This is a genomic window from Thermodesulfobacterium hveragerdense DSM 12571 (assembly GCF_000423845.1).
Lineage (GTDB): Bacteria > Desulfobacterota > Thermodesulfobacteria > Thermodesulfobacteriales > Thermodesulfobacteriaceae > Thermodesulfobacterium > Thermodesulfobacterium hveragerdense.
In genome coordinates this window covers 57090-104977 of the sequence record NZ_KE384097.1, presented here as the reverse complement: position 1 = coordinate 104977, position 47888 = coordinate 57090, and the positions used below count along the sequence as shown (strand labels likewise).

The following is a 47888-nucleotide window of genomic DNA, read 5'->3' as shown; positions in this document are numbered from 1 at the left end:
GGTGATAAACAAGGTCCCTGTTGAGGAATATCCTTATATAAAGGAAAAGGTGGTGCCTTATTTAGAGGGTAAAGGGATAGAGGTTTTAGGGGTGTTTAAGAAGGATAAGTTGCTTGAGGCAGTAACCGTTAGGACTTTACTTGAGGTGGTTAACGGGGGTATTGTGTGTTGTGAGGACAAGCTTGATGAGTTTGTAGAGAACATCACGATAGGTGCGATGGACCCTGAGAATGCGATGAGGTATTTTTTAAGGATACCTAACAAGTTAGTGATAACAGGGGTGAACAGGACAGACATTCAGATTTTAGCTTTAGAGACTTCTACCAAGTGTTTACTTTTGACAGGAGGATTATATCCAAGCGAGATGGTGGTAAACATAGCTAAGACAAAAGGAGTGCCAGTTGTGGTGACCTCTCTTGATACCTTCTCAGCAGTTGAAAAAATACAGGCCTTAGTAGGCAAAGCCATCTTAAAAGAAAAAGGCAAAGCCCTAAGGGCTAAAGAGATGGTAGCCAAAGAGCTTAATTTAGAAAAATTTTTAAACTTAGTAAGAGGTTAGACAATATGGATGAGAGGTTGATTTTAGCCAAATGGATAGTGCCCTCGGCTTATGAACCTCCTATAAGGGAAGGTGGGGTTTTTATAAAGAAGGGGGTTATTTTAGATATAGGTAATAAGGAGCAACTCATTAATAAATATCCAAACATAGAAAGAGAAATATTTGAAAACGGTATTTTGATGCCGGGGTTGGTTAACGGGCACACCCATATTCCTATGAGTATCTTAAGAGGTTTAGCAGAGGACCTATCTTTGATGACCTGGTTAAACCAATATATTTTTCCTGTAGAAGCTAAATTAAAAAGAGAATGGGTTTATTGGGGAAGTTTACTTTCTCTCATAGAGATGATAAAGTCAGGGGTCACTCTTTTCTGTGATATGTATCTTTTTGAAGAAGAGGTGATAAAAGCCACGGAAGAATCTGGAATCAAAGGGTTACTTGGGGAAGGGCTTTTTGATTTTCCTTCTCCTAATTATGGTCCTTTAGTTAAAGGATTAGAACTTACAGAAAGTTTGTTAAAAAATTTTCAAAACCATCCTTTGATAAAAATATCGGTATGTCCTCACACTTTATATACTTGCTCTCCGGATACGGTCAAGTCTTGTCTCAAAATTTCTGAGAGATATGGAGCTAAACTTCACATCCATCTTTCTGAAAATCAAGAAGAGATAAAGCTGATAAGGGAGCGTTATGGTAAAAATCCTATAGAACTTCTGGCTGAAATAGGAGGGGTTAATGAAAATCTTATAGCTGTCCATGGGGTTAAGGTAACTCCTAAAGAAATAGAACTTATGTCTAAAGCTAAGTCCAGTTTTATCCATTGTCCAGAGAGTAATTTAAAGTTAGGTTCAGGGGTCGCCCCTATCCCTGAAATAATAAAAGCAGGTATAAACTTGGCTTTAGGTACTGATGGGCCTGCTAGTAATAACGACCTTGATATGTTTTCTGAAATGAGGACTGCTTGTTTAATCCAAAAAGGGATACATGAAGATCCAACTATTATTACCGCTAAAGAAATGTTCTACGCTGCTACCGAAGGAGGAAGTAAAGCCTTAGGTTTTTTTGATACAGGAAAACTTTCCATAGGTTATAAAGCAGATTTAGCTGTGATAGACCTCAGCAACCACTCTTTACAACCAGACTACAATCCTCTTGCCCTTATAGTCTATACAGCAAAGACAGGTTGTGTGTCTCACCTAATGGTTGATGGAAAATGGATCATGAAAAATTATCAAGTTTTGACTGTCGATGAAGAAAAGGTAAGAGAAGAGATAGAAAAAATAAAAAAAGAGGTTTTGAAGATAATTTCTTAGAAGATATAACTGAGGTATTTTTTCTCATTGAGGTCTTTTTCATCACTTATTTTTTTTATAAAACGTCAGCTTTTTGTGAATTTTTGATTATAAGAAGACAGGCATAAATCTTGTTATAAAAAGCATACTCCTATAAATTTAGGTTAGTGAAATTTTTAACAAAGCTATTTTAAATTTTGTTATGTTTGTAATATAAAATTTAATAAACCATAAAAAATTATTTTATAGGAAGGAGGGGCTTATGATAGAGATTGAAAAGATAAAAGTTAGAGATGTAATGACTACTCCAGTAGCTACTATTGATGGTAACGCTACGGTTAAAGAAGCAGCAGAGTTGATGATGAAAACTGGTTACAGAGGATTGGTAGTCGATAAGGTAGACGAAGAAGATGCTTACGGGATTATTACAGTTAAAGATATAGTTTATAAAGTTATAGCTAAAGGGTTACCTTTGGAAAAGGTTAGGGTTTTAGAGGTTATGACCAAACCATGTATTACCGTTCCTGATTATTATGATATAAAATATGCGGCTAAACTTATGGCGATGGCAAATGTAGTAAGGCTTCCGGTTACTTCAGGAGAAAAATTGGTAGGTATGATAACCTTAAGAGATATCATAAAACCTCATGTATAACAGAAAGATAATTTTTTAATATTTTGAAAAAAAACTTTAAAAAGGAGGTAGACATGGCGGAATTGACATCTTTGTTAAAAGAGGGGAGGATTTTCTATCCCCCTCAAGAAGGTAAGGACCAGGCTTACATTTCTTCTCGTTATAAATATAAACAGATTTATCAGTATTCTTTAGATGACCCTGATGAGTTTTGGGCTGAAAGGGCTAAAGAGTTGATTACTTGGTTTAAGTACTGGGATAGGACTTGTTATTGGGATTTTTACAAGCCAGAGATCAAGTTTTTTGAAGGTGGTAAGCTAAATGCTTGTTTTAATTGTGTAGACAGACATTTAGACAATCCAGCTATAAAAAATAAGGCTGCTATCATTTGGCAAGGAGAACCTGACAGAGACACTAAGGTTTATACCTATCATATGCTGCACAGTGAGATATGTAAGTTTGCTAAGATTTTAAAGAATTTAGGTGTAGAAAAAGGTGATAGGGTAACCATTTATCTTCCTACTATGCCAGAGGCTGTGGCAGCGATGTTGGCTTGTGCAAGAATAGGGGCTATCCATAGTGTAGTGTTTGGAGGTTTTTCCTCAGAAGCCCTTAAAGTTCGTATTCTTGATGCTCAGGCTAAGGTAGTTATCACTTGTGATGGCACTTATAGAGCTGGAAGAAGAATAACTCTTTTAGATAGGGCAGAAGAGGCTATAAGAGATTGTGCTTGTGTGGAATATTGTATTGTGTTAAATCGTTTTGGTGATCCTATAGAACTAAAAGATAACCGTTGTATCCTATATGACGACTTAAAAAAAGATTTAAGTGTAGCTGAGTATTGTGAATATGAAGTAATGGATGCTGAAGATCCTCTTTTTATTCTATATACCTCAGGTACTACAGGAAAACCTAAAGGAGTTTACCATACCACAGGTGGATACTTGGTATATGCCGCGCATACCACCCAGTGGGTTTTTGACCTAAAACCAGACGATATCTATTGGTGTACTGCTGATATAGGTTGGATTACCGGGCATTCCTATGTAGTTTACGGTCCTTTAGCTTTAGGAGCTACGGTTTTTATGTATGAGGGGGTTCCAACTTATCCAGATCCAGGAAGATGGTGGGAGTTGGTAGACCGTTATGGTGTAACTGTTCTATATACAGCTCCTACAGCGATAAGGGCGTTGATGAGAGAGGGAGATCAGTGGCCTAAGAAATACAATCTTTCGAGCTTAAGGATTTTAGGAACGGTGGGAGAACCTATAAACCCAGAGGCTTGGGTTTGGTTTTATGTTAATGTAGGACGTAAACGCTGTCCTGTAGTAGATACTTGGTGGCAAACCGAGACCGGTGGACATATGATAGCCCCTATACCCTTTGCAGTACCTCAGAAACCTGGTTCAGCTACTTATCCTTTACCTGGAATAGAGCCTATTATCCTAAGAGCTGATGGAACAGAGGCAGACATCAACGAGGGAGGTCATCTTTGTATCAAAAGAGCCTGGCCTGGTATGGCAAGAGGGGTTTGGGGGGATGAAAAAAGGTTTAAAGAGGTCTATTTTAGCAGGTTTCCAGGATATTATTACACCGGAGATGGTGCCAGAAAAGACGAAGACGGCTATTTCTGGATTATGGGAAGACTTGACGATGTCATTAATGTTTCTGGACACAGACTTGGTACGATGGAATTAGAGTCTGCTTTTGTAGAACACCCTGCAGTAGCAGAGGCTGCAGTTGTGGGATTCCCTCATGACATCAAAGGAGAAGGAATCTTTGCTTACATCGTACTTAAGGAAGGGTTTGAGCCTACCCCAGAACTTAAGAAAGAGTTAGTCTTTCATATCAGAAAAGTAATAGGTCCTATAGCAACTCCTGATTTCATACTTTTTGCCCCTGGATTACCTAAAACTCGAAGCGGAAAAATCATGAGAAGGATCTTAAGAAAGATAGCTGCCCAGCAGTTTGAAGATTTGGGAGATACCAGTACATTGGCAGAACCTGAGGTGGTAGAGAAACTGGTAGAGTCGAGAAAAAATTTAAAATAACCGGTTGATTTATTTTTGTTTTTGATTAAAAATAGACCTATAGGGGTAAGCCCTATAGGTCTATTTTTATTTTAGAAGGGGGGTTAATCGATGAAAAATTTTGAGTTTTATCTTCCTACAAAAGTTTTTTTCGGTAAAAAAGTTTTGAGACAATTTCCTAAAGAAGTTTCTGGTATAGGAAAAAAGGCTCTTTGGGTTTTTGGAAGAGGATCCATAATAAGAAATGGGGTTTATGACCAAGTTAAAGAGATTTTAAAAAAAGCTAAGATAGAATATATAGAATTTGGAGGAGTAAAGGCTAACCCTCTTTTATCTAAGGTCTTAGAGGGTATCAAGGTAGTCAAAGAAGAAAAGGTTGATTTCATCTTAGCTACCGGTGGCGGGAGTGTAATAGACACTGCCAAGGCTATTGCTTGTGGGGTTTTTGCAGAGGAAAAGATATGGGATTTTTATGAAAGAAAGGATTTTCCTAAACAGGCTCTTCCTATAGTAGCAGTGCCTACTATCGCTGGTACTGGTTCAGAGCTAAACAACATAAGCGTTATAGTAAACGATGAAACAAAGGTTAAACTTTCTATGAACTCTCCCTGGATTTTCCCTAAACTTACTTTTTTAGACCCTACCTTTACTTTTACTGTGCCCCCTGATTATACCGCTTATGGAGCTTTTGATGCCTTTTCTCATGTTTTTGAGGTTTTTATAAGTAGAGAGTATAAGAAAGACTGCCTTACAGAAGACTTTATGGTAGCTTTGATGAAAAACCTTATGAAGTGGTCTAAAGCTGCTATGTATGATCCTACTAATTATGAAGCCAGGGCTAATCTTATGTGGGCTTCTTCCTTAGCTTTATGCGGATTACCTAAGGCAGGTATGGGAAAATATAGGTTTTTTATCCATGCTTTAGAACATACTTTAAGCGGAGTATATGACCTTCCTCATGGATTGGGTTTAGCGGTCATAACTTATGCCTGGATGAAGGTTTATAAAAAAAACAAGCTTCTTCATAAATTTTTTGAAAAGGTTCTTAACATAAAAGTAGAAGATAAAATCTCTGTAGAGATGGGGATAGAAGTCTTTGAAAACTGGTTAAGGGACCTGAGACTTCTTTATACTTTAAAAGATTTAAAACTCCCTCAAGAAGATTTAGAGTACTTGATAGACAAGGCTTATCATATCCTAACCATATGGCAAGTAGCCGATGAGTATTCTAAAGAAGAGGTAAGTAAAGTATTTTATACAGCTTATTTTGGAGAGTCTAAACCATAAAAATAGGTATCTTTGAAATCGAAAGAGACTGAGAAAAGAAAGTTTATTTAGAAACTTTAAAACAAAACTTAGGAGAATCCTTAGGCAATTTGAAGCTCGTTTTTACCTTAGAACCTTTGGATAGTTTTACGGGTAATGCTTATTCAGATCTAAATGTGGCAGTGATTTACATTCGTTCTTTGGTTGACGAAAAAGTGCTAGATCAACTTTCTAACTTAAAACTTCTCATCACAAGAACCATAGGCACAAATCATATAGATATTTTGTCCTGTCAAAAAAGAGGTATAGTAGTAGCCAATTCTCCTTACTTTGCTTTTACCACCGTAGCAGAACATACTATCGGTCTTATTTTTACTTTGGCAAAAAGGATTTCTACGGCCATCTCAAAGGTTAAAAACTTAGATTTTTCAAGAGAAGGACTTTTGGGGTTAGACTTATTTGGTAAAACCATAGGGATTATAGGTACAGGTAACATAGGTAAAGAAGTTGCAAGGATAGCTTACGGAATAGGTATGAAAATTTTAGCGCATGACATAAAGCCTGACCTTCAGTTAAAAGAAAAATTTGGGGTAAGTTATGTTCTCTTTAGAGGAGTTGTTAAAACATTTTGATATAATAGTAGTTATGGTTCCATATTATTCTAAGACTCATCATATGATAAACCTTGAGAATATAAAATTAGTAAAAGATGAAGCTATGTTGATTAATACCGCCCGTGGGCCTATAGTAGATACAGAAGCTTTAATATGGGATTTACAAAATCGAAAACTACAAGGAGGGATTACTCTTGATGTATTTGAAGGAGAAAGGGTATTACTTGAAATGGAAAAAATTTTAGAGAATAGATTTTCAAATTCAAGATTATGAAAAAGCTTTGAAAACCCTTCATATTTTGAGTTATCCTCACGTTGCTTTTACCCCCCATACCTCACATTACACTAAAGATGCTCTACAAATAAACATAAATTGGGTAGCAGAAACCATAACTCAATTTGGTAAAAACAAATGCCTTTTAACCACTTATTCTTTTTATTTTTGAACTTTCCACTCAGAAATCAAAAAATCGTCTATCTGAAAGAATTTTTGGATTTTTAGTTTTAAGACCTTGGTAAGCGACTTAAACCCTTCTCCTCCTACAAAGGTAGGTACGTTTTCTCCACCAACTATTACTGGAAGATGAATGATTCTGATTTCATCTACATATCTATTTTTTACAAACTCCCAGTTTATAGAAGAGCCTCCTTCTACCATCAGTATTTTGATTCCTCTTTGATAAAGCTCTGGTAAAAGTACCCCAAAGTCTACCAACTCTTCCCCGACAACGATAACCTCAGCCCCAAGCTCTTCAAGTTTTTTGATTTTTTCTTTAGGAGCTCTTTTGGTAGTAGCAATGATGGTAGGAGCGTCTTTAGAAAAGATATTTGCGTTATAGGGAACGTTGGCGGTAGAGCAAGGAATGATTCTTATAGGATTTTTACCTTCTACATATCTAACAGTCAAACTCGGGTCATCTGTTCTTACTGTTTCGCAACCTACCATGATCCCGTCTACCTCAGCCCTTATGCCATGTAAATAGCGGTAAACTTCTTTGGTCATCAAACTCATTAGTTCTTTGCTTGAAGCTCCTCTATATAACGTAAGCTTTCCGTCTATCGTAACCTCAGATACTATTATCACATAAGGTCTATTCATCTTTTATCCCTCTAAAGTTTTGATATAGATATACCAGCCTTGTGATAAGAGAAAATAAAGTAAAAATAGTAATGAACTTTATACCAAACTCAAGTCCGATTTCATAAGAGGTAATTTTTTCTAAAAAGGTAAAGATTAATATGCTTAGATGAGTTTCAGGGCGACCAAAAAAACCGACGTTTTCTAAAGGATCTTGGATTTTTCCTTTTAGTTTTACCTGATATCCTATTTCAGCATATACCACAGGTTTGAGAAAGGAATGGAGCATAGAAGATACTATAGCTAATATCGTCCAAAAACCATCAGTATAGATATAGGCAATAGTACCTAATACTATACCATCTACCCACTTATCTGATATCCAATCAAAAACCGCTCCAAATTTAGTAGTATTACCAGAGAGTCTTGCTATTTCTCCATCTATAAGGTCTAAAAGGCCTGATAAAAGTAACAAAAAGGCAGCTGTCAATAAATATTCATAATAAAAACAAACACCAGCTATCGTCCCTGATACTAAAGAAAGAGAAGTAACAAAATTAGGAGAAAGATTGCCTTTGTAAAGTAGCAGACTTAATGGAAAATAAAACCTTCTAAAATAAGCCCTTTTTGAAGTAAGGTTCATGATTAATATTTTATTAGTATTTGTTTAAAAGTCAATAAAATAACGGCATTTGGAGGCTAAAAATAGATTGTTCTACCGAGGATAGACTCTTTCTTGAAAAGTATCTCTTTTTCAGAATTAAATTTTTTATGTAAAAAATAACGTGGTATTTTAACTTTAAAAAAATAAATAGATGATTTAAAATGTCAGGACTAATCATAGCAGAAAAACAAATTTTAAAACAACAGATAAACAATATTGACAAAACCTGTTTTTAAGATATCTTTTAAGGTGAAAAATTTCTGGAAAGAGGGATTTTCGTGTTTGCGGTGATCAAGACTGGTGGAAAGCAATATGTAGTAAAACCTGGTGATAAAATCAAAGTAGAAAAAGTCGAAGCTAATGTAGGAGATACTGTAGAAATTTCAGAGGTTCTTTTAGTTAATAAAGATGGAGAAATAAAACTGGGGACCCCCTTAGTCGAAGGAGTGAAGGTCATTGCTTCTGTGGTAGAACATTCTAAAGGACCGAAAGTAATCGTTTTTAAGAAAAAGCCAAAAAAGGGTTATAAAAGAAAAAGAGGGCATAGACAGCTTATAACTACATTAGAAATTAAGGAAATTTTGTAATAGGGGGAAGGATAAATGGCTCATAAGAAGGCAGGAGGATCTTCAAGAAACGGAAGAGATTCTAACTCTAAACGTTTAGGTGTTAAAAGGTATGGCGGTCAGTTTGTAAAAGCAGGTGAAATCATCGTTAGGCAAAGAGGTACCAAGGTTCATCCTGGTTTTAACGTGGGAGTTGGCAAAGACTACACCATTTTTGCAAAGATAAATGGATTTGTTAAGTTTGAAACAAGAAACGGAAGAAAAGTAGTCAGCGTTTATCCCAGTTTATAACCCAAAATTTTAAAGGTCAGTAGTATCTTTAGTACTGACTTTTTTATTTTTACTTGCTTGTTTCTTGTCAATTTTAAAAATTCGTTTAAAATTTCTTTGTGGTTTATTTAATTTTTATCTCTATATTAAGCTATATTTTAGGGTCTATTCCTTTTGCCTTAGTGGTATGTTTGCCCTTTGGAGTAGACCCAAGAAAAGAAGGTAGTAAAAATCCTGGGGCTACTAACGTTGCCAGACTTTTAGGTAAAAAATGGGGTTTTATAACCTTTTTAGGAGATGCCTCTAAGGGTGTTTTAGCTCTTTTAATAGCCTTTTTTTTAAGCTCAAAAACACCGTATTCACAGGAATTAATCCTTTCTTTAGCTGGTTTTTTTGCTGTAGTAGGCCATCTTTTCTCTGTTTTCTTGGGTTTTAAGGGGGGAAAGGGGGTGGCTACTACCATAGGTGTTTTTCTATTTCTTGCACCTAAAGCTATTTTAGTAAGTTTGTTAACCTTTTTAGCAGGTGTAGCTTTGACAGGTTTTGTTTCTGTAGGATCTTTATTGGCAACATTTTTCTTGCCTATAAACCTTTTTATTTTTAACTATCCTACCGAATATATAATATGTGCAACCTTTTTGGGTATTTTAATCTGGTATAAGCATAAAGAGAACATAAAGAGGATTTTAAGAGGAGAAGAAAAATCCTGGAAAAAAGAGCCACATGGATAAGGATAAATTAAAAAAAGAAGGAGTTAATCTGGAAGGGTTTGATTTTAGAGTATCTGACGATGAATTGATGTTTTTTTGGGCTGAACCACCTACTGAAGAGAATTCAAAGAAGTTTAAAGAAGCTTGGCCTCAGGTAAAATCGAAACTTATAGAAGAAGGTATCTTTGGGGTGCTTGAAGAACCAGAGATCTTAGATAATAGATTGATAGTGGCAAAAGGAGTACCTATCACTCCTTTTGTACCAGAAAAAATAGAACTTTTGGAAAAATTTGCTAAGGTTATTTTTTTTCAAGACGAACCTTTGGATTTACAGGATAAAGGAGAGAGAAAAGATATAAGAGAAATTCACAGAAAGATAGTGTGTGCCGAAGAAAACGAAGTAGTTGGAAAATGGTATCCTCCTATTCCTGGTTTAGATGGGGTTAATGTGTTTGGAGAAACCCTTCAGGCTCCTCAACCTTCCTCTCAATCTCAGATTCAGTTAGGAGAAAATTTATTTATAGATGAAGAAAAATCTATCAGAGCTAAACAGGCAGGGGTTGTGGTTTACCATCAAAATACCATCGATATTCTCCCTGAGTATGAAATAAAGGGAGATGTAGATTTTTCTGTAGGAAACATAGATTTTATAGGTAAAAAGTTGATTATAAAAGGAGATGTAAAGTTTGGTTTTAAGGTTAGGGTCAGAGGGGACTTAGAAGTTTATGGAGGGACAGAAAACAAGGTTTTGATAGAGGTAGAAGGAAACTTTTTGTGCGATGGGATCATAAGAGGAGAAGAAACCAGGGTTAAAGTAAAGGGTAGAGCAGAGGTTAAAGGGGTTGAGCATGCTAAATTGGAGGTTTTAGGAGATCTGATAGTTAAAAACTACCTTATTTTTTCCGAAATCTCTGTTTCTGGAAAGATAGAGGTTAATGCAGGTAAAGGGATCATCTATGGAGGGGTGATTAAAGCTTCGGATGTTATAGAAGCTAAAATCTTGGGAAATGAAACCAATACTTCTACCAAAATTTTAGCCGGATACCAACCTGATTTGATAGATGACTATCTAAAAAAGCTACAACATTCTATACTTTTAGAAGAGACGCTAAACAAACTTAAAGTGGGCATTGAGTTAGGAGAAAGGCTTAAAAAAGAAAAAAACTTATCCCCGGAAAAACAAAAGATTTTCGAAAAGATCCAAAAACAGTACGAACTTTATTCTAAAGAGTTAGAAGAGCTTTTACAACAACTAAAAACCATTAAAAAAGAACTTTCTTTTTATCAGTCTAAGTTTATTAAAGTTCAAGAAAGGGTTTATCCAGGGGTTATGCTAGGGATTGCTGATGTGTTTTATACAGTTGTTGAGGAGATACCTGGACCGATAATTTTTAGTTTAGAAAATGGTAAGATCAATATCCAGAAAAGTTAAAGCAAAATGATAAAAGACTGGGATGAGTTTTCAGAAAGTTTAAGCATAGAAATTAAAAAAGAAATAGCTGAAAACTATTTTAGAGAAAAAGTTTATTTAGAAGAAAAATGGAACCTTTTCAAAGAGGAATGCGACCAACTAAAAAAACTATATAAGAGAGTTTTTAACAACAGTTGGCGGATTTTTTTTTTATTAAATAAGGATGAGACTTTAGTTTATGAATTTGAAAAAGTTACTGCCTTTCCTTTGAGCGAAGTTTGTATTTTAAGTAAGGAAATTTTCTTTAAAGAATTCAATCAGCCTGAAGAAAATCTAAAAAAAAAGCTTTTTGCTAATGTAACCTCTTGTTTTGCTCTAACCACCAAAAGTAAGTTTGTAAAGCTTTTTTTTACTGTGTATAAAAGGTTTAATAGGGTTTTAGAGGAGTATTTATTAAAATTAGAGAACCTTAAAAAGTTTTATCAAGAGTTAAAAGAAGAAACCAAAAACTTTTATAAAAAATTTGATTTAAGTTATATTTTAAGTTTTTTTAACAGACTTTCTGGAGAAGGATTAGAAATTGGTGCTATAGAAGACAAAGAAAAAGTCTGGTCTTCTCTTTCTGAGGCTTTAAAAATAGAGACACCTCCTCCCTTGGATTTAATTTTTAAAGAATTTAAACCTCTTCCCGAGTTGGGAAAGGTTTATCAACAACTTTCATTACTTGCTAAAAAGGCCTACGAGCTTTATCCTGAAAACACTAAGGATATCCTTAGATATGTTTATTAACACCATCAAACAGACTATCGAAAAGTTTAAGCTTTTACAAAAAGGAGACCGGGTGCTTCTTGCTATCTCTGGTGGGCTTGATTCTGTAGCCCTTTTAGAAGTTTTTTATATCTTCAAAAAGGAGTACCAACTTTCTCTGTTTGTGTCTCATTATGACCATAAAATAAGAAAGAATTCTCATCAAGATGCGATGTTTGTTTATCAGTTTTGCAAACAAAAGGGAATTCCTTTTTTTTATACAGCTTCTCCTGTGTCTCTTTATGCCAAGCGTGAAAAGCTTAGTTTAGAAATGGCAGGAAGAGAATTAAGATACAGATTGTGGTATTTTTTAGCCAAAAAGTATGATTTTCAAAAAGTAGCCTTGGCTCACCATTTAGACGACTTGGCAGAAGAAATTTTTTTAAAAATCATAAAAGGTACTGGTAAAAGAGGTCTTGCAGGAATACCTATAAAACGAGAAGATCTTATCATAAGACCCTTTTTATTTGTAAGTAAAGAAGAAATAAAAAACTTTGCTCAAGAGAGAGGACTTAGATGGGTTGAAGACCCAACCAACGATGATTTAAGGTTTTTAAGAAACCGAGTAAGGCATCTTTTAATCCCATATTTAGAACAAACCTTTAACAAAAACATTAAACAAAATCTTAAAAAAGTTGCGTTAATCATAGCAGAAGAAGAGGAGCTTATCGAGGATCTTGCTAAAAAGCATTATGAAAAATTAAAAGTGTTTGAGGGAAACACACTGCGTTTAAAATTTCATGAACTTAAAAATCTTTCTCCTACTTTAAGGAAGAGAATATATTTTTTGGTTTTTCAAGAGGTAGGTCTTCCCTTGTTTAGGATTACTTTTACCCATCTTGAAAGTTTAGAACGTTTGGTTACCCAGAATATAAAAGGTCCTGTATATCTTCCCGGAGACTATATAGCCTATCGTGGTCCAGGTTATTTAGCTTTTTCTAAAAAAAGCCCTACTCTTCCTTATTTTGAAATAGAAATAACGGCCGAAGGGGAGTACTTACTTCCAACTCAAGAGATTTTAAAAGTTTATAAGATGAAATCTTTAGAGGAGGTAAAGGAAACACCTTTGATGATGTGTTTTTCAGCTGAGCAACTTACTTTTCCTTTTAAGGTTAGAAACAGAAAGCCTGGAGATAGAGTGTTTATCCCTGGTTTAGGACATAAAAAGATAAAAAAGTTTTTTCAAGAAAAGGGTGTAGCCCATCATCTTAGAGATCAGGTTTTAATCGTAGAACATAAAGAAAAAATCATAGCTATATGGAAGATATACGTTGACCTAGAATATAAGATAAAAGAAAATCAAGAGGCATTGGTGTTGGAGGTCTATTCTTTAAGATGATAGACAAGTTAAAGTTTAAAAAAGAGGGTTTGTGGTTTGGAGATTTTCTTTTATATCTAAGTCAAGATGAAATGATGATATATTTGCCTGTAAAACCTTCAGAAAGGGTTCTTCTTAAAGATTTTATCAAAAACTGGGAAACAATAAAAGAAGAATTGAAAAAAGCAAACATTTTTGGAGTTTTAGAGGAGCCAGAACTTGTAGACGATAAACTGATAGTAGTAAAAGGAATACTTCCCAAACCACCCATTCCGGAAAAGTTAGAATTTTTAGAAAAGTTTGCCCCTTTATTGTCAGAGCCTAAGGCTGAAAAACTCGAATTAGATACTCAAGATTTGAGAGAAACACCTAAAAGACTTATTTGTGTTGAACCAAATGAAATCATAGCAAAATGGATTCCTCCTATTCCAGGTATACCAGGCATTAACGTTTTAGGGGAACCTATACCCTCTCCTGAGATAAAAGAATCTTCCAAGATTATCTTAGGGGAAAATCTTTTTATCGACGAAGAAGGATGGGTTAAGGCTAAAACAAGCGGAGTGGTGGTTTTACAAGGTAATAAACTTGAAATTTTGACAGAGTATACCATCGAAGGTGATGTAGATTTTTCTGTAGGTAACATAAGGTTTGTAGGTAAAAAATTAACCATCAAAGGAGATGTAAAATTTGGTTTTAAGGTTAGGGTTAAGGGAGACTTAGAGCTTTATGGAGGGACAGAAAACAAGGTTTTGATAGAGGTAGAAGGGAATTTTCTGTGTGATGGGATCCTAAGAGGGGAAGAAACCAAGGTTAAGGTAAAAGGTAGAGCTGAGATTAAAGGGATTGAGCATGCAAGTTTAGAAGTAGACGGAGATCTTTTGGTTAAAAATTATATGATTTTTGTTAAGGCTACAGTTTCAGGAGATTGTTTAGCTACTATAGGTAAAGGTTTAATTTATGGTACAGAAATGAAGTGTGGTGGTAACGTAGAGGTTAAAATTTTAGGCAACCAAAGCCAGACCTTTACTAAGGTTTATGCAGGATATAAGATTGATTTGATCACTGAGTATTTTGAGATACTCCAAAAAAGTATTATTTATGAAGAAACCTTAAATAAATTAAAAACAGGGATTGAAATAGGGAAAAAGCTTATAAAGGAGGGTAGGGTTACTCCTGAAAAAGAAACCATAATCAAAAGACTTTTTGAACAGTATGAGCTTTACGACAGAGAATTGAAAAAACTATTAGAAAGGTTAAAAGAACTGAAAAAAAATCTTGGTGTATTTAAACAAAAAACCGTAAAAGTTTTAGAAAAGGTCTATCCAGGGGTTATCATCGGTATAGCTGACCAACAAAAAATAATCTCAGAAGAGATAAAAGGTCCTTTAGTTTTCTTTTATGAGGAAGGTAGTATCGATTGTAAAAAGATTTAAAAAAGTATTTTAAAAATTTTAGCTTATTTTTATGTATGCTTATAGTTTCAGATAAAAAAGTTGAAAAAATTAAAAAAAATAAAAAAAATCCTTTTTTAAACCTAAAAAGAAGGCTAAAAGAAAGGTTTACTTTTTAAAACAAGGATTGACTTTTCTTAAGATAAAGGTATAAATTTAGTTTAAAATTCCTTTTAGAGGGCCTTAGATTGTCTGAAGAGCTAATAAGATTTTTAGAAGATAACCAAGAGAAGGTTTTTAAAAAGTGGAAATCTGTTTTTTTAAGTTCTTTAGGAGAGGAGGCTCAGAAGTTTTTTAACAGAGAAGTTGATCCCTTTCAAAATCCTTTTGGTCATAGGATAGAAGAAACCTTTCAAGGTTTGGTAAGGCTTGTGTTGGGTGAGTTTAACTGGGAAGAAGCTAATTATTATTTAAAAAGGCTTGTGCAATTGCTGGCTGTCCAAGAACAAGTTCCTTCAAAAGCTTTAAATTTATTCATTCAGCTCAAGGGTATTATAAGAGAAGAAATGGGAGAAGAATTTTTAAAAAGGTTTGGTGTAGAAGAATTCTTAAGGTTAGAAGATAAGATAAATGCCCTTCTTGTCAAAGGATTTGATTATTTTTATGAATATAGAGAAAGGTTAAATCAGATCAAATATGATGAATGGAAAAGGAATCATTTTTTATTGTTAAAAAGAGCAGGGTTAGTTTACGATCCTATGGAAGGAATGCCTCAAATTGAGGCAGAAGACAAAATAAACCAATAAGAGAGGGAGAGAGGTATGAACGTAGGCTGGAGTTTTTTGATTTTTTTAGTCTTACTTCTTATCCCCTGGGTTGGAGTAGGGGTTTTAGGTTTGCAAGGATTGTTTGCTATAGTAATTCCTTATGTATGTTTTTTGGTTTTTGTGATAGGCCTTATTTACAGGATATTAAACTGGGCTAAGTCTCCTCAGCCATTTAAAATCCCTACTACTTGTGGTCAACAAAAGAGTTTGCCCTGGATAAAGTATAGTCGTTTAGAATCTCCTTTTAACACCTTTGAGGTAGTTTTAAGAATGGTTTTAGAAGTATTGTTCTTTAGGAGCTTGTTTAGAAATCTCAGGGCTGACCTTCAGGGAAAAAAGCTTATTTATGGGTCTGCTAAGTGGTTGTGGTTAGGGGCTATTCTTTTTCATTGGTCCTTTTTGATCATTCTTATAAGACATCTTAGGTTGTTTACGAACCCTGTTCCTTCGGTAATTCAATTTTTGGACTATATGGATAGTTTTATTCATAGTTTTGGTGTTCCTCCAGTTTATATTACCGATATTTTAATTATTGCAGGTCTTTCCTTTTTGCTTCTCAGAAGATTGGTAGACGCTAAGGTTTCTTATATTTCTCATGGTTCAGATTATTTTCCGTTATTTCTTATTTTAGGTATAGTAATAACTGGTGTTTTGATGAGGTATAACTTAAAGGTTGATGTATATGCCATCAAACAGTTAACCTTAGGGTTGGCTACTTTTAAACCAGTTGTGCCTGAAGTGAAAATAGGAACGATCTTTTATGTGCATCTTTTCTTAGTTTCAGTTTTAGCTGCTTATTTTCCATTTAGTAAGCTTGCCCATATGATAGGGGTGTTCTTTAGCCCCACACGTAATATGCCCAATAACAACCGTGCTGATATGCATGTTAATCCTTGGAACTATCCGGTTAAACATTTAACCTATGCAGAATGGCAGGAAAGGTTTAGAGAACCTATGGAAAACGCCGGAATTCCTATAGACGAAGAAGCAGAAAAAGAGGAGCATGAATGGTATACCATTTATGGTCCTAATAAAAATTTAAACCTATAAACTAAAGGAGGTAAGAATGAGCCTTCCCAAGCCTGACGAATTAATATCTGATGTAAAATTGCACAGTACTCCAGCTAAAGATTGGATGGAGATAAAACCTGAATTGAAGAAAGGTTATTATCTAAGTATTGTAGAGCCTAAATATTTAGAAGAGTTAGACCTTAACCACATGGGGAAATGGCAGCCTTATGATGAGAAATGGCCCTTGCCTGATGGTTGGCAAGAAACGGTGAAGGAAGAACTTCAAAGAAGGATGAGAATGAATCGTGCTTTTAAGCTGTTTATGGATATATGTGTAAGATGTGGAGCTTGTGCCGATAAATGTCACTTTTTCCTTGGTACAGGAGATCCTAAGAACATGCCGGTTTTAAGGGCTGAGTTGGTCAGGTCTGTTATAAAAGGTGAGTTTAGTACTTTTGGAAAGTTATTTGGAAGGTTAGCTGGAGCTAGGAAATTAGATGAAGATGTAATAAAAGAATGGTTTTATTATTTTTATCAGTGTACAGAATGTAGAAGATGTTCGGTTTTCTGTCCTTATGGGATTGATACCGCAGAGATAACCATGATGATGAGAGAGATCTTGCTTGAGCTTGGAATTGGTACAGATTGGGGAATTAAGCCTGTTCATAACAGTTATTATATAGGTAACCATGTAGGTGTACCTCCTCAATCTTTTAGAGAAAACTTGGAGTTTTTGGTTTGGGAGTTTGAAGAGATTACGGGAATTAAGATTGATTTAGACAAGTATATAAACAGAAAAGGTGCTGAAATCATGTTTGTTCCCCTATCAGGGGACTATTTTGCTGAGCCAGGTATTTATACTATGTTAGGTTATCTTGTTCTTTTCCATTATTTAGACCTAGATGTTACGATGAGCCCTTTTGCTACTGAGGGTGGAAACTTCGGCTTTTTCAATTCTTTAGAAATGGCTAAGAGACTACATTCAAAAATATATGATGAAGCTAAAAGGCTTAAGGTTAAATGGTTGATGGGTGGAGAATGTGGGCACAAGTGGAGGATTTGGCATCAATACCATAATACTTTCTTTGGTCCATTAGATTTCTTAGAGGTTCCTAAATCACCTATCACTGGAACAGTTTTTGAGCATGCTAAATCTAACAAAATCATTCACATAGTTGAGTTTACCGCTGACTTGATCGCTCACGGAAAATTAAAATTAGATCCATCAAGAAACGACCACTTAGTAGTTACTTTCCACGACTCTTGTAACACTTCAAGAGGTATGGGAATTTTTGAGGAACCAAGGTTTGTCTTAAAGCATGTATGTAATAATTTTGTAGAAATGCCAGAAAATACCATTCGTGAAAAGACCTTCTGTTGTGGAAGTGGATCTGGACTTAATGCTGGAGAAAACATGGAAATCAGGATGAGAGGTGGTTTACCAAGGGCTAACGCAGTAGAATATGTCCATAAAGAATATGGGGTCAATCATCTTGCCTGTATTTGTGCTATAGATAGAGCTGCTTTACCCACTCTTTTACAATATTGGGTTCCTGGAGTTGAGGTAGGAGGTCTTCATGAGTTGGTTGCCAATGCCTTAGTGTTTGAAGGAGAGAGGTCAAGGGATGTAGATTTGAGGAGAAGGCCATTAAAAACTCCTGTAAAAGGCGTAGATTAAATCTTCCTAAGGAGGAAATGGTATGTATAATGCTGGAAAGGTGATAGTTTTTATAGTAGTTCTTATCGTATTTTTTACGATACCTATGTGGTTAAATTTTGGAAGGGTAGAGGCTATTCCTCAACCAGAGCTGCCTAAAGACAAGGCTAAATGTATTGAATCTAAGGAATACATGAGAGCCTATCATATGAAACTTTTAGATGATTGGAGGAAACAAGCCATTCGTGAAAACAAACATGTATATGTTGCTAAAGATGGAGAAAAATATTTTATTAATTTACAAAAAACTTGTATGAAGTGCCATAACAACAAAGAAAAGTTTTGTGATAGTTGTCATAATTTTGTAGTAACACACCCAGATTGTTGGAGTTGTCACATTGCACCGGAGGTGGCAGAAAAATGGCAATAAAAAGAAGAGACCTTTTAAAATTAGGTGGTTTAACTTTAATAGGTACAGCAGCTTCAGCTGCTGTAGGGGGTGTTTATACAAAGCCTCAAGAGGCTTTGAAAGGTAGTCGATGGGCTTTAGCGATTGACGTGGTTAAATGTAAGGAGAACCGAGCTACCTGTGGTTTGAAATGTGTAGAGGTATGTCATTCTTTACATAATGTTCCCAGCATCCCTGATAAGAAAAAAGAAATTAAGTGGATCTGGGAGGAGAAGTTTGAACATGCTTTTCCTGAGCATGAAGCTAATCATTATTTAAACGAAAAACTTCATGATACACCTTTCTTGCTTTTATGTAACCATTGTGATAACCCACCATGTGTTAGAGTCTGTCCTACCAAGGCAACTTTTAAGAGAGAAGATGGTATTGTAATGATGGACTATCACAGATGTATAGGTTGTCGTTTTTGTATGGCTGCCTGTCCTTATGGGGCAAGGTCGTTTAACTGGATAGATCCAAGACCTTTTATTGCTAAGGTAAATCCTGAATATCCTAGTCGTATGAAAGGTGTAGTAGAAAAATGTACTTTTTGTTATGAAAGGATAGCTGAAGGTAAAATACCTGCTTGCGTAGAAGCCTGTCCTGCCAAGGCAATCGTTTTTGGAGATCTTAAAAATCCAAACGATGAGATTAACAAGATATTAAAAGAACGTTTAGCTGTTAGAAGAAAGGAGGAATTGACTACCTATCCTTCGGTTTTTTATTTGATCGGATAGAAAATTTTAAACAGAGAGGGGTAGAAATATGATAGAAAAGGCATTAACAGGAAGTAAAAAGTATTGGTTATGGCTTGCCTTTTTAGGCACCCTTATTTTTATAGGGTTTTTATGCTATCTGCTCCAGTGGAAGATTGGTTTAGGTATCACTGGTATGAGTAGAGATGTTTCCTGGGGATTTTATATTGCCAACTTTACCTTTTTGGTTGGTGTAGCAGCTTCAGCTGTCATGGTAGTTCTTCCCTACTACTGGCATAACTATAAAGATTTTGGAAAGATTACAGTTTTAGGAGAGTTTTTAGCCATTTCAGCGGTTTTGATGTGTATGCTTTTTATTTTTGTAGACCTTGGTCAACCAAATAGAGTTTTAAATGTTTTAAGATATCCTACCCCGAACTCGGTTTTCTTCTTTGACGCTTGTGTTCTCTCTGGATATCTTATTTTAAACCTTCTCTGTGGATGGACGGTTTTGCATGCTGAATATAAAGGAACAAAATATCCTTCCTGGTTAAAGCCTTTTATTTACTTAGCTATTCTTTGGGCTCCAAGTATCCATATTGTAACCGCTTTTATATACCAAGGTATACCTGGAAGACACTTTTGGTTAACAGCAATCATGGCTCCCAGATTTTTAGCTTCTGCGTTTTCTGCCGGTCCAGCGTTAATCATCATATTAGCTTTGTTGCTAAAGAGGGTTGCTAATTTTGACGCAGGACAAAAGGCAATACAGACTTTGGCTAAGATAGTAACCTATGCCTTTGTTTTAAATTTACTCTTCTTCTTCTTTGAAGTCTTTACAGCTTTTTACAGTGGTATCCATTCCCATCAAGCCCCTATTAAATATTTGTTTACTGGATTAAAGGGACATGCTGAGTGGGTGCCTTTTATGTGGGCTTCTTATATTCTTGCTTTTATAGCATTAATCCTTTTAGTGATTCCAGCTACGAGAAAGAATGAAACTACATTAGCCGTTGCTTGTTTAAGTGTTTTTATAGCAGCTTGGATAGACAAAGGTATTGGTCTGATTACCGGAGGATATACTCCTACTCCATTTGAAACCATAACTCCTTATCGTCCTACATTACCTGAAATAGGTATCGCTATCGGTATTTGGGCCTTAGGGTTTTTTGTTTTAACCATTCTTTATAAGATAGCCTTAGGGGTCAAAGAAGCTAAGGAGTTAAGGGTTAAATATCAAGGGGTATTGATTAAAAAGTAGAAAGGAATGAGATTTAAAATATAAAAGGGAAGAAGTTACTCTAAACTTCTTCCCTTTTAATTTTTTTTAATCTATGATATATTCCCTGTATGAATAAAGAGTTCAACGTTCCCAGGTTTTTAGTTTCTTCTCACAAAGGTGGTTCTGGTAAAACGTTGTTAACCATTGGTCTTATCTATGTTTTTCGGGATTTGGGATTAAAGGTAGCAGGGTTTAAAAAAGGTCCTGACTACATCGATGCAGGTTGGTTGTCTAAAGTCTCTGGGGTAGTCTGTAGAAATTTAGACCCTTTTTTATTTAAAGAAGAAGATGTTTTAAAGTCTTTTTATCAGGGAGCTAAACAAAGTGACCTTGTGATAATAGAGGGGAATAGAGGGCTTTTTGACGGATTAGACGTTTATGGAAGTTATAGTACTGCCAAGTTAGCTCAAGTTTTAAAAACCCCTGTAGTTTTAGTGCTTGATTGTACCAAGGTTACCAGAAGTTTAGCCCCTTTGGTTAAGGGATTTTTAAACTTTGAACAAGGTGTGGAAATCAAGGGGGTTGTTTTAAACAAGATAGCCAGACCCAGGCACGAAGATATCATAAGAAAGTCTATAGAATATTATACAGGAGTAAAGGTTTTAGGAGCTTTACCTAAACTGAAAAATTTACCTCCTGAAAGGCATTTAGGGTTGGTTACCTCTTTTGAATATCAACAGGAACTCTTTTTGAATGAACTTTCTCAAGCGATTAAGCAGAATTTTGATTTAGAAAAATTTTTGACCATGGCTAAGGATGTTCCTTCTCTTGAGTTATCCCTTTCATCTCAAGATTCAACAGAAAATAAAAATAAATTAAATGGGATTAAAATCGGTGTTTTTTGGGATAAGGCTTTTCAATTTTACTATCCAGAAAATTTAGAAAGTTTTCAAAACCTTGGAGCAGAAATTAAGTTGATAAACGCTTTTGAAGATAAATCTCTTGAAGATATAGACGGGCTTTATTTAGGAGGAGGGTTCCCTGAGGTTCAGGCAGAAGCTCTTTCGGAGAATAAAGCCTTGATGAAAGAGGTGAAAGAGGCAGTTTTAGAAGGGATGCCGGTTTATGCTGAATGTGGTGGTTTAATGTATTTAGGAAAAAAGATAATTTGGAAAAATAAGGAATATCCAATGTCAGAAGTATTACCGATAATTTTTAAGGTAGAACCGACCCCTCAAGGACATGGATACGTAGTTGCCAAGGTAAAAGAGAAAAATCCTTATTTTGACGTAGGGCTTTCTATAAAGGGACATGAATTTCATTATTCAAAACCTGTAGATTTTGAACTTAATCAAGATGTTAAGTTTGTCTTTGACTTGGAAAAAGGAGTAGGGTTTAAAGAAAAAAAAGATGGTATTTTATTTAAAAATTTACTGGCAGCCTATACACATATTCATGTTTTTAGTGTAAAATGTTGGACAGAGAAGTTTTTAAAAAAAGCCAAAGAGTTTAACCTACAAAAATCATCATAAAAGGAGGTGCAACATGTTTGAAATTACCGTGAATTATGACACTTGTGATGGTTGTGGGACCTGCATTGAATCTTGTCCTGCTCAGGTTTATGACAAAGGAGATGATGGGAAACCTGTCATTTCAAGAGCAGAGGATTGTCTTGGTTGCATGACCTGTGTGGAGGTATGCCCAACAGGTTCTATCACTGTTAAAGAAATTTAGTTGTTTTAGACTGTTTCCCTCTGAGGGCTTTAAAGCCCCAGAGGGAACTTTTCTTTCAGTTTTTCAAAAACTATCTTAGGAACTAAATCTTCTACTTTTCCACCTAATCTTGCAGCCTCCTTTACTATAGAAGAGCTTAAAAAGATCCATTTAAGGCTTGATAAAAGGAAAATGGTGTCAATGCTGTTAGAAAGTTTCCTGTTCATCAAGGCTAATTGCATTTCATATTCAAAATCAGAAACTGCCCTTAGACCTCTGATAATGGCACATGCGTTTTTAGCTTTAGCAAACTCTACCAACAATCCAGAAAAGGTTTCCACTTCTACTCGATGTCCTTCTGGAAGTTCTTTGACTGCTTCCTCCACCATCATCAACCTCTCTTCTATAGAAAAAAGGGGTTTTTTGGCTGGATTTTCACCTATTGCCACAATTACCTTGTCAAAAAGCTTTAAAGCCCTGTTTATTATGTCTAAGTGTCCATTGGTAATAGGGTCAAAAGTTCCAGGATAAATAACTACCTTAGGACAACTCATCAATGCCTCCTTTTTTTGACTTTTAAATGTGTTGGGTGTTTACTCTTTAATTGGAATATAAAATATTTTGAGAACAGCTGAACCGTCTTTTTGACCTATTCCAAAAAGTCCTTCTAAAATTTCTACATAACCTGTCTTCTCACCATCTACTATCCTTAAGATAGGGCCTATTTCCTGTACTTTTCTAGTTTTATATCTTTCATATCTATAAAGACCCCATAGTATCTTAAAAATAACATATTCTTCTTTTTTGTAGTATTCCATCAGTTTTAAAAGTGGACCATAGTTTCTTTCTAACCCTTCGTCAAAAATAGGTAAAATCGTTGGAAAATACCAGATTTTGACCTCAGGTGAACCTTGAGAAATAGTATGAAAAAGAGGCCAGATCTTAAACTCTCTGGCAACTGTTTGGTTACCTTCCCACGTTTTTTGAGCTTTAGAAAGAATTAAGAAACGATGTATCTCTTCATGATAGTTTTTTCCTTTATAAGATATGTAAGTTTTTTGATAAAAATAGAGAGGCCATAAAACAAAAGAATCAAAGGTGTCTTCTTTTTTGACATAACCGTACAAAGGCCAAAAACGTTTTCCTTCTATTTCTTTACCTTGAATTTTTCTGAAAAATGGCCATGGTGCATCTAACTGAGAGTATGAGTTGTCTGGGGTGGTGATTTTTTGAAAAAATGGCCAAAGTATTATCTTTTTTTTGAAGTCCTCGTTTTTTTCGCGAATATAAAAAGGAAAGATTATCAGTTTTTCTGAAGAATCTTCTTCTGAAGAATGGATGGTTTCTTTTATATAAAAAGGCCATAGGATAAACTTGCGTTCCTGTTCCTCTTCTCTGAAGTTTCCATAAAAAGGCCAGATTTTAAAGCCTTGGTAAAGAGCTCGGTTTTTTTCTTGGTTAGCAGATACAGTTCTTATAAAAGGCCATAGGATGTTGTAGGCTGTATATTCTTCATATTTAGTTTTACTGTAAAGAGGCCATATAAAGAAGGTTATTTCTTCAGCACCAAACCGATTTTTGATTTTTCCATAAAAAGGAAAAAAGCCTCCATAGGTTTCGTTCGAAGCGGTTTTACCCGTAAAAAAAGGGAAAAAAGTAAATTGTCTTTCTTCGGGCTCTTCTGGAGAGTGCTTATACCAAGTTTTGTTGATTATAGGAACTATTTTTAAGGTAGAACTTTGGGAATCAGACTGATAAATTCCTAAAGGAGATATAAAAAAGATCTTTTTACCTTCTGATGTGACAACTTTAGAAGTAATAGGTCTTATAGAAGTAGCATTTTCTTTAGAAAAAGATGTTTTTTGATATAAGGGACCTAAGGCTTCAACCCTGGTAGAATTTAGTTCATAATTTTGGGAAAAGAAAAAAATCGGCCAAAGATTAAACCGTTTTTCCTGGGAGTCTTTATAGGCATAAAGATGAGAATATATAGACAAAAAAATAAGTATTAAAAAAAATGTCTTTAATATTTTAGACATGATTTTAAAATTATAAAAAAATTTTTGAAAAATGTCAATAATTTTTAGATAAAGCCTCTAAAATTTTATTAAAAATACAATTTTTTGTTTTTTTTGAGTTTGACAAATTTGTTAAAAAGATTATCTAATAATTGTTAGATATCAATTGGAGGCAAAACTGTGCCTTTTTTAGAATGGAATGATAATTTTCTTACAGGTATTAAAGAGATTGATCAACAACATAAAAAGATGTTTAACATGGTTAATGCTTTATATGAGGCGGTAAGACTTAAGGTAGACAAAAAACTTTTGATAAATTCGATAAATACGCTTAAAAACTACTTTGAAACCCATTTTAAATTTGAGGAAGAAATTTTAGAAAGGTATGGTTATCCTGAAATAGAGAAGCATAAAGAGGAACACGAAGGTTTTGAAAGATCTTTTAAAGAGTTAATCGATCAGGAAGAAATTAATTTTTCTGAGGTTTTAAAACATTTGAAAAATTGGTGGGTTAACCATCTTTTGGTTCATGATAAAAAATATGGAAATTTTTTAGCTGGAAAGATAAATAGTCAATAAAAGGGGAGGTTTGACATGTCTTCTCAAGGTTGGTTCAGCAATTTAAATAAAAAATTAGAGTTACATCAAAAGATTATTCCTATTATTGTAGTTTGTTTTTCTGTGTTGATAATTTTAACCATCATCGTTACTTCTTATGCTAACTATTTTTTTGGTTTAAAACATGCTAAACAATCTTTAAAAGAAAAATATGAAATAGTATCTAATGCAATCATTAAACATGGACCGCTTCTTGATAAAATGGTAGGGGATAAAAGGCAAAACTATAAAATTATTAGAGAAGAATTTTTAAGACAACAACCTAATGTTAGGATTATAAGAAACGAAAAAATAGACGAGTTATATGGCAAAGAATCTCCTCAATACTATGCGAAAGATGAGTTAGAAAGAAAGGTCTTAAAAGAAGGAAATGAGGTAATAGTAAGGGAAGGTTTTGAGTTGAGAGGAGTTTTTCCGATTAAGTCTAACATAGAGTGTTTAAGATGTCATTATAATGTAGGAGAAAAAGAAGTAATAGGAGTTATAAGTATTGTTGTTCCTGTAGAGTATATATTTTCTGAAACTAAACTGGTAACACTGGTATATATATTTTTAGGTTTAGGAGGTATTATAACTGCAGCATTAGCTGTATATTTTACCTATATAAAAATAGCCCATCAGCCTTTGGAGTCTGTAGTAAGAGTTTTGGATAAAATAGCAGAGGGAGACCTTACGGTTGAAGTTCCAACAGCTTTCAAAGAAAGAGAGGACATGATAGGAAGATTGTCTAAAGCAGTAGAAAAAGTGTTAGAGTATATGAAAAACTTTACTTCTAAAACCCTTGATTATTCAGTAAAATTGGTAGACCAGGTGGATAACGTTTTTAGATTGGTAGACAACGTTAATGAGAAAATCAAGTTCCAGAATTTGCAGGTAGCACAGACCTCTATAATATCTGAGGATTTTGCTTTGACTGTGGGTTCTATTTCAAGGAACACCAGTGCTATCAATAACATTGCTAAAGAAATATTAACCCAGATAGAAAAGTTAAAACATGTAGAGAGTCAAGAACAACCAGAGATTTTAGTAAAGATATTAGGGTTGCTTGAAGGCTTAAATGCTAAGATATTAGAAATAGCAGAAGATTTAGACAAAGGTCTTAAAACCTCTGAAAGTATTAACGAGGCTTTTGAAGAAATTACCCAAGTTTCAAACGAGATCAGTCAACTTATGGATAAGATGAGCGAGAATGCTTATGAAACCTTGCTTATTTCTTCTTATATGAAAACCATAGCTTCTACAGTAAAAACCAAGAAGATGGAAGAAATGTTGTTTGAACTTTTCGAAAAGGATATAGACCGCTATATGTTACGTTTGCAGGCTCATATAAAAGGTATAGATAGACTTGACCCAGAAAGATGGGGAGATTATCAGGCCTTTCCTATCGGAAAGTGGTATTATTCTGAAGAAGGTCAAAGGTTAAGACAGATGGTGCAAGATTTTGACTTTGATGAGTTTGAAAGTCTTTTGAAAAACCTTCATAATGTAGGTAAAGACCTTATTGTTGCTCATAATCAGGAAGATTCTATAAAGGTAGAAAAATTACAGGTTCAGCTTAGAGGTATAGCAAGAAGACTAAAGCTTCTTTTAGAGGAGTTGAGAGAGCATTACTCTAAAATAAAAACTTTATAGAATAAAGAGGTAATGAAAGATGTTTACTCGTTTAGGTTTTACAGATTATAAATTTTATAAACAACAGGTTATAGAAGCTTTTGAGATCTACAAATCTTTAAGGGGAGAGGTTAACGATGGAGTAGATCTTGAAAGTCTTTCCAAAAAGGTGGAAAACTTAAAGAACAGTCAATTTTTGGTGGCGGTAGCCGGCGAGGTAAAGGCAGGAAAATCAAGTTTTATAAATAGTTTAATAAAAGAAGAGATACTTCCTACCGATGTTTTACAGGCTACCAGTGCACTTATCGAAATTTTTTATGCTAAAAAACCTTTTTTAAGAGTTACTTACGCCTCAGGTAGGGTAGAACTTTTTGAAGAAGAATCAAAAGAGATTTTTAGAGAGAGACTTAAGTCGATTGCCTCTATTCCTGAAGAATACAGGGATATTCCGGTAACCTTGATAGATCTTTATATTTTAGAACACGATAAGGTTCCTCTGATAGACGATGACTTTATAAAGTACTTAGAAGAAAAGTCAGGAATGGAAAGACTTAAGGAGGTCAAGTATAAACTGGAACAATATGCTATGGATCGTAGTAAAGATAAAATCCCGATAAGGATAGAGCTTGGATATCCCTTTGATTGGGATTTTGACGAGTTACGTTTTGTTGACATGCCAGGGGTTAACGCGGTAGGAGGGGTATACGATATTTCTTTTTCTTTTTTGGATAAAGCTAACGCTGTCCTTTTTATCCACCCTATTAAACCGGTGGAATCTGAGTCTTTCAAAAGGTTTGTTTCTTCGGTTATTACTAAGAAAAGTAAAGATGTACTGTTTTTAGTTTTAACCCATGCTGCGGTTTTTCATGAAGAAAAAGAGAGATTGTTAGATGAGGCTAAGCGTATTTATGGTTCTATTATTTCGTCTGACAGGATTTTTGCGGTAGATAGTGTTCTGAAGCTTATTTATGAAGAGCTAAATAAGGGGAAACCTTTAGCTGAAATAAAAAAAGATAAGAGTAAAAGAAAATGGGTAGTTTATTTTCAGGATTTGGCAGACGAAGAAGGATTAGATGAAAAAGAAGCTTTTTTAGAGTTTTCTGGTTTTAAACAACTACTTCCTAACCTTGAAAGATTTTTGGTTGAAGCACCCTTTTCTATTTTAACCGAGGTTTTAGAGACTATTAAAGATGGTTATAAAGAACAGATAAACCATTATCAAGAAACGATCGCTTTACTTCAAAGTCAGAAAAAAGATCGAGAGGAGTTTTTAAAAGAGATAGAAAGAAGACAGGAGGGTTTGAAGAAGTTAGAAGCTTACTGTTATTTAGTTTTGGAAGAAGCTATGACCATTTTTAGAGGGGTTCATTCTCCTGTAGAGACTACTTTAAATGAGTTTAAGTTTAATTACTATGAATTTTTTTTAAAAAGTTCCGATTTAGAAGAATTGAGAAAGTATTATCGAGATGCTGAAAATGATTTAGACCAGATAGTGAGAGAAAACCTGCAAAAAATTACTGAATTTTTTAAAGAAAAGCTTAAACAAATAGGAGAACAGTTTAAAGAGGAATATAACATAAATTTACCCAAAATAGATTTTAAGGCCATAGAAGAGAGCTGTAAAAAGAGAGTGGTAAAAAGGGAAGAAATCGTAGAAGAAAGGATAGAAGATCTATTTGAGAATTGGAATTTTCTTAAACCTTGGAAATGGTTTAAATCTGGGCGTACAAAAAAGACGGTTATAGGTACTAAAGAGGTGTTAGATGAAAATATGTTTTTTAAGACTTTGAAAAACAATCTGATAGAAAATTTTGTGGAAATCATCGAGAAATTGAGAGAAGAGTTTTACAGTGCTTTTGATTTTTATAAAAAAAGGATTACTTTAATTTTAGAAGAAAAGAGAAGGGGTTTGGAAAAATTAAGACAAGAGTTAAAATCAAACGAACTTATAGATTATGAAATTCTTATGTTAGAAAAGAACATTAACTTGATCGAAGGTGAGATTAAAAAAATCGATAATTTAAAGAGTGCTCTTATATGTTAAAGAAAGAGACTATAAAAAACATAGAAAGTCAGCTTGATAAAGACATAGATAAAGAAATCGAGTTGATTAAAAATGAACTTTTTTATTTTTTAGATAAAGATTTAGACATGTTTTTTTTAAAGGAGTTTGTCAAACATTATCCGAGAAAACTTCTGAGAGAAAGGTCTGAGGTTTTACTGGATACAGTACTTAATTATCTTATGAAAGAGGTGTTAGAACAAATTAGAACAAAAGGCTCAGACGTTCAGTATGCCTTTTCTAAAGAAAACTTAAGAGAAAAAATAAAGGATTGGGCTTTAGTTAAAGAAAACAGGTATAATCCTTCTCTACTTAAATTGAAAGAGGAAGAGACCATAGTAGAAAAAACTATTACTGTAGCACCAGGTGTAGTTGTTAGTGCTGGAGGGATAATCGCTATAGCTTCAGTCCCTGAAACTTTAGTTTTAAAAGCTATTCCTGCGGTCTCTACTTTAGCAGGTCCGATTTATATCTTTAAAAAAATAAAAGAAAAAAACAAGAGATTAAAAAAAATATGGAAAAAAGAAATAAACAGTTATTTAGAAAAGGCTAAAAAAGAGTTGAAATTTTGGTTGATAAAAGTGATCGAAAAGTTTGAAAAAGAACTGAATGATTTTTGTAAAAAATTGGCATTATAACTTGACTTTATGTTTAAAAAAAATATTATAATAAGGATATGAATAAAATTTTTGACTTAAAAAACCTTAAAAGTTTGTTAACTTTTAAAAAACCTCAAAAAGATGCTTATATAGGTGTAGATATAGGGACATACTCTATCAAAATAGCAGAGGTGGTTTTAAATAAAAACGATATAATCCTTACTAATTTCATCCAGGGAAAAACCTATCCGAATGTTATCGTAAACGGAATAATCAACGATTTTCAATATCTAAGCACTAATTTAAAAAATATTTTTGAAGTTTTTCAACCAATTTCTAATCAAATTAATCTTTCTCTTTCGTATGATGTACTTATATATGATTCTTTTCAATCTCAATATATACCTTCTGAAGAAGAAATAAGAAATAAGCTTAATGAAGACGTTCCCTATAATTTAGATGATGTTTATTACAGTTATTTTATCTTCCCTATGCAAAATAGTTATAAGATTCTTTATTTGGTTATAAAAAAGGATATAGCTCAACAGTTTGAAAATCTTTTGAAAGGCCTTAATTTTAGCATAAAAAACATGGATGCAGATTTTATAAATATTCACAACCTTGTAGAGTTTTTAGAAGGGGAAGAAAAGGCCAAACTAATCGTCGATTGGGGAGAAAGTAAGGTTAGACTTCTTTTTTCTACCAAAGACATTCCTGTATACAACCGAGAACTTTTTAATCTTGGTTTGAAAAACCTTAAAAAAGAAATAAGAAAGCTGGTTCCGGATAAGGACATGGTAGAGATGGTAATGGTTAATCCTTCTAATTTTGAGAAATTTCAAGAGGTAAAAGAAATTTACAAAAACTATATCAACGAAATCATAAAAGAAATTCAGTACACCATCGAGTTTGTACAAGGTAAGTTTAATTTAATCTTAGAAGTAGTATATCTGGTAGGAGGAGGAGCAAGAATTTTAGATATAGAAAAGATTTTTACTTCAAAACTTAAACTTGAAACCAAAAAGATCAATCTACAAGATAGGATCGAGATAGACTCTAATGTTGACCCAACTTATCTTAAGATCATAAACACTCAAGGGGCGAATGCTGTAGCTGCAGCTTTGAGGGAATTTATATGATCATTAAGTTTAATCTTTTACCTAAACCTAAGGAAACAGTAAAGGAGGAAATTCATAAAGAACCTTTCAGGTTTTATAAACTTATCATACCTTTAGTTATTTTTGTATTATCTGTGATGTTAAGTGGTATTATTTCTATGGAAAAACAGAAGAAAGACCTGATTAAAGAAAAAACAACTAAAGAAACTAAGCTTAAGGAATATAAGATGGTAGCGCAAAAGGTAGAACAACTTGAAAAGGAAAACGAAGAGGTTAAAAGAAGGATAGAAACCATTTTATCTCTTAAAAAGGATAGAGAAAAAATTTTAAAAAGATTAGATGTTGTCCTTAGTAATCTTGGTAAAACTCAGGTTTATTTTAGTTTATTAAAGATAAGCTCTAATCAAACCAAGATAGAAGGTATAAGTGCTGATATGAAAGAAGTGGGTGAATATTTAAGAACTTTAGAAGAAAAAAAGGATATAGTAAGACAGGTAAACATTACCCAGGTTAAAAAACAAGATAAGCTGGTAGAATTCCAGGCTGAGGTTAGTTTTTGATGAAGGCTTTGATCGAAAGAGTTAAAGCTTGGGATGAAGTTACCCCTAAAAGAACAAAAATACTTCTTTTGATTGTTTTAGTGATAGGTCCCCTTGCGTTGTTCTATCAGTTTTATTATCAACCCAGTAAAGAGGCTATAAATATTTTAGAAGAAGACGTTAAAAAGTTAGATTTGGAAATAGCTAAATATTCTCAGGTTGTTAACAAACTTGATTTTCTTAATAAACAAATGGCAGCAAGAAAAGAATTTTTGGAAGTGGTAAAGACTATCTTTCCTGATGAAAAGGAGATACCTGTCATCCTGCAAAAGATAGCAGAGCTTGCTAAAAAGAACAACTTAGACTTAGCCTTGTTTAAACCAGAGAAGGAAGAGCTAAAAGATTACTATAAGATCATTCCTATTACTGTTGAGCTTGTAGGAGATTTTAGCAACATGATAAATTTTCTAAACGAGATTCAAAAGCTTCCTCGTTTAGTGGTAATAAACGAACTTGAGTTTAAAGTTAAGGATAAGAGGCTTACCCTTGGATTAAACTTAAGTACTTTTCAGTATACAGGTAAACCTTTAGAAACTAAAGAGAGTAAGGAAAAGAAATGAAATCTAAGGTTTGGGTGATAAGTTTAGTTTTGATTGGTTTTTTAATAGGATGTAATAAAAAGAAAGAGGAACCTATTTCTCCCAAGATGGGGGTAAATGCAAACTTAATCGATAAGGAACTCGACACCTGGAAGGTTGAGCTTGCTAAAGAACCTTATATAATAAACTCTAAAGAGGTTAAAAATCCTTTTATTGCCCCTGTAGTAGGTAAAACCATAAGTTATGAAAATGTCCTTTCTATACGTTTAGTAGGTATAGTTGATAAACAAGGAAAAAAGTGGGCTCTTATTCAGGACGAAAGCAAGATGGGTTATCTGGTTAAATCAGGAAGTAAGATAGGAAATTACAGGATCTTAAAGATAGAAAAGAATCAGATTTTGGTAGAAGAAGAGATTACCGACCTTTATGGCAATCGTAAAAAGGTACAAAGGGTTTTAAGTTTAGTCAAGGAGTGAGTTATGAAGATAAGGATATTTATTTTTAACATGTTTATATTTATTTTAGCTTTTACGTTTATTTTAAGTTTGGGAAGGGGTGAGGTAAAGGCTAAGACCAATCTAAGAGAGGTTTTTTACTTGAAACAACCGGTTGATACTTTGATTTTTGAGTTTGACGGAAAACCCCAATATACCTTAAATGTTGAAGAGACTAAATTAACTCTATTTTTACAAAACGTGGTTCCTTTAAAATCAAACTGGGTAAAAACTTTACCCAAGGATTTGATTAAAGAAGTAGATGTTTCTTTAGAAAAGAATGGGATTAGATTAAATTTAATCTTGACCAAAAAGTTTAACGTTCAGGTAAAAGATTTAGAAAATAAGATTTTGGTTGAATTTTTATGGGAAAAACCTGTTAAACCAGTCAACGTGGTTATTAAAGATAAAAAAGTAGAAACCTTGGAGGAAAAAACTTTAAAGGAACTAAGGAATATTTTAGAAAATAAGATAACTACCCAACCATACGAGATTTTTTTAAACGAAAGAAGGGTTACTCTTCCTCTTTCTGAGCTTAAATATAAAGGTATTCCTATAACGGTTGATTTCCAAGGGGCAGACCTACATGCCGTTTTAAGGCTTCTTTCAGAGGTAGGTGGTATTAATATTTTGGTGAGTGATAAAGTTAACGGTATAGTTACCCTTAAAGCCAAAGATGTTCCGTGGGATCTGTTATTAGATGCGATAATCTCTAACTTTGGTTTAGCGAAGTTGAAAACAGAAAATTTGATTGTGATTGCTACGTTAGATGAGGTCAAAAAATATGCAGAACAGTATAAAGATTACTTAAAGGCTGTAGCTCAGGGTAAAGAGGGTATTAAAGCAGAAATAGAAGCTCAGCGAGATATTTTTGATGCTTTACAAAAGGTTCAAGAAGAAAAAAACCTGCTTATTACCAAAATTTTTACGCTTAAGTATTTAAGAGCAAGCAAGGTCATAGACCTTCTAAAGAGCCATCGTTTTCCAGAGAAACTTCAGGAGTTACTTAAGGATCCTAATAAAATAACCTTTGAACCTCTGACCAACACCATCATAGTTAAAGCAACTCCTAAGATATTAGATGAGGTTGAGGCAATCATCAAAGCCATAGATAAACCAAGGCCTCAGATAATGATAGAGGCAAGAATAGTAGAAATGAGAGATGAATATGCACATAAATTGGGTATTAAGTGGGGAGGAGCTGCTTGGAAAAGAACGGAACATAGTATTTGGGGTATTGCTCCAGGTCATTCTATCACCACAAATGATACCATGACCACAAAAACACCAAGTATTAACGTTCCTAACACAACCATCTTTGATTTAGGTGTTGCCAATAGCATAGCAAATTTAGGGGTTGCTTTAGGTTATTTTGGTGCTACCACGGCTGTGCTTGATGTAACTCTTTCTGCTCTTGAAGAATCAGGGGTTGCAAGGGTTCTTTCAAAACCTCAAATTTTAACCCTTGATAAGGAACAAGCTATAATACAGCAGGGTTACAGAATTCCTTATTTGAGTTATGCAGCTAACATTAACCAAGCAACTGTAAGTTTTATAGATGCAGGGTTAAAACTTTTGGTAACCCCTTCTGTTACCCCAGAGGGTAAAATTTTTGTAGATGTGGTTATAGAAAAGTCAGAACCTGATTGGGGGCGTACAGTTCAAGGTGAACCAACTATTAATACCAGTAACATTTCTACCTCTGCTTTACTTGATAATGGAGAAACTTTAGTAATAGGAGGGGTTAAAATAAATAACATTTCTGATAACATAGATAAAGTTCCTGGGCTTGGAAGTATTCCAGGCGCAGGAGAATTTTTCAAAAGAAAAGAAAAAACGTTGTCTACCAGCGAACTTATGATTTTTATAACCCCAAGAATAGCCTATATCCCTATTGAAGGGATAGATTATTAAAAATAAAACATGTCTGAAGTTTGGGTAGTAGGGGGAGGGCTTGCTGGTTCTGAGGCTGCCTGGCAGCTTGCGGTTAGAGGGGTTAAGGTTGTCCTGTTTGAGATGCGCCCTACTAAACTTACCCCAGCCCATAAAACAGACTTATTAGCTGAACTTGTATGTTCAAACTCCCTTCGTTCTAAAGAGCTTACTAAGGCTGTAGGCCTTTTAAAAGAAGAACTAAGGTTTTTAAAATCTTTGATACTTGAGTCGGCTTTAAACGCTGAAATTCCCTCAGGCAAAGCTTTAGCAGTAGATAGAAAACTTTTTTCTGAGTATATAACCCAAAAACTTTCTTCTCATCCTAACATAAAAATTATCAGAGAAGAATTAACGGAGATTCCTAAGGATAAGATAGTCATTTTAGCCACAGGACCTCTTACCAGTGAAGCCATGACTAAAGCTTTGGCAACCCTGATAGAGGTTCCTTATTTACATTTTTATGATGCCATCTCTCCGGTGGTTTATGCAGAAACCATAGATTGGGATAAGGTGTTTGTGGCAGACCGTTATGGAAAAGAAGAAGGATCTTATGTAAATTGTCCTCTTACTAAAGAGGAATACGAAATGTTTTGGGAGGCTTTGATAAAAGCAGAAAAAGTTCCTCTACATTCCTTTGAAGACCCAAAGTATTTTGAAGGATGCCTTCCTATAGAGGTGATGGCTGAAAGGGGGAAAGAAACCCTGCTTTATGGTCCGATGAAACCTGTAGGATTGGTAGATCCAAAAACAGGTAAACAGCCTTATGCAGTAATACAACTAAGGCCTGAAAATCGGGAAAAGACTTTATACAACATGGTAGGGTTTCAAACCAAGCTTAAATATGAGGAACAAAAAAGGGTTTTTAGGCTTATTCCAGGGCTTGGGCGTGCAGAGTTTGCAAGGTTAGGTTCTATTCATAGAAATACCTTTGTTAATGCCCCTTTGGTTTTAAGTCCTACCCTTCAGCTAAAAAAAAGTTCTAATGTTTTTTTAGCAGGACAACTTACAGGTGTTGAAGGTTATGTAGAATCTACTGCCATGGGTTTTTTAGCAGGAATTAACGCAGAAAGGTTGATTAAGGGAGAGCCTTTATTAATTCCTCCTAAAGAAACAGCTATCGGGGCATTGGTGCACTATTTGGTTGAAGGAAATCCTAAGTATTTTCAACCTATGAACATAAACTGGGGACTTCTCCCTCAGCTTGATAAAAAGGTTAATAAAAATCAAAGATATCAGTTAATGGCAGAAAGGGCACTAAAGGCCCTTTCTGAATGGATCAAAAAAAATCAGGTGTTATAAAGGTTAAAAGTTGATGGGACCGGCGATATAGCCTTTTACCACAGGGATGTTGGTATCTTTGTCAACCTCTAACCAGACGATATCTCCTTCAATCTTTACGATCTTTCCAACGATACCACCGGTGGTAAAAACTTTTTGTCCTGGCCTTAGTTCAGAAAGAAATTTTTGATGCTCTTTCATTCTTTTTTGTTGAGGTCTGATAAGAAGGAAATAGAAGATTACAAAGATGATGATAAGAGGTAGAAGAGAGACGATAAAACCTATTAGTCCTCCTTGAGGAGGTTGTCCTTGAGGGGTACCCATAGCCCAAAGATTAGAAACTAAGTTTAAGTCCATAAAACTGCCTCCTTTTAGGTGGTTTTTTATTAGGTGGTTTTTAAATATAACTCTTTAATTTCTTGAATTAGGTTCAACAAGGTTTCTTGTTTGATGCTTTGTTTTATTTTTTCTATAAGTTTAGCATAATAAAATAGATTGTGAAGGGTTAATAGTTGATAGACCAAAAGTTCTTTGGTATGAAAAAGATGTCTTAGATATCCCTTAGAAAAGTTCCGACAGGTATAACAAACGCAATTTGGGTCTATCGGTTCAGAGTCGGTTTTGAATCTGGAAGATTTTATCGATAAAGGTCCTTGAGAGGTAAAAAGACTTCCTCTTCTGGCATTACGGGTGGGAAGGACGCAATCAAACATGTCAACCCCTCTGGCTACTGCCTCAGCAATATCAATCGGAGTTCCTACCCCCATAAGATATCTTGGTTTATCCTTAGGCATAAAACTGGTTGAAACTTCGATCATTTCGTTTCTTAGTTCTAAAGGTTCTCCTACTGAAAGGCCTCCTATCGCATAGCCGTCAAACTCAAGAGAAGTGATAAAAGAAGTGCTTTTTTGTCTAAGGTCTACAAACATACCTCCCTGAATGATACCAAAAACGGCTTGTTTGGTGTTTTTGTGTCTTTGTCTATATTTAAAAGATTCTAAGGCCCATCGGTGGGTAAGTTCAGTAAGGGCTTTAGTTTCTTCATAAGATAGCGGATAAGGAATACATGTGTCAAGGACCATCGCTATGTCAGAACCAAGTTTTGTTTGAATTTCTAAAGCCTCAATCGGGGTGATAAAATGCTCTGACCCGTCGAGGTGAGATTTAAAAATGATTCCGTCTTCTTTTATCGTTCTAAACTGCGATAGACTGTATACTTGGAACCCTCCGCTATCTGTGAGGATAAGTCTTGGCCACCTCATAAATCTATGAAGTCCGCCCAAATCTTTGATAGCTTCAGCCCCAGGTCTTAGGTAAAGATGATAGGTGTTAGCTAAAACTATTCTATAGCCTAAAGAAGCTATGTTCTCAGGAGGAACAGCTTTGATGGTAGCCTGAGTACCTACAGGCATAAAGACTGGTGTTTCAACCACCCCTCGGTGGGTGATTAACATCCCGATTCTGGCCTGGGTGGTCTGGCTTTCGTATAAAACGTGGAACTTAAACATCAAAATTAAGTGTATTTAAGGATAGTTTTTACTGCTTCGACAAAAGATTTTTTATGCCTTTTTAGGGTTTCTTCATCTACGCAAAAAGAAAGTCTTATATGGTTTGATACACCAAAACCACGCCCTGGCACAGCCAATATCAGATGTTCTTTTAGTTTTTGGCAGAAGATAACATCATCCATCGGTACTTTAGGAAAGATAAAAAGTCCACCTTTAGGTTTAACAAACTCAAGCCCTGCCTCTTGGAGCATATCGCAAATAAGGTCCCTTCTTCTTTTATAAATATTGGTTTCTACCTTTGCAAAAGCGCACTCTGCAGCCAACCTTTGAGCTAAAGCCGGTGCGTTTACAAACCCTAAAATCCTATTGCAGAGGATTAATCCTTCCAAGATGAGTTTCTTAGATTGTATCTCAGGATGAACGGCTACAAAACCTATCCTTTCTCCTGCAAGAGAAAGTTCTTTAGAAAAGGAATAGGCAATAAGACTGTTTGGATAGTGTTTAAAAATAGAGGGTACCTGATGATTATCGAAAACTAAATTTCTGTATGGTTCATCAGAAATTAGGTATATAGGATGTCCAAAGGTTTTACTTTTTTCTGTTAGAAGTTCAGCAAGACCTTTTATTTCTTCCTCGGTATAAATTTGCCCTGTTGGGTTGTTAGGAGAGTTTATCAGGACTATTTTGGTTTTTTCGGTGATATTTTGGTCTAAAGCCTCAAGGTTAAGGGAAAAATCCGGATTGGTAGACACAGGTTTAGGTATACCTTGATGGTTTTCTGTATAAAAGATGTATTCTACGAAAAATGGAGAAGGGAAAATCACCTCTTCTCCTGGGTTGAGAAGAGTTTTAAAAATGACATTTAAAGCACCAGCTGCACCACAGGTCATAATTACGTCTTCGGAGGTGAGCGTAACCCCTTGTTCTACACTCACCTTTTTAGCCATTACCTCTCTTACAAAAGGAAATCCAGCATTAGACATATAACGATGAAAGTAGGGTGTATAGTTTTCTACAAAATTTTTTAAGGCTTCTTTGACTTGAGGAGGAGGGGGAAGGTCTGGATTCCCTAAGGTTAGGTCTAAAACTTGGTCCTCACCATGAGTTTTTTTAAGTTTTATCCCTTCTTCAAACATCTTTCTTATCCAGGAACTTCTCTCCAGATAGTCTTTGATTTGCTGTGAAACCATGGGTTTTCTCCTCAAAAATATTATAGATTTTTAAAAATTTCTGGCGTAAAACCTGAGGTTTGGGATATTTCCCATAGGGTTTCAAAAGCTTTTAAAATCAATGGGTCATCTATATAAAATCTATAACCAAAGCAGGCTGAGTTTACCGAAGGAATAAGCACTTGTCCTTCCATCCAGTCAAACTGCAGAACTAAATGTTGGTGTACAAATCCCTCCTGAAAAGTAAGGGTCATAAGAGTTTGGTCAAACCATTCAACCGTCCATAGATGGGTATACACATATACGTTAGGTTGGTTAGGAGGGGTAAAGCTTGCCTTTTCAAAAGGTAAATCCCTAAGTTTATTAAGAATTTCGTAAGATATGGACTGGATTGCCCGATTGTCTATAAGATGTTTTTCTCCTTCTTCCAAGTATAAAAAATATTCCTTAGTTGCTCCTCCTTCAGTAGAGAGGATTTCTACCCAAGCAGGTTTGGTAAGGTATAACCTTACAGGAGAGGCTTGATGCTTGACTTTATCATACAAAGAAAGAAAGTGAGAAAAATGAATAGGAAGGACTGGAGGTGGCTCGTCATGTTCATCTTTAGCTTTAAAAATTAAAAAGTTAAAGTCAGGTGAAATAAAGATAGACTGGTCTTTAGTTTTTTTAAGAGATTTTAAGTAAGATAGAGGAGCTAAACTTTGATCTGAGGATAACTTTTGAATCATCGTATGTACCCTTTTCCAGTTAAGTTTTGATCTAAATTTTAACATTTTATAGAAAAAGTAAAAGGGTTGACCATGAATTTTAGATATCATAGCTAAAGAAATTTAAGAAAGTTCCGATAAAAAATACAAAAGAAAAAAGAAAACCAAAAAAGGAGGTGCCTGATATGGCAGTGAGGATTAATTTTAACGAAGGAGCAGCGCAGACGCATACAGCGTTGTTAAGGAACGAGAGGTCGTTGAACAAGAGTTTGTTGAGGTTGTCGACAGGGAACAGGATTTTGAATGCGGCAGACGACTCAGCAGGGTTATTTATTGCGGACATGCTTGGAACGGTTGCGAAGGGGTATGAGCAGGGAAATCGTAACATTCAGACAGGGATTTCAGCTTTACAGATCGCAGAGGCTTCAGCAGGACAGATCTTTGACAAGCTTCAGGAGATTTATGTGAGGGCCCAGAACGCGGCAAACGACATCAATGATCCCACGGCAAGGCAGGCTTTGCAGCAGGAGATAAGGAATTTTGTTGAGGCTATACAGAAGATAGGAGCAGACACGGAGTATAACGGTATAAAGCTTTTAGATGGGACGTTTAAGGACAAGTATATACATTATGGAGCTAGACTTGAGCAGACGGTATATTTGTCGGTAGATGATATCAGGGCACAGAAATTGGGAGCTCATATGGTAAAAACCAGTGGTAACAAATCAGGTGGTGGTACAAACGATGCTATCACAGACTTTACAGATTTTGTTTCTACCACTTCACAAAACATAACTGTTGGCGGCAGAGTAATTGAAGCAACCATAAAAAATGTTAATGGTTCTGCAACCAACTACATCCTGGATGCAGGGTATATGGCAGAACAGATAAACGAAAAATTGAATGATGTAGGTTTCAAGGCTAAGGCTATAAATGTTAGTGTTGGTGAAAAGTATACAGGTATAGCTAATGTTGCTACTTCTGCTACCTTAACTTTTTATGTAGGGGATAAATCTTTTAATTTTACCGCGGAAACAACAGTTTCTCTTGATGAGCTTGTTGAGAAGATTAATCGTGCGGCAGCAACAGCTAATGCTGATCTTACCGCATCAACCGATGCAGGAAGACTTGTGTTAACTTCATCTAAAGGTTATACCATAGGTGTTGAGATTAATCTTGCAAGCGGAAGTGGAGTAATAAATGTTAACCAGATTATAAACGACCTGAGTAATGCTTCTTCAGGGACGGTAACCGCATCTAACAACAACGCAACTGCGGTTGCTGCGATGAAGGTTGGAGACCTTTATATTGCTAATGACAAAGACTTTAGTTTGGCTTTAGGGTCAGTAAGTGCTACTGCTTTAGGAAATTTTGAAATAGGAAGCTCAGCAGGTTCTCAGTTTAAGAATCTTTATTCTATAGATGTGACTTCAAACGAAGGTGCAGAGGCATCGATGCTTATTGCAGAGGTAGCGTTGAGGAAGGTTGATACCATAAGGGCACAGATTGGTGCGACGATGAACAACCTTCAGTCTATTTTTGACAGTCAAAAGGTAGCTTATGACAACACCAAGGAGGCTGAGTCTGTGATTAGGAATACAGACTATGCGAAGGAGATGGCAGAGTTTACTACTTATCAGATTCGTATGCAGGCAACGGTTGCGATGCTTGCTCAGGCAAATACTCAGCCACAATTAGTGCTTCAGTTGTTGAGGTAGTAAGATTTAGAGGGTGGAGGCAGGGGTTATCCTGCTTCTGCCTTTGTTTATGCTTAAGAGAGGGGCGGGTCTAAACCCGCCCTTTTTTATTTTTTTCTGTCCTTTTCTGTCAAAAACTTTATAAACCAATCGTTTTGTTTTTCTCTTGATAAATAAAAAAATCGTGCTATAGTTAAAAATTAATGTAAGTACTTACTAAAAAGGATGATAAGATGGGCAAAAATACAAAAAAAAGGATTCTTGAAGCTGCCTTAAAGGTTTTTTCAGAGAAAGGGTTTTTAGGGGCAACCACCAAAGAGATCGCTAAACAGGCTGGGGTAGCTGAGGTAACTCTTTTTAGACACTTTGGTTCTAAGGAAAATCTTTTTGCAGAAACCATAAATCAGTATTCTTTTTTACCTAAACTCAAAGAGATTTTGTCTGAGATAAAAACTGAACCTCCAGACATTGCTTTAAAAAAGATAGCTCGAGAGTTTTTAAACGTTCTTGAGTCTAAGAAAAACTTGATAAGAATCATGTATACAGATTTTTACCGATATCCTGATTATATAAAAAAGATTCACGAATCCATCGTAGAAAGCATCATAGAACTTATATCTTCATATTTTAACGAGTTAATAGAAAGGGGTATTTTTAGAAGAGTAAATACACAGTTTGCAGCGAGAGCCTTTTTAGGGATGTTTTTTTCTTACTTTTATGCTAAAGAAATCAAAGAGTTTTTAAACATCAGAAAAAATGATTTAGAAACAATTATAGACTGTTATGTAGAATTTTTTATAAAAGGAGTTGGCCTTAAACCCTAAGCGAAGGAGTAGTCTATATGTTTAGGATATTAGTCTGGACATTTATCATAAGTTTAAGTCTTTTCGGTTGTTATAAGAAAAATGGAGAGCAACCAAAACCTATGGTCGTACCTGTAACTGCTTATCAGGTTCTTCAACCTAAAGATCATAAGGTTGAATTGGTCTATCCTGGTAAAACTAAGAGTATTTCTTTTGTAACAGTATCGGCAAGAATTACCGGGGTATTACAAAAGCAGTATTTTAAGGAAGGGGATTTTGTTAAAAAGGGTCAGGTGCTTTTTTTGATAGAACCTGATTTGTATGAAGCTAATTATAGAAGTGCAAAGGCTAATTTAGAAAGAGCCCTTGCCGAGTATGAGAAAGCAGAAAAAGATTGGAGAAGGATAGAAGCATCTTTTAAAGCAAAGGTAGTAAGTGAACAAGAAAGAGACTTTGCCCTTTCTGCTTATAAAACTGCTAAGGCAAATGTTGAATATGCTAAGGCCCAGTTAAGACAAGCAGAGATAAACTTAGGCTACACCAAAGTTGTAGCCCCGGTTTCTGGTATTGTAGGACAGAGAATGGTAGACGTAGGGAATCTGGTAAATCCTGGTACGCCTTTGGTAACGATAAACCAGATAGACCCTATTTATGTTGATTTTTCTTTTCCTGACAGAGATTTGGTTAAATTAGGGTTCGAGATCACCAAAAAGGGGCTTATGGGACTAAAAGGTCTAAACCTTGGCTTAATCCTTGAAGGTAAAACTTATCCTTATTCAGGGGTGATAGATTTTGTAGACACCATCATCGATGAAAAGACCGCATCAGTTAAAGCCAGGGGACTTTTTAAAAATCCTGAAAGGATTTTACTTCCAGGGCAGTTTGTGCAGGTTGTAGTAAAAGGTATCACAAGAAAGAACATAATCCTAATACCTCAAAAAGCTGTGTTTCAGACACCTACCGGTCCTGTGGTCTGGATAATAAAGGATAACAAGGTACAGCCTCAGCCAGTAAAACTTGGAGAAACTTCAGACGAGTATGTAGTGATAGAAGAAGGCCTTAAACCAGGAGATATTATAGCTTTAGACAATCTCCTTAAGCTCAAGCCAGGTGTTCCTGTAAAGGTGGAAAAGGTAGTTGGAGAATAAGTATGATTTCAAAGTTTTTTATAGAAAGGCCGAGATTTGCGGCAGTAGTTTCTATCTTTTTTGTTTTGCTTGGGATTTTAGCTATACAAGTACTCCCTATCCAAGAATATCCAGCCCTTACCCCTCCTCAAATAATGGTTAGAACTGTTTATCCTGGGGCAGACGCCGAAACTGTTTTAAAAACAGTAGTTACTCCTTTAGAAGAAAGTATTAACGGTGTCCCTAACATGATTTATATGTCAAGTACTGCTTCTTCAAGCGGAGATGTTAACATAAATGTTTACTTTGAAGTAGGGACTGATGTTAACGTTGCGAAGATGGATGTAAATAACAGGGTACAAATGGCCTTGAGTAAACTTCCTGAAGAGGTAAGAAGACAAGGAGTTCAGGTAAGAGAACGTTCCCCTGACATTGCTTTGGTGGTAGCTTTTATCTCTCAGGGAGGGGTAAGAAGCCCGGTAGAAATTTCTAACTTTGTTTTGATAAACGTGGTAGAAGAGTTAAAGCGTATACCCGGGGTAGGAGACGTTGTAATTTTTGATGATAAAAGTTATTCTATCAGGGTTTGGTTAAAACCCGATAAACTTGCTAAATATGGTTTAACCCCGATAGAAGTAGCCCAAGCTATTGCGTCTCAAAATCAACAGTTTTCTGCAGGAGGTATAGCTCAAGAACCTACAGATAAGGCTTATAGTTTTTCTTACACCGTAAAAGGAGATCCAAGGTTTGAAAAGGTTTCTCAGTTTGAAAACATCATCTTGAGGTCAAATCCTGATGGGTCTAAGCTACTTTTAAAGGACGTAGCAACCGTAGAGCTAAGTTCAGAAAACTTTAACAGACAGTCTTTTTATAAGAAAGACCCTGCTATCCTAGTAGGTATTTTTTTGGCCCCCAATGCTAACCTTTTAGAAGTAAACAAAAAGGCAAAAGAGACGTTAAAAGAACTTTCGCATAACTTTCCAGAGGATATAAAATTTTATTATCCTTATGACCCAGCTCCTTATGTTAAGGAAGCTATCAAAGAGGTTATCCTTACTTTTGTGATAGCTTTAGTTTTGGTAGTGTTTGTTATCTATCTTTTCTTAGGGAGTTTAAAGGCTACCATCATCCCTGTGCTTGCCATACCTGTTTCTATCATTGGAACATTTGCTGGCATGTATGCCTTAGGTTTTTCTATCAACCTTCTTACCCTTTTTGGTCTGGTATTAGCCATAGGACTTGTGGTAGATGATGCCATCATCGTGATAGAAAATGCAGAAAGAATAAAGAGGGTTAAAAGGCTTTCTTCTAAAGAAGCAACCATCGAGGCTATGCAAGAGATAACAGGGCCTATCATAGCGATAGTACTTGTGCTTTCTGCGGTTTTTATCCCCGCAGCCTTTTTAGGAGGTTTTACCGGTGCTTTTTATCGTCAGTTTGCCGTAACCATCGCTATTTCTATGATCCTCTCTGGAATTGTAGCTCTCACACTGACCCCAGCCCTTTGTGCAAGATTTTTAGAGGAAGAGCATAAAAAGATGCCTTTACCTATTAGATTGTTTAATCTATTCTTTTTTAAAAGTAGAAAGTGGTTTGTAAACACAGTTAAAAATTTTCTTAGATTTGTACCGATAGGAATAGCGGTATTTATTTTTGTGGTAATAGGAACTATATTTTTTATCAAACGTCTACCTACAGGACTAGTGCCTTTTGAAGATAATGGTCTTCTTAATATCTTTACTAACCTACCTCCAGGATCTTCATTAAAAAGAACGATAAATGTTGCCAACGAAATAAGTGATACCTTAGCCAAAACCAAAGAAATAGAGGAGTGGATAAACATAGCAGGTCTCGATTTGCAAACTTTTGATTTTAAAAGCGATTCTTTGACTACTTTTATTCATCTAAAGGATTGGAAAGAAAGGAAGGGTAGAGAACATTCTTCATTTGCTTTGGTTCAGAGATTAAATCAACAATTTGCGAAAAACCGGGAGGCTTTAATCTTTGTAGTAAATCCACCTCCTATTAGAGGCATGAGTTTGGTAGGTGGTTTTGAAATGTATATCCAGGATAGGTCAGGAAGACCTCTTTCTGACCTTTATAAATATGTTCAAGAGATAGTGGCTAAAGCTAATCAAAGGCCTGAACTTACCGCAGTTAGAACTACTTTTGTTCCTAATGTTCCTACTTATAAGGTTACAGTTGACAGAGAAAAAGCTAAGGCCTATGAGGTAGATGTAGATGAAGTTTATCGTACTTTAAACATCGTGTTTGGTAAATACTATGTTAATGATTTTAACCTTTACGGTAGAATTTTTCATGTTAACTTAGGTGCAGAAGGTGAATATCGTGATGATTTAAGAGATTATAGTTATGTCTATGTTCGCTCAAAAAATGGAAACTTGATCCCTATCAGTAGTTTGATTAAAGTAGAGTTAATCCCAGATGCTCCTATTTTAGAAAAATTTAATATGTTCGTAAGTGCTAAAGTTTTAGGAAATCCTAAGCCTGGATATACTTCAGGTGATGCTATCAAGGCTATTTCTGAGGTAGCCAAAGAAGTTTTACCTCCAGGATATACGATAGCCTGGGCAGGAACGTCTTATCAGGAGGTCAAGGTACAAACTAAGGGTAATTTAGCCCTTATATATGCCTTAATTTTTATTTATCTTATCTTGGTTGCGCTTTATGAAAGCTGGAGTGCTCCTCTTGCCATCCTCTTAAGTGCACCTTTTGCCCTTTTTGGGGCAGCCTTGGGATTAAATCTTTTTGGTTTACAGAATGACATATATTTCCAAGCAGGGCTTTTGGTTTTGATCGGACTTTCTGCCAAAAATGCTATTTTGATCGTTGAGTTTGCAGAAGAAAGGTTAAAACGTGGTATGGGGTTGGTTGAAGCAACGATAGAGGCTGCTTATCTCAGGTATAGACCGATTATGATGACCTCGTTTGCTTTTATTGCCGGGGCTATACCTCTTATGTTTGCAAGTGGAGCTGGAGCTCACAGCAGAATGATCATCGGAACAACCGTGGTTATGGGAATGACCTTTGCAACGTTGTTTGGGGTTTTCTTTATACCTCTTTTTTATTACGTGGTGGTAAAATTAAGAGAGAGACTTTCTAAAATAACGGGAAGAAAATGAAAAAATCTAAACTAACGATTTTAGGTTTAAGCATGTTTTTGGTTTTTGGTTGCTCTTTAGCCCCAGAGCTTAAGAAGCCTGATCTACCTTTACCTCAGAGTATTAGGTTAGAAAATGGGACCGTTAGCTTAACAGATAACTGGTGGAAAAACTTTGATGATCCTTACTTAAACCAGCTGGTAGAAGAGGCCCTAAAAGCAAACGATGATCTTATGATCGCGCAGTCTCGTGTGGAACAAGCCTTAGCTATGCTTGGCAACCTAAGGGCTCAGCTTTATCCTTATTTTGGTTATCAAGGTCAGGCTGAAAGAGGTAGAAATTCTGAATATACTGGTCCTCTTGGAGGCAAAACAGATTATTCCTTTTCTTTTTCTGGTTTGGTGTCTTATGAGATAGACCTTTGGGGTAAACTTAGAAATCAAGAAAAGGCAGGTCTTGCAAGGCTTTTATCTGCTAAAGCTAACCAAGAAGCTTTAAAAATCAGCCTGATTGCAAACGTAGTCTCTACCTATTTAAACCTAACTTCAACCACCTTGCAACTTAAAACCGCCGAAGATTACGCCGAAAAGCTTAGAGAAACTTACGAATATAGAAAAACTCAGTTTCAAAAAGGTTTGGTTAGCAAAATAGTTGTAGAACAGGCTAAGGCAGAGTATGAATCTGCCAAATTAACGGTAGAAACTTTGAAAAATCAAAGAGAAGTTTTGAAAACTGTTTTGTCCGTCCTTTTAGGAAGAAGTCCTAAGGAGATTTTTGAAAAAAATTTTTTGGTAAGGCAGGATTTACCTCAGCCTTTAAAACCTCCCTCAGTTTTACCTTCTGAAGTTTTGGTGCGCAGGCCTGATATCATCGCGGCAGAAGAGACCCTTAAAGCCGCTAACTTTGAGATAGGTGTAGCCAAATCAGCCTATTTTCCGAGTATTTCTTTAACAGGTGCTTTAGGGTATAAAAGTAATGAGTTGTCAAACCTTATTACACATTCAGCCTCTTTTTGGAATCTGGGACTTTCTTTAGCAGGACCGATACTTGATTTTGGTAGAACTAAAAGCCAGGTAGAACTAAAAGAGGCTCAAAAGAGGGAGGCTTTGTATACCTATGTAAAAACCGTAAAAACTGCTTTTAAAGAAGTATATGATGCTTTGGTAGCCATAGAAACAGCAGAGAAAAAGTTGGAAGTTCAAAAGGAGCGATTAGCCTCTTTAGAAAAGGTTCTTTCCCTTTCAGAAAAAAAGTTTGAACAAGGGTTGATTGATTATTTGGTGGTAATTGATGCTCAGAGAAACTATCTCAACGCTAAGCTTAACCTAATCCAACTACAAACAGACCTTCTTAATGCCTATGTTAATCTTTACAAAGCCCTTGGAGGCGGTTACTCTTATAAAGAAAACTTCAACTTTAATGGAAAATAAAGTCTACTTAAAAGAAGAAGATTTAGGCTTTCAACCTAAGTGGTCTGAGATTTTTAACAATTTAAACCCTATTTATGTAGAGATAGGTATAGGAAACGGAGAGTTTATCGTTCATTTAGCCAAAACTTACCCTCATTTTAACTTTGTTGGCACCGAGTTTTGCCGGGAGGTTTTAAGAAAGGCTTTAAAAAGGGCAGAAGGAGAAGGTCTTTCAAATTTAAGACTCTTACCGATGGAAGGGACCAAACTTCTTATTAAAGGGTTTACTTCAGAAAGTATCTCTGGACTTTATCTTAATTTTCCAGATCCTTGGGATAAACGTAAGAAAAGACGAAACAGGTTAGTTAATGAAGCGTTTGTATGGTTGCTTGCAGACCGGCTTAAAGAAGGTGGATTTTTTCGGATGGCAACAGACCATAGACCTTATCTTGAGGAGGTAGTAAAATTATTTACCACTAATGAGGCTTTTTCTCCTCTTTGGGAAGAGCTTATAAGAACTGAGATAGAAGATTTTTATCCTACCAAATATGCAAGAAAATGGCTTTCTCAAGGTCTACCTTTATATTTTACCGGTTTTAAAAAGATAAAAAGGGTTAGGTTGCCTGATTGGATAAAAGAGAAATATTCTTTATTAAGGTTAACGAAGGAGGACTATGTGCCCATAATAAGTGTGTTGAAGGTAAAAGAATTGCCAGATTTTCGAGCCTTGGCTAAAGCTATATCTAAGGGCATTTTATACCAAAGCGAAGGGGATTTAATAAAGGTTTTAGATGTTTATACCAAAGAAGATGGGTTACTTATAGACCTCATAGTGTTAGAAAAGAGTCTGCAACAACGGTTTTTTGTAGCTGTAAATCCTTATGAAACCAGAGGGATTCTTATTTCTGTTCATAGTTCAGACCATCCTGACCCAACAGATGGAGTCCACCTTGCTATCTCTTTGATAACTCACAAAATCTGGTCTTTTTTACCTGAGGCTGAGCTAATAAAAACTACCTGTAAAAATAAAATTTTTAATCTAAGCAAAACTTTAGTATAGCCTTACAAATTAATTTTATGAGTACGCTCTATCAAACAATTGCGTTAATGGAGTAAGATTAAAGCTATTCTTTATTTTTCTTCTCACTAAAAATGGAATAGCCACCGAATTTAGAGGTTTTCCCCTGTTCGTTTATAATTGCAGATATTTTAAGCAACTCAGACCACTTACCAATCACCAGATTATTTTTAAATAAGGAAGATTTCTACATTCAGTAGAAGCAAACAAACTA

The 47888-nt window shown here is 35.2% G+C and carries 46 protein-coding genes and 1 pseudogene; 39 read left to right on the top strand and 8 right to left on the bottom strand.

What is annotated here, in order from left to right; translation table 11 throughout:
- From G580_RS10790 to G580_RS11165, 8 genes and pseudogenes are all read left to right on the top strand, one after another.
- Positions 1-559, top strand: a 559-nt coding sequence (locus G580_RS10790; protein ID WP_038042010.1) for a DRTGG domain-containing protein, incomplete at its 5' end; no start/stop codon positions are given.
- Between the two features lie 5 nt (positions 560-564).
- The gene (locus G580_RS0109095; protein ID WP_028841877.1) at positions 565-1872 is read left to right on the top strand and encodes an amidohydrolase family protein; all 1308 of its coding nucleotides are present in this window, start codon (positions 565-567) and stop codon (positions 1870-1872) included.
- Positions 1873-2113: 241 nt separating this feature from the next.
- The gene (locus tag G580_RS10785) at positions 2114-2506 is read left to right on the top strand and encodes a CBS domain-containing protein (RefSeq protein ID WP_051173338.1); all 393 of its coding nucleotides are present in this window, start codon (positions 2114-2116) and stop codon (positions 2504-2506) included.
- Positions 2507-2559: 53 nt separating this feature from the next.
- Positions 2560-4536, top strand: a complete 1977-nt coding sequence (gene acs, locus G580_RS0109085; RefSeq protein ID WP_028841876.1) for an acetate--CoA ligase — start codon at positions 2560-2562, stop codon at positions 4534-4536.
- Between the two features lie 90 nt (positions 4537-4626).
- Positions 4627-5802, top strand: a complete 1176-nt coding sequence (locus G580_RS10780) for an iron-containing alcohol dehydrogenase (RefSeq protein ID WP_051173337.1) — start codon at positions 4627-4629, stop codon at positions 5800-5802.
- A 71-nt stretch (positions 5803-5873) separates the two neighbouring features.
- Positions 5874-6182: pseudogene (locus G580_RS11895) on the top strand (hydroxyacid dehydrogenase); the annotation flags it as partial.
- On the top strand, positions 6159-6413 hold the full coding sequence (locus G580_RS11890; RefSeq protein WP_281168598.1) for an NAD(P)-dependent oxidoreductase: 255 nt from the start codon (positions 6159-6161) through the stop codon (positions 6411-6413). The pseudogene G580_RS11895 and the gene G580_RS11890, both read left to right, overlap by 24 nt.
- Positions 6379-6669 (top strand): NAD(P)-dependent oxidoreductase, encoded by a 291-nt coding sequence (locus tag G580_RS11165; RefSeq protein WP_051173335.1) that lies wholly within the window; start codon positions 6379-6381, stop codon positions 6667-6669. Before G580_RS11890 ends, G580_RS11165 begins: the two co-directional genes overlap by 35 nt.
- A 162-nt stretch (positions 6670-6831) precedes the next feature.
- Here G580_RS11165 and G580_RS0109070 read toward each other — a convergent pair whose 3' ends face one another.
- Together G580_RS0109070 and G580_RS0109065 are read right to left on the bottom strand one after the other, a co-directional pair.
- Positions 6832-7494 (bottom strand): 2,5-diamino-6-(ribosylamino)-4(3H)-pyrimidinone 5'-phosphate reductase, encoded by a 663-nt coding sequence (locus tag G580_RS0109070; RefSeq protein ID WP_028841875.1) that lies wholly within the window; start codon positions 7492-7494, stop codon positions 6832-6834.
- Positions 7487-8116, bottom strand: coding sequence for a CDP-alcohol phosphatidyltransferase family protein (locus tag G580_RS0109065; RefSeq protein WP_028841874.1), 630 nt, complete (start codon positions 8114-8116; stop codon positions 7487-7489). The genes G580_RS0109070 and G580_RS0109065 overlap by 8 nt, the downstream gene beginning before the upstream one ends.
- Positions 8117-8415: 299 nt before the next feature.
- Here G580_RS0109065 and rplU point away from each other — a divergent pair, with 299 nt between their 5' ends.
- From rplU to G580_RS0108985, 15 genes are all read left to right on the top strand, one after another.
- A complete protein-coding gene (gene rplU / locus G580_RS0109060; RefSeq protein WP_022855061.1) occupies positions 8416-8724 on the top strand; it encodes a 50S ribosomal protein L21 in 309 nt (102 codons plus the stop codon).
- Between the two features lie 15 nt (positions 8725-8739).
- A complete protein-coding gene (rpmA, locus tag G580_RS0109055) occupies positions 8740-8994 on the top strand; it encodes a 50S ribosomal protein L27 (RefSeq protein WP_028841873.1) in 255 nt (84 codons plus the stop codon).
- Positions 8995-9092: 98 nt separating this feature from the next.
- On the top strand, positions 9093-9704 hold the full coding sequence (gene plsY, locus G580_RS0109050) for a glycerol-3-phosphate 1-O-acyltransferase PlsY (protein WP_028841872.1): 612 nt from the start codon (positions 9093-9095) through the stop codon (positions 9702-9704).
- Complete coding sequence (locus G580_RS0109045) at positions 9697-11115, top strand: flagellar assembly protein A (RefSeq protein ID WP_028841871.1); 1419 nt, start codon at positions 9697-9699, stop codon at positions 11113-11115. The genes plsY and G580_RS0109045 overlap by 8 nt, the downstream gene beginning before the upstream one ends.
- A 6-nt stretch (positions 11116-11121) precedes the next feature.
- A complete protein-coding gene (locus G580_RS0109040) occupies positions 11122-11883 on the top strand; it encodes a hypothetical protein (protein WP_028841870.1) in 762 nt (253 codons plus the stop codon).
- A complete protein-coding gene (gene tilS, locus G580_RS0109035) occupies positions 11873-13240 on the top strand; it encodes a tRNA lysidine(34) synthetase TilS (RefSeq protein ID WP_028841869.1) in 1368 nt (455 codons plus the stop codon). The genes G580_RS0109040 and tilS overlap by 11 nt, the downstream gene beginning before the upstream one ends.
- On the top strand, positions 13237-14652 hold the full coding sequence (locus G580_RS0109030) for a FapA family protein (protein ID WP_028841868.1): 1416 nt from the start codon (positions 13237-13239) through the stop codon (positions 14650-14652). Before tilS ends, G580_RS0109030 begins: the two co-directional genes overlap by 4 nt.
- Positions 14653-14858: 206 nt before the next feature.
- Entirely contained in the window at positions 14859-15416 is a 558-nt protein-coding gene (locus G580_RS0109020) for an RsbRD N-terminal domain-containing protein (protein ID WP_028841867.1), read from the top strand.
- A gap of 15 nt (positions 15417-15431) precedes the next feature.
- On the top strand, positions 15432-16487 hold the full coding sequence (gene dsrM, locus G580_RS0109015) for a sulfate reduction electron transfer complex DsrMKJOP subunit DsrM (protein ID WP_028841866.1): 1056 nt from the start codon (positions 15432-15434) through the stop codon (positions 16485-16487).
- A gap of 16 nt (positions 16488-16503) precedes the next feature.
- On the top strand, positions 16504-18126 hold the full coding sequence (gene dsrK, locus G580_RS0109010; RefSeq protein ID WP_028841865.1) for a sulfate reduction electron transfer complex DsrMKJOP subunit DsrK: 1623 nt from the start codon (positions 16504-16506) through the stop codon (positions 18124-18126).
- A gap of 22 nt (positions 18127-18148) precedes the next feature.
- Positions 18149-18535, top strand: a complete 387-nt coding sequence (dsrJ, locus tag G580_RS0109005) for a sulfate reduction electron transfer complex DsrMKJOP subunit DsrJ (RefSeq protein WP_028841864.1) — start codon at positions 18149-18151, stop codon at positions 18533-18535.
- On the top strand, positions 18526-19290 hold the full coding sequence (gene dsrO / locus G580_RS0109000) for a sulfate reduction electron transfer complex DsrMKJOP subunit DsrO (protein ID WP_028841863.1): 765 nt from the start codon (positions 18526-18528) through the stop codon (positions 19288-19290). The genes dsrJ and dsrO overlap by 10 nt, the downstream gene beginning before the upstream one ends.
- 28 nt (positions 19291-19318) lie before the next feature.
- Positions 19319-20509 carry a sulfate reduction electron transfer complex DsrMKJOP subunit DsrP gene (gene dsrP / locus G580_RS0108995; RefSeq protein ID WP_028841862.1) on the top strand — a complete coding sequence of 397 codons (1191 nt, stop codon included), beginning with the start codon at positions 19319-19321 and terminating at the stop codon, positions 20507-20509.
- 89 nt (positions 20510-20598) lie between these two features.
- Positions 20599-22002, top strand: coding sequence for a cobyrinic acid a,c-diamide synthase CobB (locus tag G580_RS0108990; RefSeq protein WP_028841861.1), 1404 nt, complete (start codon positions 20599-20601; stop codon positions 22000-22002).
- A 13-nt stretch (positions 22003-22015) separates the two neighbouring features.
- Positions 22016-22204, top strand: a complete 189-nt coding sequence (locus G580_RS0108985) for a 4Fe-4S dicluster domain-containing protein (protein ID WP_028841860.1) — start codon at positions 22016-22018, stop codon at positions 22202-22204.
- Between the two features lie 29 nt (positions 22205-22233).
- Here G580_RS0108985 and coaD read toward each other — a convergent pair whose 3' ends face one another.
- Together coaD and G580_RS0108975 are read right to left on the bottom strand one after the other, a co-directional pair.
- Positions 22234-22737 (bottom strand): pantetheine-phosphate adenylyltransferase, encoded by a 504-nt coding sequence (gene coaD / locus G580_RS0108980; protein ID WP_028841859.1) that lies wholly within the window; start codon positions 22735-22737, stop codon positions 22234-22236.
- A gap of 39 nt (positions 22738-22776) precedes the next feature.
- Positions 22777-24180 carry a hypothetical protein gene (locus tag G580_RS0108975; RefSeq protein ID WP_156874821.1) on the bottom strand — a complete coding sequence of 468 codons (1404 nt, stop codon included), beginning with the start codon at positions 24178-24180 and terminating at the stop codon, positions 22777-22779.
- 201 nt (positions 24181-24381) lie between these two features.
- Between G580_RS0108975 and G580_RS0108970 the strand changes: the two genes are divergently transcribed.
- The 10 genes from G580_RS0108970 to trmFO are packed head-to-tail and all read left to right on the top strand — an operon-like array spanning position 24382 to position 35075.
- A complete protein-coding gene (locus G580_RS0108970; protein WP_028841857.1) occupies positions 24382-24780 on the top strand; it encodes a bacteriohemerythrin in 399 nt (132 codons plus the stop codon).
- A 15-nt stretch (positions 24781-24795) separates the two neighbouring features.
- On the top strand, positions 24796-26451 hold the full coding sequence (locus G580_RS0108965) for a hypothetical protein (protein ID WP_028841856.1): 1656 nt from the start codon (positions 24796-24798) through the stop codon (positions 26449-26451).
- A 19-nt stretch (positions 26452-26470) separates the two neighbouring features.
- Positions 26471-28474 carry a dynamin family protein gene (locus tag G580_RS10770; protein ID WP_051173334.1) on the top strand — a complete coding sequence of 668 codons (2004 nt, stop codon included), beginning with the start codon at positions 26471-26473 and terminating at the stop codon, positions 28472-28474.
- Entirely contained in the window at positions 28468-29130 is a 663-nt protein-coding gene (locus G580_RS0108955; protein WP_028841855.1) for a hypothetical protein, read from the top strand. Before G580_RS10770 ends, G580_RS0108955 begins: the two co-directional genes overlap by 7 nt.
- A 38-nt stretch (positions 29131-29168) precedes the next feature.
- Complete coding sequence (pilM, locus tag G580_RS0108950; protein WP_028841854.1) at positions 29169-30230, top strand: pilus assembly protein PilM; 1062 nt, start codon at positions 29169-29171, stop codon at positions 30228-30230.
- Positions 30227-30769 (top strand): PilN domain-containing protein, encoded by a 543-nt coding sequence (locus G580_RS0108945; RefSeq protein ID WP_028841853.1) that lies wholly within the window; start codon positions 30227-30229, stop codon positions 30767-30769. Before pilM ends, G580_RS0108945 begins: the two co-directional genes overlap by 4 nt.
- Positions 30769-31368 (top strand): type IV pilus inner membrane component PilO, encoded by a 600-nt coding sequence (locus G580_RS0108940; RefSeq protein ID WP_028841852.1) that lies wholly within the window; start codon positions 30769-30771, stop codon positions 31366-31368. The genes G580_RS0108945 and G580_RS0108940 overlap by 1 nt, the downstream gene beginning before the upstream one ends.
- A complete protein-coding gene (locus G580_RS0108935; RefSeq protein ID WP_028841851.1) occupies positions 31365-31823 on the top strand; it encodes a pilus assembly protein PilP in 459 nt (152 codons plus the stop codon). Before G580_RS0108940 ends, G580_RS0108935 begins: the two co-directional genes overlap by 4 nt.
- Before the next feature lie 3 nt (positions 31824-31826).
- A complete protein-coding gene (locus tag G580_RS0108930) occupies positions 31827-33755 on the top strand; it encodes a secretin N-terminal domain-containing protein (protein ID WP_028841850.1) in 1929 nt (642 codons plus the stop codon).
- 9 nt (positions 33756-33764) lie between these two features.
- Entirely contained in the window at positions 33765-35075 is a 1311-nt protein-coding gene (trmFO, locus tag G580_RS0108925; protein ID WP_028841849.1) for a methylenetetrahydrofolate--tRNA-(uracil(54)-C(5))-methyltransferase (FADH(2)-oxidizing) TrmFO, read from the top strand.
- Positions 35076-35078: 3 nt separating this feature from the next.
- On the opposite strand, the gene yajC is transcribed toward trmFO, so the two are convergent.
- Genes yajC through G580_RS0108905 form a run of 4 tightly spaced genes read right to left on the bottom strand, consistent with a single transcriptional unit; the run spans position 35079 to position 38459 of the window.
- A complete protein-coding gene (gene yajC, locus G580_RS0108920) occupies positions 35079-35411 on the bottom strand; it encodes a preprotein translocase subunit YajC (protein ID WP_245542865.1) in 333 nt (110 codons plus the stop codon).
- Between the two features lie 29 nt (positions 35412-35440).
- On the bottom strand, positions 35441-36568 hold the full coding sequence (gene tgt / locus G580_RS0108915) for a tRNA guanosine(34) transglycosylase Tgt (protein WP_156874820.1): 1128 nt from the start codon (positions 36566-36568) through the stop codon (positions 35441-35443).
- Complete coding sequence (locus tag G580_RS0108910) at positions 36568-37752, bottom strand: pyridoxal phosphate-dependent aminotransferase (RefSeq protein WP_028841846.1); 1185 nt, start codon at positions 37750-37752, stop codon at positions 36568-36570. Before G580_RS0108910 ends, tgt begins: the two co-directional genes overlap by 1 nt.
- Before the next feature lie 20 nt (positions 37753-37772).
- A complete protein-coding gene (locus tag G580_RS0108905) occupies positions 37773-38459 on the bottom strand; it encodes a hypothetical protein (RefSeq protein WP_028841845.1) in 687 nt (228 codons plus the stop codon).
- Between the two features lie 164 nt (positions 38460-38623).
- Between G580_RS0108905 and G580_RS0108900 the strand changes: the two genes are divergently transcribed.
- The 6 genes from G580_RS0108900 (at position 38624) to trmB (ending at position 47656) form a co-directional block, all read left to right on the top strand.
- Complete coding sequence (locus tag G580_RS0108900; protein ID WP_028841844.1) at positions 38624-40156, top strand: flagellin N-terminal helical domain-containing protein; 1533 nt, start codon at positions 38624-38626, stop codon at positions 40154-40156.
- Positions 40157-40368: 212 nt separating this feature from the next.
- The gene (locus tag G580_RS0108890; RefSeq protein WP_028841843.1) at positions 40369-40959 is read left to right on the top strand and encodes a TetR/AcrR family transcriptional regulator; all 591 of its coding nucleotides are present in this window, start codon (positions 40369-40371) and stop codon (positions 40957-40959) included.
- 17 nt (positions 40960-40976) lie between these two features.
- Positions 40977-42086, top strand: coding sequence for an efflux RND transporter periplasmic adaptor subunit (locus G580_RS0108885; protein WP_028841842.1), 1110 nt, complete (start codon positions 40977-40979; stop codon positions 42084-42086).
- A gap of 2 nt (positions 42087-42088) precedes the next feature.
- Positions 42089-45208: an efflux RND transporter permease subunit gene (locus tag G580_RS0108880; RefSeq protein ID WP_028841841.1), complete on the top strand. Its 3120-nt coding sequence runs from the start codon at positions 42089-42091 to the stop codon at positions 45206-45208.
- A complete protein-coding gene (locus G580_RS0108875; protein WP_028841840.1) occupies positions 45205-46617 on the top strand; it encodes an efflux transporter outer membrane subunit in 1413 nt (470 codons plus the stop codon). The genes G580_RS0108880 and G580_RS0108875 overlap by 4 nt, the downstream gene beginning before the upstream one ends.
- On the top strand, positions 46607-47656 hold the full coding sequence (gene trmB, locus G580_RS10765) for a tRNA (guanosine(46)-N7)-methyltransferase TrmB (RefSeq protein ID WP_051173333.1): 1050 nt from the start codon (positions 46607-46609) through the stop codon (positions 47654-47656). Before G580_RS0108875 ends, trmB begins: the two co-directional genes overlap by 11 nt.
- Positions 47657-47888: the final 232 nt, after the last annotated feature.

Bases quoted from the DNA above. Each gene is read 5' to 3' on its own strand.
- acs (WP_028841876.1), top strand. From the start codon at position 2,560: ATGGCGGAATTGACATCTTTGTTAAAAGAGGGGAGGATTTTCTATCCC.
- G580_RS0108885 (WP_028841842.1), top strand. From the start codon at position 40,977: ATGTTTAGGATATTAGTCTGGACATTTATCATAAGTTTAAGTCTTTTC.
- G580_RS0108890 (WP_028841843.1), top strand. From the start codon at position 40,369: ATGGGCAAAAATACAAAAAAAAGGATTCTTGAAGCTGCCTTAAAGGTT.
- G580_RS0108905 (WP_028841845.1), bottom strand. From the start codon at position 38,459: ATGATTCAAAAGTTATCCTCAGATCAAAGTTTAGCTCCTCTATCTTAC.
- G580_RS0108910 (WP_028841846.1), bottom strand. From the start codon at position 37,752: ATGGTTTCACAGCAAATCAAAGACTATCTGGAGAGAAGTTCCTGGATA.
- G580_RS0109065 (WP_028841874.1), bottom strand. From the start codon at position 8,116: ATGAACCTTACTTCAAAAAGGGCTTATTTTAGAAGGTTTTATTTTCCA.
- dsrO (WP_028841863.1), top strand. From the start codon at position 18,526: ATGGCAATAAAAAGAAGAGACCTTTTAAAATTAGGTGGTTTAACTTTA.
- dsrM (WP_028841866.1), top strand. From the start codon at position 15,432: ATGAACGTAGGCTGGAGTTTTTTGATTTTTTTAGTCTTACTTCTTATC.
- yajC (WP_245542865.1), bottom strand. From the start codon at position 35,411: ATGGACTTAAACTTAGTTTCTAATCTTTGGGCTATGGGTACCCCTCAA.
- G580_RS0109095 (WP_028841877.1), top strand. From the start codon at position 565: ATGGATGAGAGGTTGATTTTAGCCAAATGGATAGTGCCCTCGGCTTAT.
- trmFO (WP_028841849.1), top strand. From the start codon at position 33,765: ATGTCTGAAGTTTGGGTAGTAGGGGGAGGGCTTGCTGGTTCTGAGGCT.
- G580_RS0108880 (WP_028841841.1), top strand. From the start codon at position 42,089: ATGATTTCAAAGTTTTTTATAGAAAGGCCGAGATTTGCGGCAGTAGTT.
- G580_RS0109070 (WP_028841875.1), bottom strand. From the start codon at position 7,494: ATGAATAGACCTTATGTGATAATAGTATCTGAGGTTACGATAGACGGA.
- G580_RS0109030 (WP_028841868.1), top strand. From the start codon at position 13,237: ATGATAGACAAGTTAAAGTTTAAAAAAGAGGGTTTGTGGTTTGGAGAT.
- pilM (WP_028841854.1), top strand. From the start codon at position 29,169: ATGAATAAAATTTTTGACTTAAAAAACCTTAAAAGTTTGTTAACTTTT.
- dsrJ (WP_028841864.1), top strand. From the start codon at position 18,149: ATGTATAATGCTGGAAAGGTGATAGTTTTTATAGTAGTTCTTATCGTA.
- dsrP (WP_028841862.1), top strand. From the start codon at position 19,319: ATGATAGAAAAGGCATTAACAGGAAGTAAAAAGTATTGGTTATGGCTT.
- rpmA (WP_028841873.1), top strand. From the start codon at position 8,740: ATGGCTCATAAGAAGGCAGGAGGATCTTCAAGAAACGGAAGAGATTCT.
- G580_RS0108930 (WP_028841850.1), top strand. From the start codon at position 31,827: ATGAAGATAAGGATATTTATTTTTAACATGTTTATATTTATTTTAGCT.
- tilS (WP_028841869.1), top strand. From the start codon at position 11,873: ATGTTTATTAACACCATCAAACAGACTATCGAAAAGTTTAAGCTTTTA.
- G580_RS10770 (WP_051173334.1), top strand. From the start codon at position 26,471: ATGTTTACTCGTTTAGGTTTTACAGATTATAAATTTTATAAACAACAG.
- G580_RS0108965 (WP_028841856.1), top strand. From the start codon at position 24,796: ATGTCTTCTCAAGGTTGGTTCAGCAATTTAAATAAAAAATTAGAGTTA.
- G580_RS0108985 (WP_028841860.1), top strand. From the start codon at position 22,016: ATGTTTGAAATTACCGTGAATTATGACACTTGTGATGGTTGTGGGACC.
- dsrK (WP_028841865.1), top strand. From the start codon at position 16,504: ATGAGCCTTCCCAAGCCTGACGAATTAATATCTGATGTAAAATTGCAC.
- G580_RS0108875 (WP_028841840.1), top strand. From the start codon at position 45,205: ATGAAAAAATCTAAACTAACGATTTTAGGTTTAAGCATGTTTTTGGTT.
- coaD (WP_028841859.1), bottom strand. From the start codon at position 22,737: ATGAGTTGTCCTAAGGTAGTTATTTATCCTGGAACTTTTGACCCTATT.
- G580_RS0108900 (WP_028841844.1), top strand. From the start codon at position 38,624: ATGGCAGTGAGGATTAATTTTAACGAAGGAGCAGCGCAGACGCATACA.
- G580_RS0108990 (WP_028841861.1), top strand. From the start codon at position 20,599: ATGAATAAAGAGTTCAACGTTCCCAGGTTTTTAGTTTCTTCTCACAAA.
- G580_RS11165 (WP_051173335.1), top strand. From the start codon at position 6,379: ATGTTCTCTTTAGAGGAGTTGTTAAAACATTTTGATATAATAGTAGTT.
- G580_RS10780 (WP_051173337.1), top strand. From the start codon at position 4,627: ATGAAAAATTTTGAGTTTTATCTTCCTACAAAAGTTTTTTTCGGTAAA.
- trmB (WP_051173333.1), top strand. From the start codon at position 46,607: ATGGAAAATAAAGTCTACTTAAAAGAAGAAGATTTAGGCTTTCAACCT.
- G580_RS0108935 (WP_028841851.1), top strand. From the start codon at position 31,365: ATGAAATCTAAGGTTTGGGTGATAAGTTTAGTTTTGATTGGTTTTTTA.
- G580_RS0108945 (WP_028841853.1), top strand. From the start codon at position 30,227: ATGATCATTAAGTTTAATCTTTTACCTAAACCTAAGGAAACAGTAAAG.
- G580_RS0108940 (WP_028841852.1), top strand. From the start codon at position 30,769: ATGAAGGCTTTGATCGAAAGAGTTAAAGCTTGGGATGAAGTTACCCCT.
- G580_RS0109045 (WP_028841871.1), top strand. From the start codon at position 9,697: ATGGATAAGGATAAATTAAAAAAAGAAGGAGTTAATCTGGAAGGGTTT.
- G580_RS0108955 (WP_028841855.1), top strand. From the start codon at position 28,468: ATGTTAAAGAAAGAGACTATAAAAAACATAGAAAGTCAGCTTGATAAA.
- G580_RS10785 (WP_051173338.1), top strand. From the start codon at position 2,114: ATGATAGAGATTGAAAAGATAAAAGTTAGAGATGTAATGACTACTCCA.
- G580_RS0109040 (WP_028841870.1), top strand. From the start codon at position 11,122: ATGATAAAAGACTGGGATGAGTTTTCAGAAAGTTTAAGCATAGAAATT.